General features: G+C 66.4%; 52 protein-coding genes, 5 tRNA genes, 2 rRNA genes, 1 pseudogene and 2 riboswitches (1 of these 62 running past the window's edge). Of the genes and pseudogenes, 40 read left to right on the top strand and 20 right to left on the bottom strand.

Annotated elements, in window-relative coordinates; all coding sequences use genetic code 11:
- Positions 1–144, top strand: a 23S ribosomal RNA gene (locus B9C43_RS51800); the annotation flags it as partial.
- A 67-nt stretch (positions 145–211) separates the two neighbouring features.
- Positions 212–328: ribosomal RNA gene (rrf, locus tag B9C43_RS51805) — 5S ribosomal RNA — on the top strand.
- 216 nt (positions 329–544) lie between these two features.
- Here the strand turns inward: rrf and B9C43_RS58015 are convergent.
- Positions 545–1,819 (bottom strand): hypothetical protein, encoded by a 1,275-nt coding sequence (locus B9C43_RS58015; protein ID WP_200826094.1) that lies wholly within the window; start codon positions 1,817–1,819, stop codon positions 545–547.
- On the opposite strand from B9C43_RS58015, the gene B9C43_RS58020 reads away from it, so the two are divergent.
- The 12 genes from B9C43_RS58020 (at position 1,811) to B9C43_RS51865 (ending at position 13,592) form a co-directional block, all read left to right on the top strand.
- Positions 1,811–2,653, top strand: a complete 843-nt coding sequence (locus tag B9C43_RS58020; protein ID WP_235039342.1) for a tetratricopeptide repeat protein — start codon at positions 1,811–1,813, stop codon at positions 2,651–2,653. The two genes, B9C43_RS58015 and B9C43_RS58020, sit on opposite strands and share 9 nt — an antisense overlap.
- Entirely contained in the window at positions 2,650–3,675 is a 1,026-nt protein-coding gene (locus tag B9C43_RS51815; RefSeq protein ID WP_143447210.1) for an HAD-IIA family hydrolase, read from the top strand. The genes B9C43_RS58020 and B9C43_RS51815 overlap by 4 nt, the downstream gene beginning before the upstream one ends.
- 4 nt (positions 3,676–3,679) lie before the next feature.
- Positions 3,680–3,871 carry a hypothetical protein gene (locus tag B9C43_RS51820; RefSeq protein WP_037272132.1) on the top strand — a complete coding sequence of 64 codons (192 nt, stop codon included), beginning with the start codon at positions 3,680–3,682 and terminating at the stop codon, positions 3,869–3,871.
- A 7-nt stretch (positions 3,872–3,878) separates the two neighbouring features.
- Positions 3,879–4,694: a TlyA family RNA methyltransferase gene (locus B9C43_RS51825; RefSeq protein WP_033387640.1), complete on the top strand. Its 816-nt coding sequence runs from the start codon at positions 3,879–3,881 to the stop codon at positions 4,692–4,694.
- Positions 4,691–5,584, top strand: coding sequence for an NAD kinase (locus B9C43_RS51830; protein WP_033387639.1), 894 nt, complete (start codon positions 4,691–4,693; stop codon positions 5,582–5,584). The genes B9C43_RS51825 and B9C43_RS51830 overlap by 4 nt, the downstream gene beginning before the upstream one ends.
- A gap of 63 nt (positions 5,585–5,647) precedes the next feature.
- The gene (recN, locus tag B9C43_RS51835) at positions 5,648–7,432 is read left to right on the top strand and encodes a DNA repair protein RecN (protein ID WP_033387638.1); all 1,785 of its coding nucleotides are present in this window, start codon (positions 5,648–5,650) and stop codon (positions 7,430–7,432) included.
- 48 nt (positions 7,433–7,480) lie between these two features.
- The gene (locus B9C43_RS51840) at positions 7,481–8,353 is read left to right on the top strand and encodes a helix-turn-helix domain-containing protein (protein WP_084434617.1); all 873 of its coding nucleotides are present in this window, start codon (positions 7,481–7,483) and stop codon (positions 8,351–8,353) included.
- 37 nt (positions 8,354–8,390) lie between these two features.
- Positions 8,391–8,945: a dihydrofolate reductase family protein gene (locus tag B9C43_RS51845; RefSeq protein WP_084434618.1), complete on the top strand. Its 555-nt coding sequence runs from the start codon at positions 8,391–8,393 to the stop codon at positions 8,943–8,945.
- A 114-nt stretch (positions 8,946–9,059) separates the two neighbouring features.
- Positions 9,060–10,244 carry a putative cytokinetic ring protein SteA gene (gene steA / locus B9C43_RS51850; RefSeq protein ID WP_084434619.1) on the top strand — a complete coding sequence of 395 codons (1,185 nt, stop codon included), beginning with the start codon at positions 9,060–9,062 and terminating at the stop codon, positions 10,242–10,244.
- Positions 10,241–11,167: a copper transporter gene (locus B9C43_RS51855; RefSeq protein ID WP_084434620.1), complete on the top strand. Its 927-nt coding sequence runs from the start codon at positions 10,241–10,243 to the stop codon at positions 11,165–11,167. The genes steA and B9C43_RS51855 overlap by 4 nt, the downstream gene beginning before the upstream one ends.
- A gap of 98 nt (positions 11,168–11,265) precedes the next feature.
- Positions 11,266–12,972 carry a CTP synthase gene (locus B9C43_RS51860; protein WP_084434677.1) on the top strand — a complete coding sequence of 569 codons (1,707 nt, stop codon included), beginning with the start codon at positions 11,266–11,268 and terminating at the stop codon, positions 12,970–12,972.
- Positions 12,969–13,592, top strand: coding sequence for an NUDIX domain-containing protein (locus B9C43_RS51865; protein ID WP_033387635.1), 624 nt, complete (start codon positions 12,969–12,971; stop codon positions 13,590–13,592). Before B9C43_RS51860 ends, B9C43_RS51865 begins: the two co-directional genes overlap by 4 nt.
- 223 nt (positions 13,593–13,815) lie before the next feature.
- Here the strand turns inward: B9C43_RS51865 and B9C43_RS60325 are convergent.
- From B9C43_RS60325 to eat, 8 genes and pseudogenes are all read right to left on the bottom strand, one after another.
- Positions 13,816–13,920, bottom strand: a pseudogene (locus B9C43_RS60325) (hypothetical protein); the annotation flags it as partial.
- Complete coding sequence (locus tag B9C43_RS51875) at positions 13,917–14,444, bottom strand: sigma-70 family RNA polymerase sigma factor (RefSeq protein WP_235039343.1); 528 nt, start codon at positions 14,442–14,444, stop codon at positions 13,917–13,919. The pseudogene B9C43_RS60325 and the gene B9C43_RS51875, both read right to left, overlap by 4 nt.
- Positions 14,437–15,216, bottom strand: coding sequence for an enoyl-CoA hydratase/isomerase family protein (locus B9C43_RS51880; protein WP_235039344.1), 780 nt, complete (start codon positions 15,214–15,216; stop codon positions 14,437–14,439). Before B9C43_RS51880 ends, B9C43_RS51875 begins: the two co-directional genes overlap by 8 nt.
- A 10-nt stretch (positions 15,217–15,226) precedes the next feature.
- Positions 15,227–16,423 (bottom strand): ferredoxin reductase domain-containing protein, encoded by a 1,197-nt coding sequence (locus B9C43_RS51885; RefSeq protein ID WP_084434623.1) that lies wholly within the window; start codon positions 16,421–16,423, stop codon positions 15,227–15,229.
- A complete protein-coding gene (locus B9C43_RS51890; RefSeq protein WP_084434678.1) occupies positions 16,420–17,925 on the bottom strand; it encodes an amino acid adenylation domain-containing protein in 1,506 nt (501 codons plus the stop codon). Before B9C43_RS51890 ends, B9C43_RS51885 begins: the two co-directional genes overlap by 4 nt.
- Positions 17,926–18,062: 137 nt before the next feature.
- On the bottom strand, positions 18,063–18,728 hold the full coding sequence (locus tag B9C43_RS51895; RefSeq protein WP_160097347.1) for an anti-sigma factor family protein: 666 nt from the start codon (positions 18,726–18,728) through the stop codon (positions 18,063–18,065).
- A complete protein-coding gene (locus B9C43_RS51900; protein WP_327225405.1) occupies positions 18,725–19,135 on the bottom strand; it encodes a sigma factor-like helix-turn-helix DNA-binding protein in 411 nt (136 codons plus the stop codon). Before B9C43_RS51900 ends, B9C43_RS51895 begins: the two co-directional genes overlap by 4 nt.
- A gap of 38 nt (positions 19,136–19,173) precedes the next feature.
- Complete coding sequence (gene eat, locus B9C43_RS51905) at positions 19,174–20,598, bottom strand: ethanolamine permease (protein ID WP_084434625.1); 1,425 nt, start codon at positions 20,596–20,598, stop codon at positions 19,174–19,176.
- Positions 20,599–20,799: 201 nt separating this feature from the next.
- On the opposite strand from eat, the gene B9C43_RS51910 reads away from it, so the two are divergent.
- The 9 genes from B9C43_RS51910 (at position 20,800) to B9C43_RS51950 (ending at position 27,650) form a co-directional block, all read left to right on the top strand.
- A complete protein-coding gene (locus B9C43_RS51910; protein ID WP_084434626.1) occupies positions 20,800–22,164 on the top strand; it encodes a glutamine synthetase family protein in 1,365 nt (454 codons plus the stop codon).
- Complete coding sequence (locus B9C43_RS51915; protein WP_084434627.1) at positions 22,145–22,870, top strand: gamma-glutamyl-gamma-aminobutyrate hydrolase family protein; 726 nt, start codon at positions 22,145–22,147, stop codon at positions 22,868–22,870. The genes B9C43_RS51910 and B9C43_RS51915 overlap by 20 nt, the downstream gene beginning before the upstream one ends.
- Entirely contained in the window at positions 22,867–24,231 is a 1,365-nt protein-coding gene (locus B9C43_RS51920; RefSeq protein ID WP_143447211.1) for an aldehyde dehydrogenase family protein, read from the top strand. The genes B9C43_RS51915 and B9C43_RS51920 overlap by 4 nt, the downstream gene beginning before the upstream one ends.
- A gap of 9 nt (positions 24,232–24,240) precedes the next feature.
- A complete protein-coding gene (locus B9C43_RS51925; RefSeq protein ID WP_084434629.1) occupies positions 24,241–25,002 on the top strand; it encodes a 3-oxoacyl-ACP reductase in 762 nt (253 codons plus the stop codon).
- A 13-nt stretch (positions 25,003–25,015) separates the two neighbouring features.
- Positions 25,016–25,088 (top strand) — tRNA-OTHER (locus B9C43_RS51930).
- Between the two features lie 29 nt (positions 25,089–25,117).
- Positions 25,118–25,193: transfer RNA gene (locus tag B9C43_RS51935), tRNA-OTHER, on the top strand.
- 8 nt (positions 25,194–25,201) lie between these two features.
- Positions 25,202–25,274 (top strand) — tRNA-Ser (locus B9C43_RS51940).
- A gap of 1 nt (position 25,275) precedes the next feature.
- Positions 25,276–26,589: an SDR family NAD(P)-dependent oxidoreductase gene (locus B9C43_RS51945; RefSeq protein WP_235039345.1), complete on the top strand. Its 1,314-nt coding sequence runs from the start codon at positions 25,276–25,278 to the stop codon at positions 26,587–26,589.
- Positions 26,586–27,650, top strand: coding sequence for a leucine-rich repeat domain-containing protein (locus B9C43_RS51950; RefSeq protein WP_235039346.1), 1,065 nt, complete (start codon positions 26,586–26,588; stop codon positions 27,648–27,650). Before B9C43_RS51945 ends, B9C43_RS51950 begins: the two co-directional genes overlap by 4 nt.
- Positions 27,651–27,713: 63 nt before the next feature.
- On the opposite strand, the gene B9C43_RS51955 is transcribed toward B9C43_RS51950, so the two are convergent.
- Positions 27,714–28,121, bottom strand: a complete 408-nt coding sequence (locus B9C43_RS51955; RefSeq protein WP_037272154.1) for an OsmC family protein — start codon at positions 28,119–28,121, stop codon at positions 27,714–27,716.
- Between the two features lie 87 nt (positions 28,122–28,208).
- Between B9C43_RS51955 and B9C43_RS51960 the strand changes: the two genes are divergently transcribed.
- Positions 28,209–29,507, top strand: a complete 1,299-nt coding sequence (locus B9C43_RS51960; protein WP_033387620.1) for an APC family permease — start codon at positions 28,209–28,211, stop codon at positions 29,505–29,507.
- Positions 29,508–29,511: 4 nt separating this feature from the next.
- Here B9C43_RS51960 and B9C43_RS51965 read toward each other — a convergent pair whose 3' ends face one another.
- The 4 genes from B9C43_RS51965 to B9C43_RS51980 all read right to left on the bottom strand — a co-directional run bounded on the left by B9C43_RS51965 (position 29,512) and on the right by B9C43_RS51980 (position 33,102).
- A complete protein-coding gene (locus B9C43_RS51965) occupies positions 29,512–30,009 on the bottom strand; it encodes a hypothetical protein (RefSeq protein ID WP_084434631.1) in 498 nt (165 codons plus the stop codon).
- Between the two features lie 259 nt (positions 30,010–30,268).
- Positions 30,269–30,442 carry a helix-turn-helix domain-containing protein gene (locus B9C43_RS51970; protein ID WP_084434632.1) on the bottom strand — a complete coding sequence of 58 codons (174 nt, stop codon included), beginning with the start codon at positions 30,440–30,442 and terminating at the stop codon, positions 30,269–30,271.
- A gap of 10 nt (positions 30,443–30,452) precedes the next feature.
- Complete coding sequence (locus B9C43_RS51975; protein ID WP_084434633.1) at positions 30,453–31,109, bottom strand: response regulator; 657 nt, start codon at positions 31,107–31,109, stop codon at positions 30,453–30,455.
- Positions 31,110–31,956: 847 nt separating this feature from the next.
- The gene (locus B9C43_RS51980) at positions 31,957–33,102 is read right to left on the bottom strand and encodes a sensor histidine kinase (RefSeq protein ID WP_084434681.1); all 1,146 of its coding nucleotides are present in this window, start codon (positions 33,100–33,102) and stop codon (positions 31,957–31,959) included.
- A gap of 127 nt (positions 33,103–33,229) precedes the next feature.
- Positions 33,230–33,317, top strand: a riboswitch (glycine riboswitch).
- Positions 33,318–33,410, top strand: a riboswitch (glycine riboswitch).
- A gap of 25 nt (positions 33,411–33,435) precedes the next feature.
- Between B9C43_RS51980 and glyA the strand changes: the two genes are divergently transcribed.
- From glyA to B9C43_RS51995, 3 genes are read left to right on the top strand one after another with little or no spacing between them, the layout of a single operon-like run.
- Complete coding sequence (gene glyA / locus B9C43_RS51985) at positions 33,436–34,677, top strand: serine hydroxymethyltransferase (RefSeq protein WP_084434634.1); 1,242 nt, start codon at positions 33,436–33,438, stop codon at positions 34,675–34,677.
- On the top strand, positions 34,674–36,047 hold the full coding sequence (locus B9C43_RS51990) for an L-serine ammonia-lyase (RefSeq protein ID WP_084434635.1): 1,374 nt from the start codon (positions 34,674–34,676) through the stop codon (positions 36,045–36,047). The genes glyA and B9C43_RS51990 overlap by 4 nt, the downstream gene beginning before the upstream one ends.
- A gap of 16 nt (positions 36,048–36,063) precedes the next feature.
- Positions 36,064–36,792 carry a FadR/GntR family transcriptional regulator gene (locus B9C43_RS51995; RefSeq protein WP_235039347.1) on the top strand — a complete coding sequence of 243 codons (729 nt, stop codon included), beginning with the start codon at positions 36,064–36,066 and terminating at the stop codon, positions 36,790–36,792.
- On the opposite strand, the gene B9C43_RS52000 is transcribed toward B9C43_RS51995, so the two are convergent.
- The 3 genes from B9C43_RS52000 to B9C43_RS52010 form a co-directional block, all read right to left on the bottom strand.
- Entirely contained in the window at positions 36,789–38,192 is a 1,404-nt protein-coding gene (locus tag B9C43_RS52000) for a DUF4153 domain-containing protein (protein ID WP_200826095.1), read from the bottom strand. The two genes, B9C43_RS51995 and B9C43_RS52000, sit on opposite strands and share 4 nt — an antisense overlap.
- Before the next feature lie 87 nt (positions 38,193–38,279).
- Positions 38,280–39,257 carry a sensor histidine kinase gene (locus tag B9C43_RS52005; protein ID WP_033387614.1) on the bottom strand — a complete coding sequence of 326 codons (978 nt, stop codon included), beginning with the start codon at positions 39,255–39,257 and terminating at the stop codon, positions 38,280–38,282.
- Positions 39,254–39,934, bottom strand: a complete 681-nt coding sequence (locus tag B9C43_RS52010) for a response regulator transcription factor (RefSeq protein ID WP_084434636.1) — start codon at positions 39,932–39,934, stop codon at positions 39,254–39,256. The genes B9C43_RS52005 and B9C43_RS52010 overlap by 4 nt, the downstream gene beginning before the upstream one ends.
- A gap of 157 nt (positions 39,935–40,091) precedes the next feature.
- On the opposite strand from B9C43_RS52010, the gene B9C43_RS52015 reads away from it, so the two are divergent.
- The gene (locus B9C43_RS52015) at positions 40,092–41,021 is read left to right on the top strand and encodes an SMP-30/gluconolactonase/LRE family protein (protein WP_084434683.1); all 930 of its coding nucleotides are present in this window, start codon (positions 40,092–40,094) and stop codon (positions 41,019–41,021) included.
- On the opposite strand, the gene ilvD is transcribed toward B9C43_RS52015, so the two are convergent.
- On the bottom strand, positions 41,018–42,682 hold the full coding sequence (gene ilvD / locus B9C43_RS52020) for a dihydroxy-acid dehydratase (RefSeq protein WP_033387611.1): 1,665 nt from the start codon (positions 42,680–42,682) through the stop codon (positions 41,018–41,020). The genes B9C43_RS52015 and ilvD overlap by 4 nt on opposite strands.
- 65 nt (positions 42,683–42,747) lie before the next feature.
- Here ilvD and B9C43_RS52025 point away from each other — a divergent pair.
- Positions 42,748–42,822 (top strand) — tRNA-Arg (locus B9C43_RS52025).
- Positions 42,823–42,894: transfer RNA gene (locus tag B9C43_RS52030), tRNA-Thr, on the top strand.
- A 2,247-nt stretch (positions 42,895–45,141) separates the two neighbouring features.
- On the opposite strand, the gene B9C43_RS52040 is transcribed toward B9C43_RS52030, so the two are convergent.
- Positions 45,142–45,639, bottom strand: a complete 498-nt coding sequence (locus B9C43_RS52040; protein ID WP_407657185.1) for a DUF1707 domain-containing protein — start codon at positions 45,637–45,639, stop codon at positions 45,142–45,144.
- 73 nt (positions 45,640–45,712) lie between these two features.
- On the opposite strand from B9C43_RS52040, the gene xerD reads away from it, so the two are divergent.
- The 10 genes from xerD (at position 45,713) to B9C43_RS52090 (ending at position 57,450) form a co-directional block, all read left to right on the top strand.
- Positions 45,713–46,612: a site-specific tyrosine recombinase XerD gene (gene xerD / locus B9C43_RS52045; RefSeq protein ID WP_143447212.1), complete on the top strand. Its 900-nt coding sequence runs from the start codon at positions 45,713–45,715 to the stop codon at positions 46,610–46,612.
- A 38-nt stretch (positions 46,613–46,650) separates the two neighbouring features.
- Complete coding sequence (locus B9C43_RS52050; protein WP_200826096.1) at positions 46,651–46,974, top strand: ArsR/SmtB family transcription factor; 324 nt, start codon at positions 46,651–46,653, stop codon at positions 46,972–46,974.
- Between the two features lie 96 nt (positions 46,975–47,070).
- Positions 47,071–48,147 (top strand): ParA family protein, encoded by a 1,077-nt coding sequence (locus B9C43_RS52055; protein WP_235039348.1) that lies wholly within the window; start codon positions 47,071–47,073, stop codon positions 48,145–48,147.
- Positions 48,144–48,461, top strand: a complete 318-nt coding sequence (locus B9C43_RS52060) for a hypothetical protein (RefSeq protein WP_033387602.1) — start codon at positions 48,144–48,146, stop codon at positions 48,459–48,461. Before B9C43_RS52055 ends, B9C43_RS52060 begins: the two co-directional genes overlap by 4 nt.
- Positions 48,458–49,312 (top strand): segregation and condensation protein A, encoded by an 855-nt coding sequence (locus B9C43_RS52065; protein WP_143447213.1) that lies wholly within the window; start codon positions 48,458–48,460, stop codon positions 49,310–49,312. The genes B9C43_RS52060 and B9C43_RS52065 overlap by 4 nt, the downstream gene beginning before the upstream one ends.
- Positions 49,309–50,643, top strand: a complete 1,335-nt coding sequence (gene scpB, locus B9C43_RS52070; protein WP_407657186.1) for an SMC-Scp complex subunit ScpB — start codon at positions 49,309–49,311, stop codon at positions 50,641–50,643. The genes B9C43_RS52065 and scpB overlap by 4 nt, the downstream gene beginning before the upstream one ends.
- Complete coding sequence (locus tag B9C43_RS52075; protein ID WP_033386246.1) at positions 50,636–51,385, top strand: pseudouridine synthase; 750 nt, start codon at positions 50,636–50,638, stop codon at positions 51,383–51,385. Before scpB ends, B9C43_RS52075 begins: the two co-directional genes overlap by 8 nt.
- A complete protein-coding gene (locus B9C43_RS52080) occupies positions 51,382–52,407 on the top strand; it encodes a dihydrofolate reductase family protein (protein WP_084434638.1) in 1,026 nt (341 codons plus the stop codon). The genes B9C43_RS52075 and B9C43_RS52080 overlap by 4 nt, the downstream gene beginning before the upstream one ends.
- 147 nt (positions 52,408–52,554) lie before the next feature.
- Entirely contained in the window at positions 52,555–54,159 is a 1,605-nt protein-coding gene (locus B9C43_RS52085; protein ID WP_084434639.1) for a glycosyl hydrolase family 18 protein, read from the top strand.
- A gap of 123 nt (positions 54,160–54,282) precedes the next feature.
- Positions 54,283–57,450: an NACHT domain-containing protein gene (locus B9C43_RS52090; RefSeq protein ID WP_084434640.1), complete on the top strand. Its 3,168-nt coding sequence runs from the start codon at positions 54,283–54,285 to the stop codon at positions 57,448–57,450.
- A 1-nt stretch (position 57,451) separates the two neighbouring features.
- On the opposite strand, the gene B9C43_RS52095 is transcribed toward B9C43_RS52090, so the two are convergent.
- On the bottom strand, positions 57,452–57,671 hold the end of the coding sequence (locus B9C43_RS52095) for an AfsR/SARP family transcriptional regulator (RefSeq protein ID WP_143447214.1). 2,513 nt of this gene lie beyond the right edge of the window; only the last 220 of its 2,733 coding nucleotides appear in the window; its start codon lies off the right edge, out of view — the gene reads right to left on this strand; it ends in the stop codon at positions 57,452–57,454.

Raw genomic sequence — 57,671 nt, forward strand, 5'->3', positions numbered from 1 at the left:
AGCGGGAAGCTCGTTCCAAGATGAGGTCTCCCACCCATTTGATGGGTTAAGGCTCCCAGCTAGACGACTGGGTTGATAGGCCAGAGATGGAAGCACGGTAACGTGTGGAGTTGACTGGTACTAATAGGCCGAGGACTTGCTCACAAAGATGTTACGCATCCACTGTACGGTTCTGAAACACCAAACCCCGGTTTGAGTGGTTTCACGGTTTTACCGTGGTTATAGCGAAGAGGAAACGCCCGGTCCCATTCCGAACCCGGAAGCTAAGCTCTTCAGCGCCGATGGTACTGCACTGGGTACGGTGTGGGAGAGTAGGTCGCCGCGGTAATATTCTTCGAGGGGCCCCGCGAGTAATCGCGGGGCCTTTTCGCTTGTGGTCCCTCGTGAATGTTTGCCCGGGTTGTGCCCGGATAACCATTCATGAGCGGTGACCTGCACCGGCTGAAACTCTTGCGTTGCAGGCCGGTTGTTACCATGGTCGATGGCCTGCTGGCCAACTTGAGAAGTTTTCAGCCCCGCGGGACGGGGCGTGGAGGTTTAGGTGTCAGAGTTCGATCGGCCCGAGGCCGGTAGCGGCGACCAGCCGCGCGGTCGCGGAGCCGGCGGTGATCGTCAGAACGATCGCCGTAAGGACGGTCGGCGTGGGTATGCCGGCGACCGTAAGCCACGTGGAGCTGGCACCGACCAGCGGTACGGCGGCCGTAACCGCGACGAGCGGGGTGACCGCTGGGCGCCTCGCGACGACTCCGATCGCCGTGACTTCCGCCGAGATGACCGGGACGACCGCCCGTTCCGGAAGCCCGCGCGCGACAACAACTCCCGCGGCTATGACCGCGGCGACAAGCCACGCCGCGACTTCACCCCGCGAGACCGTGACAACAACCGGGGCGGGGACCGGCGCACCTTCGGCCGTGACGACCGTCCCCGCCGGGACTTCAACCGCGACGACAAGCCGCGCCGCGACTTCAGTGACCGTGGCCCGCGCCGGGACTCCAACAGCGATGACCGGCCGCGCCGGAACTTTGACCGGGACGACCGTCCCCGCCGCGACTTCAACCGCGACGACCGCCCGCGCCGGGACTACAACCGCGACGACAAGCCGCGCAGCTTCAACCGGGATGACAAGCCGCGCAGCTTCAACCGTGACGACCGTCCCCGCCGGGACTTCAACCGGGATGACAAGCCGCGTCGCGACTTCGGTGACCGTGGCCCGCGGCGGGACTCCAACAGCGATGACCGGCCGCGCCGGAACTTCGACCGGGACGACCGCCCGCGTCGGGACTTCAACCGCGACGACCGCCCTGCCCGCAGCTTCGATCGCAGCGATCGACCGCGCCGCGACTTCAACAAGGACGATCGGCCCGCGCGCAGCTTCGACCGGAATGACCGTCCCCGCAGGGATTTCAACCGGGATGACAAGCCGCGTCGCGACTTCGGTGACCGTGGTCCGCGCAAGGACTTCAACCGCGACGACCGCGGTCCCCGTCGTGACTTCAACAAGGACGATCGGCCCCGCCGGGATTTCGGTGACCGTGGTCCGCGGCGTGACTCCAACGGCGATGACCGGCCCCGTCGGGACAGGGACGACCGTCCCGCGCGCAGCTTCAACCGGGACGACAAGCCGCGTCGCGACTTCAGTGACCGTGGTCCGCGCCGCGACTTCAATAAGGACGACCGTCCAGCACGCCGCGACTTCAGCCGCGACGACAGGCCCCGGCGCGACTCCGGCAATGACCGCCCGCGCCGGGACTTCGACCGTGACGAGCGCCCGCGTCGCGACTTCGATCGCGATGAGCAGCCGAGTCAGGAAGTGCAGCACGTCCAGGACGTCCCCAGCGAGGAGTCGCCGAGCCGCGACTTCGAGCCTTCGCAGGATGTCGAGCGTGCTGACCTGCCGGTGACCGAGGCGTCCGAGCAGGAGCCCGCCGAGCAGACCGACGAAGCGCCTGAGGCCAGGCCCGAGCCGAAGAAGCCGGCCAACCCGGACCTCGAGACGCTGCCCGAGGGCGCGGACATCTCCAAGCTCGACCCCGAGGCCCGGCAGGAACTCAAGAGCCTGCCCAAGGCCCAGGCCGAGGACGTCGGCCAGCACCTCGCCGCGGCGGGCATGCTGATCGACGAAGACCCCGAGCTCGCCCTGAAGCACGCCCGCATCGCGCGTGGCAAGGCGTCGCGGGTGGCGATCGTGCGTGAGGCAGCTGGTCTGGCCGCGTACCACGCGGGCGAATGGGCGGAGGCGTTGTCAGACCTGCGTGCGGTGCGCCGCATGACGGGCTCGAACGCGCACATCGCCGTCATGGCTGACTGTGAGCGTGCCCTCGGCCGTCCCGAGCGGGCTCTCGACCTGGCCAAGGAGGTCGGCACGGACGTCAGCCCGGCGACCGCCGTCGAACTGCGTATCGTCGCGGCCGGTGCACGCCGTGACATGGGACAGCTGGACGCTGCGGTTGTCGCGTTGCAGGGCCCAGACTTGGACCCGAAGCGACGGGACCCGTGGAGCGCGCGGCTGTTCTACGCGTACGCCGACAACCTTGAGGCTGCCGGTCGTAACGACGAAGCGATCCGTTGGTTCCTCAACGCGGCTCAGGTCGATGACGAGGAAGAGACCGACGCGGCCGAGCGGGCCGTGGAACTTGGGGCCGCGCTGCAGTGAAACGTCGGCTGCTCGACATCTACGATGCGCTGCTGCTCGACCTGGACGGAACCGTCTACCGCGGTGGTGAGGCGGTTCCGGGAGCGGCAGAGGCAGTACAGGCAGCCAGGGAGAACGGCACAGCCGTCCGGTTCGTGACCAACAATGCCTCGCGTAGCCCTGAGGATGTCGCGGAGCACCTGACGAGCCTGGGTGTGGTGGCCAAACCGACCGAGGTGAGCACGAGCGCGCAGGCCGCGGGCACGGTTCTGGCCGAGCGCCTGCAGCCTGGGGACGAGGTTCTTGTCGTCGGCACGGACTCGCTCGCCGACATCGTGTCCGCCGCTGGCCTGCGCCCGGTTCGCACGTTCAGCGACACCGTGAAAGCCGTTGTCCAAGGGCTGACGCGGGAACTCGTCTACAACGACCTGGCCGAGGCAACACTCGCCATCCGTGCCGGTGCGTTGTGGGTGGCGTGCAATATGGACGCCACCCTGCCGACCGAGCGCGGCGAGCTGCCCGGCAACGGTGCTCTTGTCGCAGCCGTACGGGCCGCGACAGGGCAGGAGCCTGTGGTCGCGGGTAAGCCCGCGCGGCCGTTGATGGACGAGGCGATCACGTCCGCCACCGCAGGCAGCCCGCTGGTCGTCGGCGACCGTCTCGACACCGACATCGCGGGTGCCGTCACGGCGGAAGTGGACGCTCTGCTCGTACTGTCCGGCGTGACGACGGCTGCAGACCTGTTGGCAGCGCCCGCGTGGCTTCGGCCGCGTTATGTGGCGGCGTCAGTTGGTGACGTATGTGGCCCCGCAGCTGGACTCGAGATTGAGGCACAGCGTGCATGGGAAGTCGACCGAACTGATCATCTGCTGACCGCCCGGTGGACCGGAAACGGCTGCGCCGCTGACGAACTGGCGTTATTACGCGCGTTGTGCGCGGCGCACCGGCCGATCGACGGCGGTGAGATCAAGGTCCGTGCCGAGGACGACGCGACACGTAGTGCGCTGAGCGCGTTGGGAATTGCCAGAACGGCGGTACCGTGAAGTGGTGCAGTTCAACTCTGAAGGCAGCTGGCACGCGCCCGTCCCTGGGCCGCCACCGGACCCGACCGCCGCGATCGACGCGGCGCTGGCCGGTCTCGAAGGGCTCGACCAGCTCGAGCCGGTCGAGCACGTCGGCCGGTTCGACGCGGTGCACACGGCGCTGACCGAGGCGCTGTCGAGCATCGACAAGGTCTGAGACGCCCATGCCCCGCAGGTCGAGGCTGGACGCTGAGCTCGTGCGTCGTGGCCTGGCCAGGTCACGCGAGCACGCGTCCCAGCTGATCGTGGACGGCCATGTCACGGTGAAGGGCGTCGTGGCCAAGAAGCCCGCGACCGCCGTGGAAACCGACGCGGCCGTGGTGGTCAAGGAAGACATCGACGACCCCGGTTGGGCGTCGCGTGGCGCGCACAAGCTGATCGGTGCGCTCGAGGCGTTCGGGCCCGATGGCTTGACCGTCAAGGGAAAGCGTTGTCTTGACGCGGGCGCGTCCACCGGCGGGTTCACCGATGTGTTGCTGCGCAACGGAGCTTCGCAGGTCGTCGCCGCGGATGTGGGACGTGGCCTGCTGGTCTGGCGGTTGATGACCGACGACCGGGTGCTGGTGCTGGACAAGACGAACGTCCGCAGCCTGACTCCCGAACTCACCGCCGGGCCGGTCGGCTTGGTGGTCGCGGATCTGTCGTTCATCTCGCTCAAACTGGTGCTGCCCGCGTTGCTGGCCTGTACGACCGAAGACGCCGATCTGGTCCCCATGGTCAAGCCGCAGTTCGAGGTCGGGAAAGAACGTCTGGGCTCCGGCGGTGTGGTGCGGGACCCTGGACTACGCGCCGAAGCTGTGATCGAAGTGCTCACCGCTGCCGCGGAGCTCGGCCTGCGCCTGCACGGCGTGGTCGCCAGCCCGTTGCCGGGGCCGTCGGGCAACGTGGAGTACTTCGTCTGGCTGCGGCGTGGTGATCGGCTCGAACCCGAGCAGGTCGCCGAGATGGTTCACACTGCTGTGCAGAAAGGACCGCAATGACCGAGAGACCGCCGATCTACGAGATCCTCATGGTCGTGCACACCGGGCGGCACGCGAACCGGCGGACCGCCGAGCTGGTCGCCGAACAGTTCGGCAGGGCCGGAGTGGCGGTCCGGGCGCTGGACGTCGAAGCGGGTGACTTCAGCCCGGACCTGTCGACGGTCTGCGTGGACGAGAACGCCGCCAAGGGCGTCGACCTGGTGTTCGTGCTCGGTGGTGACGGAACCCTGCTGCGGGCCGCGGAGTTGGCGCGCCCGGCCGGTGTCCCGGTGCTCGGCGTGAACCTCGGCCGGGTCGGCTTCCTCGCTGAAGCGGACTCCGACGACCTGGATGTGGCCGTGCGGCGCGTGCTGGACGGCAAGTTCCACGTCGACGAGCGGATGACCCTTGAGGTCGTGGCGACCCTTGAAGGCGAGGAGATCGCCAGGACATGGGCGTTGAACGAGGCCAGCGTCGAGAAGAGCAGCCGCGACAAGATCCTGGACGTGCTGATCGAGGTCGACGGTCGTCCGGTCTCGGCGTTCGGCTCCGACGGTGTGCTCTGCGCGACGCCGACGGGTTCGACGGCGTACGCGTTCTCCGCAGGCGGGCCCGTGCTCTGGCCGGACGTGGAAGCTCTGCTCGTGGTGCCCAGCAACGCGCACGCGATGTTCGCGCGGCCGCTCGTGGTCTCACCGTCGTCGGTCGTGGCCATGGAAGTCGATCCGGGCGGGCACCCGGCGGTGTTGTTCTGCGACGGTCAGCGCACGTTCGACTTGCCTCCGGGCGCGCGCGTGGAGGTCTCGGCGGGATCAGAGCCGGTCAGGCTGGTCCGGCTGTGGGACGGGCCGTTCACCGACCGGCTTGTGAATAAATTTGGTTTGCCCGTACAGGGGTGGCGCAAGCGATGACCGAAGACCTGCTTGCAGGGTCGAGCGTTAACACTGTCGGAGCGGGTAGGTAGGGTTCCTACTGTGCTGGCCGAGATGCGCATCCAGGGCCTCGGCGTCATCGACGAGGCGACCCTGCAACTGGACCCCGGATTCACTGTGGTCACTGGTGAGACCGGGGCGGGTAAGACCATGGTCGTGACCGGGCTGCATCTGCTGTCCGGTGGCCGTGCGGAGGCGTCCAGAGTGCGCTCTGGCGCGAGTCGTGCCGTGGTCGAGGGCCGTTTCCACGTGCCGCCAGACTCAGCAGCGGCGAAGGTCGCGGTGGAAGCCGCGGCGGAACCCGACGAGGACGGCAGCCTGATAGCGCTGCGTACGGTCGGATCAGACGGACGGTCCCGCGCCCACCTGGGCGGCCGATCAGTCCCCGTGGGTGTGCTCGCGGAAATCGCCGAGCATTTGATCGCGGTCCACGGCCAGAACGACCAGTTGCGCCTCCTGCACCCCGCGGAGCAGCGCGCGGTCCTGGACACGTTCGCTGGAGACGCGGTCGCGAAGGCGTTGGCCGAGTACCGGTCGACCCGCGCGGAGTGGCTCGATGTGATCGAGGAGCTGCGGGAGAAGACCGAGCGCGCCCGTGAACTGGCGAAGCAAGCGGACATGCTGCAGCACGGCTTGAAGGAGATCGAGGCCGTCGACCCGAAACCGGGTGAGGACACGGCACTGGTCGACGAAGCCCGGCGGCTGGCGGACGTCGACCAGCTCCGTGAGGCAGCGGCAGGCGCCCACTTCTCGCTGAGCGGCTCGCCGGACGACCCGGCTGACGGTGCGGGCGCGATGGCCCTGATCGACGAGGCCAGACGGCGTCTTTCTGCCTCGGAGGATCCCAAGCTGCGTGACCTCGAACCCCGCCTGGCCGAGGCAGCGGTGTTGCTGAGCGACGTGAACAACGAGCTCAGCGGCTACTTGGAGGGTCTGGAGGCCGACCCGGCTCGTCTTGAGCAAGTGCTGGCGCGCCAAGCCGAGCTGAAAATGCTGACCCGCAAATACGCCACGGACATCGACGGCGTGCTCGCCTGGGCAGCGGACGCTGCCCAGCAGCTGACCGGCCTGGACACCTCCGAAGAGGCACTGACCGCGCTGGCTCACCGCCGCGACGAGCTGGCCGCCGAGTTGGCACGGCACGCCTCGACGTTGACCGAAGAGCGCGAGCGCGCAGCCCAGGAACTGTCTTCGGAAGTGACCTCAGAACTCGCGGGCCTCGCCATGGGCTCCTCGGGCATCGAGGTCGCCGTACGCCCGAAATTGGCAGCCGCGGAAGACACCAACGCACTCAAGGTCGGCGACGTCATGTTGTCGGCTGGGGCGGACGGCGTTGATGAGGTCGAGATCCGGCTGCGCGCGCACGACGGCGCGCAGGCGCTGCCGATCCACAAAGCGGCGTCGGGCGGCGAGCTGTCGCGCGTGATGCTCGCGATCGAGGTGGTCCTCGCACACGCCGACCCTGTCCCCACCATGGTCTTCGACGAGGTCGACGCCGGTGTCGGTGGCCGTGCGGCCATCGAGATCGGGCGCCGGTTGGCCCGGCTGGCCCGTAGCCACCAGGTCGTCGTGGTCACGCACCTGGCCCAGGTCGCGGCTTTCGCTGACCGGCACCTGGTCGTGGACAAGTCCGCCAAGGGTGGGCTGACCAAGTCCGGTGTGAAGACGTTGTCGGCGGAGGAGCGGGTCGTCGAACTCGCTCGGATGCTCGCGGGCATGGAGTCCACCGAGACCGGGCGTGCCCACGCGGAGGAGCTCCTCGGCTTGGCCGAGACCGTCAAGCGTGAGGCCATCAACGGCAAGAAGTCCCGCCGTAAGCGCTCCTAGCGACCCAAAGCGGGCATCTCGGTGACCTTGGTCGGCGATACTGCGGACATGTCCGAGGTGGACCGGGGCGACTGGACCCGATGGCCGCAAAGCTATCGGGAGCGGCTGCCGGTGCCGCAGTTGTCGGCGCACGTGAGCTGTGTGTGGCTCCAGGAGGTGGCGCCGGACGCCGAGCCGTACTGGTTTCAGGCCGTACCGAACGGCACTGTCGAAGTCGTTTGTGTGCTGGGCGGCATGCCTTACGTGATCGGCCTGCAGTCGGGGCGCACGCGTGAACTGCTCACACCCGGCACTGTGATGGTCGGTGTCCGGTTCCGGCCGGGTGCCGCGGCGCCCGTGGTGCGTGCCTCGGCGGGGGACCTGGTGGACCTGACAGTCGGCTACGACGACCTCTGGAACCCTCGCGCGGCCCTGCGGGTGGGCGAGTTGGTGGCGGCCGCACGTTCGCCGCAGGATGCGGCAGCGCAGCTGGAAGCCGAAGTGCTTCGCCTGGTCCATGCCGCGGCCGAGCCGGATCCCGTGGTGCGGGCGGCAGTCGGCCTGCTGACGACTGGCCCGGTCAATGCCGTCCACACGCTGGCAGCCGAGTTGTACGTGTCGGACAGTCAGCTACGCCGCAGGTTCAGCACCGCGGTGGGCTGTTCGCCCAAGGTCCTGCAGCGCACGCTGCGGTTCTGGGGATTCCTTGCCTTGGCGCAGGCAGGCCCGCGGCCGCGCCGCTCGCTCACCGAACTGGCCGCCGTCGCCGGGTACGCCGACCAGGCCCACCTGTCGCGCGAGGTCGTCTCGATCACCGGGGTGCCACCGACCGAACTGCTGGCGGGCCTCGAACGCACCTGCGGGGAGCACCACGACCACACCGCTACCTACCAGCCACTGTTGACTGATTTGTTCAAGCGGTGGCACAGCAGCCGGTCCTAGGGTCGGTCGCATTCAGCACCGACCTCCCGGAGGAACCGTGGGTTTAGTGGAAGTCAACCTGTCGATGTCGCTCGACGGATACGTCACCGGCCCGGAGCCCGACGCGGCGAACCCTCTTGGTGTCGGCGGCGCCGCCATCCTTCGTCCCGGCGGCGAACGCTGGATGGTCGACGAGGTCGTCGCCGCGGCCGGTGCCGTGGTCGCCGGCCGCCGGACGTACGACCACGTCGACGGCTGGGGTGAAGAGCCGCCGTTCCGCATGCCGGTTTTCGTTCCGACGCACCGGCCACGTGACGTCCGGGTCGCGGGCGACACCACCTTCACGTTCGTTGCCGACGTCGAAACAGCGGTCGCGATGGCGAAAGAGGCAGCGGGCGACAAGAACGTGTACATCATGGGTGGCGCCAGTACCGCGAACCAGGCACTGCGTGCCGGTTTGGTCGATGAGCTCAACCTCCACATCGAGCCGGTTCTGCTCGGCGGTGGCGCACAGCTGTTCGCGGACTTGGGCAGGCAGCAGATCCGACTGGAACGGACGCGGTTGATCGAAGGCCCGAACACCACTCATGTGCGGTTCCGGGTCCTGCGCTGATCGTTGTCCAGCCAGGTCACAGCACGTGACCTGGCATCCCTCATGTGAGTGACCGTCCACGTGGCACGGCGTGGCGTGAGCACTGTGGACTGTCCATTTGCCACCATCGGACGCATGAAGCTTCCGGGAGTGCTCAATCGCGCGAATCAGAGTCAGCCCGGGGTGACCGGGGTGGCCAAGGTCGACCGCAGGACCGGGGATCTGCTGCGGCGGATCGGGCCTGGCGATGTCGTTGTCCTCGACCAGCTCGACCTCGACCGCGCCACGGCCGACGCGTTGGTCGCGGCCGGTGTCGCGGGCGTGGTGAACGCATCTCCTTCTATCTCTGGGAGGTTCCCCAATCTCGGGCCGGAACTCCTTGTCGAAAAAGGCATCCCGCTGATCGACGGGGTCGGTGTGCACGCGCTGCGGGAAATCCGGGAAGGAAGCAAGCTCCGGCTGCACGCTGGGACTGTCTACTGTGGAGACCGGGAAGTCGCGCGCGGCACTCAGCAGACCGCCGAGACCATCGCCGATCAGATGATCGAGGCGAAGGCCGGGATGTCCGCTCAGCTGGAAGCCTTCTCCGCCAACACCATCGAGTTCCTCCGCCGTGAGCGGTCGTTGATCCTTGACGGCATCGGCGTGCCCGAGCTTCGCATTCCGGTCAAGGGCAGGCAGGTCCTCATCGTCGCGCCGGGCACGGACTACGTCGAGGACCTCAAGAAGCTCAAGCGCTACATCTCCGAGCACCGGCCTGTGCTGGTCGGTGTCTCCAGCGGCGCCGACGCCCTCAGGGACGAGGGGTACAAGCCCCATGTCATCGTCGGCGATCCCGATCGCATCAGCACCGACGCCCTCACGGGCGGCGCGGAAGTCGTCATCCCCGCGGACACCGACGGGCACGCCCCTGGCCTGGAACGCATCCAGGACCTGGGCATCGGTGCCGTCACGTTCCCCGCGTCCGGAAACCCGGAAGACCTCGCTCTGATCCTGGCCGACGCGCACGGCGCATGCCTGGTCGTCACCGTCGGATTCCAAGCGACCCTCAGGGAGTTCCTCGACAGCGGCCGCTCCGGTTCCAACCCGTCGACCTTCCTCACGCGACTCAAGCTCGGCAGCAAGCTCGTTGACGGCAAGGCCGCCGCGAGCCTGCACCGCACCCGTGTGTCGACTGCCGCCATCGTGTTGCTGATCATCGCCGCTCTCATCGCGGTTGGTGCGGGCCTTGCGGTGTCTGGCGTCGGCGGGACGTATGTCGACTGGATCGTCAACACCTGGAACGACTTCGCCGCCTGGATCAAGGGGTTGTTCACGTGATCTCGCTGCGCTACCACATCATCTCGATCGCGGCCGTCTTCCTCGCGCTGGCCGTCGGGGTCGTGCTCGGGTCGAGCACATTGAGCCGGACGTTGCTCTCCGGCCTGTCCGACGACCGTGACGAGCTGGCCAAGCAAGTGGCCGATCTGCAAGTCGAGCGCAACGGCCTGAACGCCAGACTGGCCAGTTCGGACGGCTTCGCGGGCTCGATCGGCCCGATGGCGGTCCGTGGGGAACTGGAGCAACGCACCGTCGTCATGGTGACCACGCACGATGCCCGCCCGGCGGACCGTGACGCGGTGAAATCCCTCATCGGCAACGCCGGTGGCACGGTCTCCGGCGAGCTTCAGCTGACCGACGCGTTCTCTGACCCGCAGAAGGCCGATCAGCTCAGGGACGTCGTCACGCGCTTGCTCCCGGCTGGGCTGCAGCTGCCCACCGCGTCGGATCCGGGCACGCTCGCCGGTGGTCTGCTCGGGTCGCTCGTCCTGATCAACAAGGACACCAACCAGCCGCAGGCCAAGCCGAACGAGGTGACCGCCGCGTTCACCGGCCTGGCCGACGGCGGCTTCATCCACATGCCGACCGATCTGCGGCCAGGCCAGCTGGCGTTGATCCTCACGGGCAGTGCCTTGGCTGGCAACGGCGCCGGGGACCGTGCGTCGACGGTCGCCCGATTCGCCGCCCAGATCGACCGCGCTGGTGCGGGCGCCGTGCTGGCCGGCGACACGGGTTCGGCGGACGCGACCGGTCCGGTCGGCATGGTGCGCGCGGACACCGCGGCGACGTCCATCCTGTCCACTGTGGACAATGTGGAGCTGAACGCCGGGCGGGTGGCCACGGTTCTGGCGCTGAGCGAGCAGTTGGAAGGCAAGGCGGGGCGGTACGGCACCGCTGGCACAGCGCAATCCGTCGTGCCCTGATCGTTACTGACGGTTATCACCGAGACACGCCTATACCCTGTTCCCCACTGGACGGCAAGAAGGTGTTACCGTGGAGCCCCGTGGAAAACAGTAGGCGGCTGCCTCAAGCGCGGACGACAAAGCACGTTTTCGTGACGGGAGGCGTCGCCTCCTCCCTGGGTAAGGGACTCACCGCTTCCAGTCTCGGTCAACTGCTGACGTCTCGCGGTCTGCGGGTCACGATGCAGAAGCTCGACCCGTATCTCAACGTCGACCCCGGCACGATGAATCCCTTCCAGCACGGCGAGGTGTTCGTGACCGAGGACGGCGCGGAGACCGACCTGGACATCGGGCACTACGAGCGGTTCCTTGACCGCGACCTGAGCGGCACGGCCAACGTGACCACCGGCCAGGTGTACTCGACCGTCATCGCCAAGGAACGGCGCGGCGAGTACCTGGGCGACACGGTGCAGGTCATCCCGCACATCACCGACGAGATCAAATCCCGTATCCAGGCCATGGCCCTGCCCGACGCCAACGGTGTCGTGCCGGACGTGGTCATCACCGAGGTCGGCGGCACGGTCGGCGACATCGAGTCACTGCCGTTCCTGGAGGCCTGCCGTCAGGTCCGGCACGACGTGGGCCGCGACAACTGCTTCTTCCTGCACGTCTCGTTGGTGCCCTACCTGGCGCCGTCCGGTGAGCTGAAGACCAAGCCGACGCAGCACTCCGTCGCCGCCCTGCGCAACATCGGTATCCAGCCGGACGCGATCGTCTGCCGCGCCGACCGGGAGATCCCGGACTCGTTGAAGCGCAAGATCGCCCTGATGTGCGATGTGGACACCGACGCGGTCGTGGCCGCGCCGGACGCGCCGTCCATCTACGACATCCCGCGAGTGCTGCACAGCGAGGGCTTGGACGCCTACGTGGTCCGCCGCCTTGGCCTGCCGTTCCGTGACGTCGACTGGGCCGTGTGGGGCGACCTGCTGGGCCGTGTGCACAACCCGAAGGAGACCGTGCGGATCGCGGTCGTCGGCAAGTACGTCGACCTGCCGGACGCGTACCTGTCGGTCACCGAGGCGTTGCGGGCCGGTGGGTTCGCCAACCGCGCCAAGGTCGAGATCGTCTGGGTCGCCTCGGACTCCTGTGAGACGCCGTCCGGTGCGGCGCACGCGTTGTCCGGTGTGGATGGTGTGCTGATCCCCGGCGGGTTCGGTGTGCGGGGCATCGAAGGCAAGCTCGGTGCGATCAGCTTCGCCCGTGACCGCAAGATCCCGCTGCTCGGACTGTGCCTCGGCCTGCAGTGCATGGTGATCGACGTGGCCCGCAACCTGGCCGGGCTGACGGGCGCGAACTCCGCGGAGTTCGACGAGAACACCGAGCACCCGGTCATCTCCACGATGGCCGACCAGGAAGACGTCGTCGCGGGTGAGCGCGACATGGGCGGCACGATGCGGCTTGGCGCCTACCCGGCCGCGCTGACCGCCGGTTCGGTCGTGGCCAACTCGTACGGCTCCACAAGCGTTTCCGAGCGGCACAGGCACCGCTACGAGGTCAACAACGCCTACCGCAAGCGTTTGTCTGAGGCTGGCCTGGTCTTCTCCGGCATCTCGCCGGACGGGCACCTGGTCGAGTTCGTCGAGCTGCCTGCCGACAAGCACCCGTTCTACGTCGGCACGCAGGCGCACCCGGAGCTCAAGAGCCGCCCGACGCGCCCGCACCCGTTGTTCTCCGGCTTCGTCAAGGCGGCGCTGGCGTACCGCACCGCCGACCGGCTGCCTGTGGAGCTGCCGGAAAGCAACCACGTCGTGAGCGTCGTCTCGTGACCGAACGGCACGCGTTCGACGTGGTGTCCACAAAGGACATCCATATCGGCAGGGTGGTCGGCCTGCGGATGGACGAGGTCCGCATGCCCGGTGGCGGCACGGCGATGCGCGAGGTCGTCGAGCACCTCGGCGCTGTCGCCGTTGTGGCGCTGGACGAAGACGGCAAGGTGGTGCTGATCCATCAGTACCGCCACCCGGTCGGCCGCAGGCTGTGGGAACTGCCCGCTGGCCTGCTGGACGTCGAAGGCGAGAGCCCTGCCACGACCGCCGCGCGTGAGCTGGAGGAAGAGGCCAACCTGTCCGCGTCCGAGTGGTCGGTGCTCGTGGACGTCGCCGCATCGCCAGGCTTCACCGACGAGGTCGTGCGGGTCTTCCTGGCCCGTGGGCTGACCGAGGCCAACCGCACGGAGCCGGAGGGCGACGAAGAAGCGGACATCGTCGTTGAGCGCATCCCGATGGCCGACGCTGTCGCCAAGGTCTTCAGCGGCGAGATCGTCAACGCCTCGACCGTGGCAGGCCTGCTCGCCGCTCAAGCGGTCCTTGGCGGCCAGGCGACACCGCGTCCGGCCGACGCGCCATGGGACGACAAACCCACCGCGTTCGCCCATCGCCGCAGGTAGCTGCTCGTGAGTGTTTTGGACGGCTGGAGCCGGCCAAAACACTCACGAGGGCGAGCAGGGCAGCGGCGATGAGGGCCGCCGCGGTCCGGGTTCGGGCCCGGCGGCAGGACGTGCAGGCGGCAGGGCCGTGTTCGGCGAGCATTTCGGTGGCTTGGTCCCGGGGGACAGCGGACAAGATGCCGGGCAGGCCGGCGAGTGCGGCGACATCGGCTGAGCAGGACGGGCAGGTGCGCAGATGCCGCTCGTAGTTCTTCCGCTCGGACGGAGAGAGCGAACCCAGTACATAGGCGACGTCCCAGTCGCGGTACGCGTCCGTCGGGAGGTTCAATGCCCGGTCACTCCTCTCTCTTGCAGGGCGAGGCGCAGCGCACGCAGGCCGTAGTGCAGCCGCGAGCGCACTGTGCCCGGCGGAACCTCAAGCAGTTCGGCCAGTTCGGCCACTGACTGTCCCATGTAGTACGCACGGACGATCACCGTGCGGTGTTCCGGTGTCAGCTGGCTGAGCGCGTCGGCGACCAGCCAGGTGTCCAACGCCGACTCCGTTGGGTCGGAGCGGGCACGTTCGGGCACGACCTCCAGACCGATCTCACGCCGGGCGCGAGCACTGCGGCGGTCGTCGATGACGACGTTACGTGCCACCTTGTAAAGCCACGCCCGTGCGGCCGTGATGCCCTGCGCCAGGATGTCCGGGTTCTTCCATGCGCGTAACAGCGTTTCCTGCACGACGTCCTCGGCGAGCTGGTCATCGCCGGTGAGCCGTAATACGTAACGCAGGAGCGGCGCTGCGTGCTCGTCGTGCAAAGCACGCAGCAGCGCCGTATGGCTCTCGTTGATGACACACCCCCTAGACACGGCGGAAGACTGGCTTGCGCTTGGCCAGGAACGCCGTGGTGCCTTCAATCATGTCCCGTGTGGTGAACGTCCGCCGGAACGACGCCAGCTCGATGCTCAATCCTGCACGGACCTCCTGGCCGCGTGCGGAGTTGACCGTGGCCTTGCACAGGGCCACGGCGGCAGGAGAGTTCGCGGCGATCGTGCCGAGGCTGCGCCGGGCAGCGGCGAGCATGTCCTCCCTGCTGTCGAAGACCTCGTTGACCAGCCCGATCCGCCGTGCCTCCTCGGCGTCCACCTTGCGGCCGGAGTAGATCAACTCCCGCGCCCGGCCGGGACCGACCAACTGCTGCAACCGCACACAGCCGCCGAAGCCGGGGATGAGTCCGAGCAGCACCTCTGGCTGGCCGAACACGGCCTTCGAAGTCGCGTAGATGAAGTCGCACGCCATCGCCAGTTCACATCCGCCGCCGAGGGCGTACCCGTCCACGCATGCGATGACCGGCGCGGGCACGGCTTCCAGCAGGTTCATCACGTCCTGGCCGAGCCTGCCGAACTGTTCACCCTCGTCCGGGCTCATCGCCGCCATCTCGCGGATGTCGGCACCGGCGACGAACGCCGGTCCTGGCGCGCCGGTCAGGATCATCGGCTTCGCGGCCGTGCTGAGGAAGTCTTTCAACTCGGTCAGCACCTGATGGGACAGTGCGTTGCGGGCCGATGGGCGTGTCACGGTCAGTGTCACGAAGTCGTCGGAGTCCTCGACGTGCAGGGTTTCGTAGTCCGATATGGACACTGTGGTCACCTCATGAGTCCCAGATGGCGCCGAACGCTGGAATACCACGGGTTTCCAGCTCCTCGACGACATGCCAAGTGGTCTTCTTGTTGGAGATGCAGATGACGGCCTCGGCCCCGGACTGCACATACGCTTGATAGGTCAGTGCGATGAGATCCGGTTTTCCGTCGGCGTCGGTGTCCCAGATGATCGCGTCTGGTTGTACACCAAGGATTTCGTCGACCAATGCGTCGCCGTAGGTGGCGCGAGGGTTGCGAGTCGACCAGACAAGCAGCGAGGGGGTGTCGCCGGACAACAGGTGCGGCAGGCATGGGCCGATACCGCTGCCGGTCGCGACCCAGACCACCTTGCCGAACAGCTTGTCGATGTTGCCGACACCCGCGGTCGGGATTCCCTTGACCCACACATGAGTCGGCAGATCGTCGATCAGCGACCCGGTCCAGTCACCGGCGCGCGAGATCGTCAGCCGGAACCCGGTCCGCCCCGGCGTCGGGACGTTGGCGAAGGAATGCCATTCCAGCAACGGACTCCGGCTGACCGAAGTGGACGAACCGGCGAACGGCGTCACGCCGTAGTCGAACCAGACGAGTGCCACGTGCCGTGACGGGCGGACGATCTGAACCGGCACCCGGCACAGCCGCAGCCACGGAAGCGCCACGCTGAACACCACGACAGCGAGAACCCACAGACTCGGCGAACTGGCGGCCATCGCCGAGTGCAGTGCGAACAGTGCGAGGACAGTCCATCCGCCGAAGCGGTGTGCTCGCTCGAACCAGTCATGATGGCGTGCGCGCAGCGAGGGCAGAGCGAGCACGATCATCGCGACAAGGAGCGCGAGGATCAACCACGTCAAGGCGAGAGACGGCGCGGTGAAAGGAAACCATGCGGTCGCGCAGACTGCGGCGCCGACGTGCAGGCCACCGAAGTGGTACACCTTGCCCGCGGTCCACCGGATCCGCAACGGCCAGTGTTTCGGCACGCTCGTCGCCAGCCGGAACAGCAGGTTGATCACGTACTGCTGGCGGATCAGCACGGCCAGGGCGAAGTTGGCGAGCACCATCGAAGACGCGTCCACAACCGGGATGCACGCCAGGTTGAGCAGGATGACCAGGGCAGCGAGCCGGTTGTGGTGGGTGAACGGGCGGCGCTTGAGCTTGGCGCGCAACGACCGTCCGGGTGCAGGGAGAGTGATCTGGGTACTCGTCATGCCACGGTGTCCAAACGAGACACCAATGCCCGCCGGTCGACCTTGCCACGGTCGGTCATCGGCAGCCGGTCCACAGGCACGATCAGCGTCGGCGAGCAGTAGTACGGCATGCGTTGCTCGACAGTGTGCCTGGCCAGCTCAGGCTGGACGGTCGCCGGGCTGACGAAGCCGATGAGCCGATCCTCGTGCAGCACAGCGGATGCGCGTGAACACCCGGGAGTCAGCTCCAACGCGGACGTGACAGCGTCCAGTTCCACTCGGAACCCGCGGACCTTCACCTGGTCGTCGGTCCTGCCGTGGTGTTCCAGCTGACCGTCGGACGTCCACCGGCCGAGATCCCGGGTGCGGAACATTCTGCTGTTCCCCCCGAGGAATGGGTCCGGGCGGTACCGTTCGGTTGTGAGCGCGTCGTTTCCGATGTATCCGGCCGTCACACAGGCTCCGCCCGCCCACATTTCGCCGATTTCGCCGATCCGGCACGGCCGGAGGTCTTCGTCCAGGATGTAGACGGTCGTGTTCGGGACCGGCCGGCCGATCGTCAGCGTACCGTCATAGCGCTGAACAGTGTTGACGATGGTGACTTCGGTCGGACCGCAGGCGTTGTGGAATGCCACGCCGTCCGACCAGGACTCGGCCAGTGACCGCGGGCAGCGCTCTCCCGCGACCGCGACGGCGCGCACGTTCGCGCACATCGAGCGATCCAAAGTAGACAGTATGCTTGGCGTGCTGATGATGACGGTCAACGTCTTCGCGGTCTGTTCGATGTCCTGGCCGCGGATCACCAGCGTTCCGCCGTGTGCCAGTGTTCCCAGTATTTCCCATGCGGCCATGTCGAAGGCGATGTTGAGCAGCTGGCCGACCCGGTCACCCGGGCGGATGCCGAGTGACCCTGGTTCGGTGAGCAGGACGTTGCACAGATTGGCGTGGGTCACTGTGACGCCGTTGGGTTGTCCTGTGGTGCCGGACGTGAAGATCACCATGGCGGCATCGCCGCTGGGCCGGGCTCTTCGTGCGGTGACACCGTCTGGAACGGTGTCGATCGCGACGACTTCGCCAAGGCCTGCGGGGATTTCGTGATCACTCGTGGTCAAGATGACGCGGATGTCCGCCGTGCGGATCACGTGCCGCAGGTGGTGCGGTGGCGTGATTCGGATGTCTTGCGGCACGTACGCCGCACCGGCTTTGAGGATCGCGAGGATGCCGACGACCATGTGGACCGAACGGGTGAGGAACAGTCCGACTTGATCGCCCGGACGGACGCCGAGTTCGGCCAGGTGAGCCGCAAGGCGTTCGGCCCGTTGGCCGAGTTCTTGGTATGTCAGGCAAACGCCGAGGTGTTCCACGGCGATCGCGCCGGGGTGCTTGGCGGCTTGAGCTTCGATGGCGTGGTGGATCCGGGTATGTCGCACGGGGACCCTCGCCCCGGATCCGAAGCGCTGGAACAGGATCCGATCGGCGGGGGCCAGTCCGTGCGGTACGGAGAGCTGAAACGGTGCTGTCACGATGGATGCGCCTTTCAGACGGGCCTGTCGGGTCACTCGTTCTGAACGAGACAGCACCGCCTGGTGTTCAACGCACCGAGCAAATTCTTGGTCGGTCTTTGTGGAAAGCGCTTTCCGTCATCCGTCCACAGGGCACCTCAGAAGCGCGCCTCCAGCAGCGTCTTGTCATTGGTGGCCAGGCGGATCTCGATCCGCATGATCTGGTTGCGTGGCACATCGGTCGTCGCCGTTGGCGTCATCGACGTGCCGGGTCCAGCGTTCCAGCTGCCGACACGCGTCGTGGCGCCGTTCGCATCCACGATGTAGAGGGTGTACGGCAACGCGCGCCCGCCCGACGCGCCGCCGTACTCACACTTCACGTCGATCCGCGTGCCCCACGGTTCCTCGACCAACGTCACGGACGCGGTGACCGGGCTGGGAATCGTTTGCGTCAGCTGCGCGGTCACGCCATCGGCTTTCGCGGCCACAGGAGGAGGCTCGTCGCTGGGCAGCAGGATGGCCGTGAGCACCGCGCTCACAGCGGCCGCGGCGACGACCGCCGCGGCGATCCTGATGCGCGTCCACCGGCGGGATTTGCGAGCCGCGGCGAGCAACGTCGGCATCGTGTCCTGCTTCGGCGGATCCAGCAGCTGTACGGCCTGCTCCTGGGGCAGCATCGACAGGATGGCCGGGATCCCGGACAGCTCGGTGACCTGGGTCTTGCAGGACTCGCAGGTCTCCATGTGCTCTTCGTACTCGCGGCGCTCGTCCGGGGAGAGCGAGCCGAGGACGTACGCGGCGTCCCATTCGCGGTAGGACTTCACGGCCCGGTCACCCCTCTTTCCTGCAGTGCGAGGCGCAACGCGCGTAGTCCGTAGTGCAGCCGCGAAAGAATGGTGCCTTCGGGCACGTCCAGCTCCGCGGCCAGGTCCGACACCGATTGTCCCATGTAATAAGCACGGATGATCACGGTGCGGTGTTCCGGGGTCAGCTGGGTCAGTGCGTCGGAGATCAGCCACGAGTCCAGCGCCGGGTCCGCCGCGCCGACGACCTCACGGGCCACCGAGTACAGCGAGGTCGCGACGTCGTGATCGCCGAGCAGATCCGGTTTCTTCGACACCCGCAGCAACACTTCCTGCACGACGTCGTGCGCGCGTTGTTCGTCGTCGGTGAGGCGCAGCACGTACCGCAACAGCGTTGCTGCGTGCTCGTCATGCAAAGCTCGCAGCAACGCGATGTGGCTCTCGTTGATGGCTGACCTCCCGCTAGCTACTCCAGCTCCTGCTCCGCCCTGGCGATCGCGGCGAACTCCTCTTCCGGAGCATTGGCCACCAGGTGGTGCCGGCTGTAGAACCAGAAGTATGCCAACGCCACGACCATGATCCCCGCGGTGACCGCCGCAGCGACCTCGTCGACGAAGAACGTCGCGATCACGGCGGCGACCGCGAGCACCGCGGCGATGCCTGTCGTGATCACACCACCGGGCGTCCGATATGGCCTTTCGAGGTTCGGTTCACGGATCCGCAGCACGATGTGCGAGACGTTGAGCAGCACATAGGATACTGTCGCGCCGAACACCGCGATGTTGATCAGCTTGTCGCCGTTCTGGATCACCACGGCCAGCACGAACCCGATCGTGCCCGGCACGATCAGCGCGAGGTACGGCGTCTTGCGCCGCCCGGTGACCGACAGCCAGCGCGGCAGGTACCCGGCCCGGGACAGGGCGAAAAGCTGCCGCGAGTACGCGTAGATGATCGAGAAGAAGCTCGCGACCAGGCCGGCGAGACCCACGTAGTTGACGAACTGGGCGAGGAAGTTGTCGCCGCCGAAAGCGGTGCGCACCGCGTCGGGCAACGGGTTCTTCGACTCGGCCAATGCCGCCGAGCCCGCGCCGCCCGGCGCGAAGACCAGGATCAACGCGGCGAACAGCAGCAGCACGGTCATTCCGGCGATGATCCCGCGCGGCAGGTCCCGCTTGGGGGCGCGGGCCTCTTCGGCGGCGAGTGGCACACCTTCGATGGCCAGGAAGAACCAGATGCCGTATACCAGTGCCGCCAGCGCACCGGCGATCCCGAACGGCAGGAACGAACTCGCGCCGATCGCGTCGGTCATCGGGATGTCGAACAGCTTGTTCGCGTCGAACTTGCCGATCATCCCGATCACGAAGGCGATCAGCGCGACCGTGGCGATCCCGGTGATCACGAACATCGCCCGCAGCGCCTCGCCGACACCCCACAGGTGCGCGCCGACGAAGATCAAGTAGCAGACCAGGAACACCGGCCAGCCGCTGGTGAGCCCGAACAGTCCCAACGCTTCGACGTACCCGCCGATGAACACCGCGATGGCGGCTGGGGCGATGGCGTATTCGATCAGGATCGCGATCCCGGTCAGGAACCCGCCCGTCGGGCCGAGGGCTCGGCGGGCGAAGCCATAGCCCGCGCCCGCGACCGGGAGGGCGGAGGCCATCTCGGCGAGGCCGAAGACCATGCAGGTGTACATGACGGCCATCAGCACGGTCGCGATCAGCAACCCGCCCCAGCCGCCCTGCGCCAGACCGAAGTTCCAGCCGGCGAAGTCGCCGGAGATCACGTAGGAGACGCCCAGCCCGGCGAGCAGCACCCAGCCTGCCGCGCCGCGTTTGAGTTGGCGCTTCTCCATGTACTGCTGGTCGACTGTCTCGTACTGCTTGGACATCGGTGCTCCCTCGCTGGGATCAACACGCCGGATTAATGGGTTAGCTTCAGTCCTTTTGGTTGCCCGGAAGAGTGATACGGGTTACATCTTCGTGTCAAGACTGCGGTCAGCGGTATACGTGGCGCCGTTGACATGCAGGTTGTCACTCGGGTAGCAATGACCAGCAATGGATCGGGAGCGATCCTTTGGATAGGGGTGCCGATGCGACACACCGAAGGCCTCTTGAACGTCGAGCAGCTGCGCGAGCTCGTCGAATCCGGGGAGATCGACACGGTCCTGGTGGCCATGACCGACATGCAGGGACGGCTGCAGGGCAAGCGGTGCTCGGCCGAGTACTTCATGGAGGAAGTCCTCTCACACGCAACCGAGGCCTGCAACTATTTGCTGGCCGTCGACGTGGAAATGAACACGGTCGGCGGATACGCGATCTCGTCGTGGGACCGCGGCTACGGCGACTTCGTGTTGCGCCCGGACTTGAGCACGCTGCGTCGCATCCCGTGGTATGAGGGCACCGCGATGGTGCTTGCTGATCTTGAATGGGTGCAAGGAGGGCCGGTCGCGCCTTCGCCACGGCAGATCCTGCGCCGCCAGCTCGACCGGCTGGCCGAACGCGGGCTCGAGGCGTTCGTCGGCACCGAGCTCGAGTTCATCGTCTTCGACGACACCTACGAACAGGCGTGGCACAAGACCTACCGCGACCTGACACCGTCCAATCTGTACAACGTGGACTACTCGATGCTGGGCACCGGCAGGCTTGAGCCGCTGCTGCGCGACATCCGCAACAAGATGACCGGTGCCGGGCTCTACGTCGAGTCGGCCAAGGGGGAGTGCAACCCCGGGCAGCACGAGATCGCCTTCCGGTACACCAATGCGCTGGCCACATGCGACAACCACAGCATCTACAAAACCGGAGCCAAGGAGATCGCGGCGGCGCATGGCAAGAGCCTGACATTCATGGCCAAGTACAACGAGCGTGAAGGCAACTCCTGCCACATCCACATCAGCGTGCGGGACAAAGACGGTAACGCTGTCATGGCGGGCGACGGCGAGCACGGGTTCTCCAAGCTGATGGAGCACTTCCTGGCCGGGCAGCTGGCGTGCCTGCGCGAGTTCACGTACTTCTTCGCGCCGAACATCAACTCCTACAAGCGTTTCGTACCTGGCAGCTTTGCGCCAACCGCGGTCGCGTGGGGTGAGGACAACCGGACGTGCGCGCTGCGCGTCGTTGGACACGGTTCATCGCTGCGGGTGGAGAACCGTGTGCCAGGTGGTGACGTCAATCCGTATCTGGCGGTCTCCGCTTTGATCGCGGCCGGGCTGCACGGCATCGAGAACGAACTGCCGTTGGAGCCGGTGCTCACCGGCAACGCGTACGACTCCGACAAGCCGCACGTGCCGCATACTTTGCGTGACGCGGCCGACCTGCTCGCCGAAAGCAAGCTGGCGCGGGCCGCGTTCGGCGATGAAGTGGTCGATCACTATCTCAACGCGGCACAGGTCGAGCTCACGGCGTACGAGGCCGCGGTGACGGACTGGGAGAGAGTGCGTGGCTTCGAACGGCTCTAGGGTGCCGTTGATCGGCATCACGACCTATTTGGAGCAGGCCAAGTTCGGCTTGTGGGAACTGCCGTCCGCGGTGCTCATGAGGTCCTATCTGGATTCCATTGTGGCCGCTGGCGGGATGCCGGTCATGCTGCCACCGGTGGGCCGTTGGCTGCCGGAGCACGTGTCGCATTTGGACGCCTTGGTGCTCTCCGGTGGCGCGGACATCGACCCGAGCCGGTACGGCCAAGCACCGCACGCGGCCACCGGAACCCTGCGGCTGGAACGGGATACGTCCGAATTCGGGCTGTTCCACCTCGCGTTGGAAGCAGACATCCCGGTACTCGGGGTGTGCCGGGGCCTGCAACTGATCAACATCGCGTTGGGCGGCACACTGCACCAGCACGTGCCCGACGTGGCCGGTTCGAACAGCCACAACCCTTCATCAGGGGTCTTCGGCACCAATGACATCAAGCTCGCGCCCGGCAGCGTCGTCGCGAGCCTGGTCGGCGAGCACACGATCGTCCACTGTCACCACCACCAGGCGATAGACCAGCTCGGCTCCGGGCTGACGGCCGTCGGCTGGGCCCAGGACGGCACGGTCGAGGCGGTCGAACTGGCCGAAGCCAGCTTTGTCATCGGTGTGCAATGGCATCCGGAGGAAAACCACACGGATGTCCGTCTGTTCCAAGGCCTTGTGCAGGCCGCCGTTCAAAGGAAGTCCCAGTGACCACAGGGTTCGACGTCATCAACCCGGCCACAGAAGAGATCGTCGAGACCGTTCGGCTGACCTCAGCCGAGGAGACCGACGCGGCGATCGAGCGTGCACACGCCGCGTGGCCAGCCTGGCGAGCGCTTGCTCCGGCCGACCGGGCCCGGCTGCTGCGCCGGTTCGCGTCCGCTGTGGACGCCGACATCGAGAACCTGGCCCAGCTGGAAGTCCGCAACGCCGGCCACACGATCGGCAACGCCCGCTGGGAAGCAGGCAACGTCCGGGACGTCATCCAGTACTACTCGGCCGCGCCCGAGCGCTTGTTCGGCAGGCAGATCCCGGTGCCCGGTGGCGTGAACATGACCTTCGCCGAACCGCTCGGCGTGGTGGGCGTGATCGTGCCGTGGAACTTCCCGATGCCGATCGCGGGCTGGGGCTTCGCGCCCGCTTTGGCCGCGGGCAACACGGTTGTGCTGAAACCCGCTGAGCTGACGCCGTTGACGGCCATTCGAATCGGCGAGCTGGCCAGGGACGCGGGCATCCCCGAGGACGTCTTCCAGATCCTGCCGGGCAAGGGATCCGTTGTCGGGCAACGGTTCGTTGAGCACCCGCTGGTGCGCAAGATCGTGTTCACCGGCTCGACCGAGGTCGGCAAGCAGATCATGGCAGGCTGCGCACGCCAGGTGAAGCGGGTGACACTGGAGCTCGGCGGCAAGAACGCGAACATCGTCTTCGCCGACGCCGACCTGGAGAAGGCAGCGGCCACCGCGCCGTACGGCGTGTTCGACAACGCCGGCCAGGACTGCTGCGCGCGGTCCCGGATCCTGGTGCAGCGCAGTGCGTACGACCGGTTCATGGAGCTGCTCGAACCGGCTGTGCAGGGTGTGGTCGTCGGCGATCCCAGTTCTGACGCGACCGAAATGGGCCCGCTGATCTCGGCCGCGCACCGGTCGTCCGTGGCGTCCTATGTGCCCAGTGACGCTCCGGTCGCGTTTCGTGGCTCAGCGCCTTCCGGTCCGGGTTTCTGGTTCCCGCCAACGGTTCTCGCGCCGGTGTCGCCTTCGGACCGGGCGGTGACCGAAGAGGTCTTTGGCCCGGTCGTGGCCGTGCTACCGTTCGACGACGAGGAAGAGGCACTGCGGCTGGCCAACGACACCGAGTACGGCCTGTCCGGCTCGATCTGGACGCGAGACGTCGGCCGCGCGCTGCGCGTGTCGCGCGGGGTCGAAGCGGGCAACCTGTCGGTCAACTCCCACTCGTCGGTGCGGTACTGGACGCCTTTCGGCGGCTTCAAGCAGTCCGGCCTTGGCCGGGAGCTCGGGCCGGACGCCGTGGCGGCGTTCACCGAGACCAAGAACGTGTTCATCGCCAACGACTGAGGAGCTTGAATGAGGTTGCAGGACCGGGTCGCGGTTGTCACCGGGGGCGGCAGTGGCATCGGCCTTGCGTCAGTGCGGCGCCTGGCCAGCGAAGGCGCCAAAGTCGTCGTCGCCGACATCGACGTGCAGACGGGCAAAGCGGCGGCCGACGAGGTGAACGGCCTGTTCGTGCGGACGGACGTGACAGACAGAGAACAAGTCGAAGCACTCTTCCAGTCCGCAGTGGACACATACGGCTCATTGGACATCGCCTTCAACAACGCGGGCATCTCCCCGCCGGAGGACGAGTCCATTCTGAACACCGAGCCGGACGTGTGGCAGAAGGTGCAGACCGTGAACGTGAACTCGGTCTACCTCTGTTGCAAGGCGGCGATCCCACACATGCAGCGCCAAGGCAAGGGCTCGATCATCAACACGGCGTCCTTTGTGGCCGTGATGGGCGCGGCAACCTCGCAGATCTCCTACAGCGCCTCGAAAGGCGCGGTACTGTCGATGACCCGGGAACTCGGCGTGCAGTTCGCCCGCGAAGGCATCCGAATCAACGCCCTGTGCCCAGGCCCAGTGAACACGCCGTTGCTGAAGGAACTGTTCGCCTCGGACTCCGAGCGCGCACAGCGCCGTTTGGTGCACGTCCCGATGGGCCGATTCGCCGAGCCGGAGGAAATCGCGGCAGCGGTGGCATTCCTGGCAAGCGACGACTCGTCGTACATGACAGCATCCAGTTTCCTGGTCGACGGGGGCATCAGCTCGGCGTACGTGACCCCGCTGTAGGGTCCGCGGTGCAAGCCAGGTAGCGCAGAGGTCGTCGCGCCCCGTCTGCAACTGGGAAGACGCCGGTTCGAATCCGGCCCTGGCTTGCCTCGAACAACTGCTACCCTGCCCGCGCGGATCGGGTAGCGCAGAGGTCGTCGCGCGCGGACTCCAATCCGTGAGGACGCCGGTTCGATTCCGGCTCCGATCCGCGCCACACGGGGTCTTAGCGCAGAGGTCGTCGCGCCGCCTTGCTCAGGCGGAGGACGCTGGTTCGATTCCAGCAGACCCCACGTGATCGATGAGGTGGACTTCGAAGCGTGCCTTGCCATGCTGGCCAAGGTGCGTGCGTTACCGGTCGATCACCCACAGCGACTGGCGATGGAGCGAGCCGTTGACGGCTTCGTCAAAGACGGCAAACGCCGACGCACCAGCGAACGTCGCCGCAAGACTGCTGCGGCCGACCGAGCTTTGATCGCTCAGACGAGCATGGGCGCCGCCGACCGCGTTGAGGACGTTTCGATCGAGGCCGAAGGCGTTGGCGGGACGTTGCGCCGGAGCCGACAGTGCTATGTCTGCAAGGCGGCCTACTTCGAGCTTGACGCGTTCTACCAGTGGATGTGCCCGAGCTGTGCGGGGTTCAATCGTGAGCGGCGTGAGGCTTGCGCCGATTTGGTTGGGCGGCGGGCGCTTGTGACCGGTGGGCGGGTGAAGATCGGGTTCCATGTGGTCCGGATGCTTGTTCGAGATGGCGCTGAGGTCGTGGTGACCACTCGGTTTCCTGCCGATGCGGCACGCCGGTTCGCGGCTGACCCTGTCCTTGGGCAAGCGCTTGACCGGTTGCGCATCATCGGCATCGACCTCAGGGATCCCCGTCAGGTCGTTGGGTTGACGGAGAAACTCCGGGCTGATGGCCAGCCGTTGGACATCCTGATCAACAATGCCGCGCAGACTGTGAAGCGGCCTGCGTGGACGTACGCGCAACTCATCGAGGCCGAGGCTCGCGAGGCGCGGCTCAGCATCGATGCCGCGCCTGGCTTTCAGCCCGCGCTGCCCGATCCGGGGTTGTCCGCGGTCCTGAGCGACGCGTTGGTCGACGCTAGTGGACTGATGGTGGACCCGTCGCTGGACAACTCGTGGACCGCGAAAGTCGGCGACATCGACCCGGCCGAGATGCTGGAAGTTCAGCTCATCAACGCGGTGGCGCCTTATCTGCTGGTGGACGGTCTGATGCCGTTGATCAAGGCGTCGGCGTTCGCGCGGCGGTACATCGTGAACGTGTCGGCGGCCGAGGGCTGGTTCGCCGCGAAATACAAGTCCGGCGCACATCCGCACACCAACATGGCGAAGGCGGCGCTGAACATGCTCACTCGAACCAGCGCCGAAGACCTTGCGTCCCAGGGAATTTACGTGACCAGTGTGGACACCGGCTGGATCACCGACGAAAACCCGGCGCCAACCAAGACGCGGCTCGCGGACCAGGGTTGGCGGCCGCCGCTCGACGTGCTCGACGGCGCCGCCCGGATCTACGACCCTATCGTGCGTGGCGAAGCGGGTGAGCCGCCGTCAGGCGTGCTGCTCAAGGACTACCGGGAGGTGGCGTGGTGAGCCTGGAACCGTTGCTTGCCTGGCTGCGCAGCGGCGAAGAGGCCTCCCAACGCCTCGAATTCCCCATCGGCACGGCGTTGCCAGACGGCCGTCTCGACTTGTGCAAGTCCAACCTGGGTCCGCTCGGTGCTCAGTCCGTTGTGGACGCTTTGCCGGAAGGCGGGCCGGTACGGCATTTGCTGCTCGGTACCGACAGCCTTGGCGACGCCGGTGCGGTGACAGCCGCGGATGGCGCACTGAAGGCCGGAGCTTCGACTGTCTACTTGGGATGTAATGGTATCGGTGAAGGCGGTGCCTGTTCACTCGCGGAGCGGATCGCGGCGTCGCCGGGAATCGTCCGCGGATTGTGGCTGAAGCGCAATCCGATTGGTGCTACGGGTGTTCGTGCTATCGCGGAGCTGATTGCGACCGGTCATGCGCCCTCGACAATCGACCTCGTGCAGACCGGAATGACGGCGTCTGTGCTCAGTGGATTGGTTGATGCGCTTGCGTCGACTCGTGTCGTGAAGCGGTTGTTCCTGTCTGGAAACCACTTTGGTTCAGCCGAAGCGCTTGCCCGATTGGTATCCGACTGTGGACTGGAGGAGCTTTATCTGTCGGCGTGCGGGCTCGGCGACGACGGTGCACGGGTGCTTGCGTCAGGATTGAAGCCGGGCGTACGGCGCCTTTCCGTTGCCAGCAACGGAATTGGTCCTGTTGCTGCTGGTGAGCTGGTGCGTGCGGCTACGCTCGCTGGAGTCGAGGTCGTGGACCTGGGCAGGGTGAAGGCGGCCGGTGTGCTCGGTGCGGACGACAACTGTGTCGACGCCGCGGGTATCGCGGATGCGTTGTCTTCGGGTACGCATCGGTTGTGGCACATGGACTTGCGGCACACCGGGATGGACAGTCGTGGCGCTTTGGCATTGCTGGGCGGTGCGCGGAAGGCGTCCAGTGCGACGCGATTCGTTTTGGGAAGCGGGATCGCGCGGCGGGTGAAACGCGAACTCGGGCACATCGCCTCAGCGCTGCCGGAACTGCTGCCGCACCCGGATGTGGCCGCGATCAGGAGCGTCCACCGCTGATAAGGCGAGCTCGAAAGCGGCTGCCGGTGTGCTCACCCAGACAGCCGCCCGCGAGTACGTCGATCAGGCGAAAGTCAGCTTCACCGGCGTGCCCGGCTCGACCGAGTGGCTGACGGTGCAGGTCAGGTCGACGGCCTTGGTGACCAGCTTGACGAGCTGCGCCTGGTCGGCCTCGCTCAGCTTGGCCATGTCGAGCTCGAACTTGGTCTCCACACTGGTCACGCGGTCGGCTTCGACGTCCTTCTCGGCGGTGACGACCATGTCGATGGCGGCGTCATCGCCGAGCCTGCGGGAGATGACGCTGTCAGCCGAGAGCGTCGCGCATGCCCCGAGCGCGGCCATCAGCAGCTCGACCGGGGAGAAGTCCGCGCCGTCCTGCGAGCGGCCGATGGTGATCTCGGCGCCGCGGGCGTTGGTGGCGACGAACTTGGCCGGTGCGGCCCGCCGGATCTGGACCGGTGTCGGGTTCATGGAGTGTTCTCCCATCAGGTGGTCATCGGTGGCCCCACGGCGTGGAACGTGGTGAGGTCCGATCATGTTCCACCAAGAGGGGCGACAGTGAGCGAGATCCCCACCCTCAAGCGCACGCTGACTCTACGTGACCTGATCGTGTACGGTCTGCTGTTCATCGGGCCGCTGGCGCCTGTTGGCGTGTTCGGCGTTCTCGACGGGCGCAGCGGCGGAGCGGTGGCACTGGTCTACCTGATCGCCACGATCGCTATGGGCCTCACGGCGTACTCCTACGCGACGATGTCGACGGAGATCCCCAAGGCGGGGTCGGTGTTCTCCTATGCGACGGCTGGGCTGGGCAAAACGGCCGGGTTCTTCGCCGGGTGGCTGGTGCTGCTGGACTACCTGCTGATCCCGAGCGTGGCCTACCTGTTCACGGGGATCGCGACGAACGCACTGGTTCCCGAGATCCCGATCTGGCTCGCGACCGGAGTGGCGATCCTGCTGACGACGACGGTGAATCTTCTTGGCGTCCGGCTCGCGGCGGTCGTCGGTTTCATTGTCCTTGTCGTCGAGATCGTGTTGCTGGCGGTGTTCGTCGTCGCCGCTCTGGCTGTGTTGATTTCAGAGGGCGCCCAACGGCCGTGGCTCTCGCCGTTCACTGGCGTGTCCGGGTTCGACCTCACAGCGGTGGTCGGCGCGGTGTCGGTCGCGGTGCTGTCGTACCTCGGCTTCGACGCGATCGCATCCTTCGCCGAGGAGAACGTCGGACCAAGCCGGATAGTCGGCCGGGCGACGCTGTTCTGCCTCGTGTTGGCCGGTGGCCTGTTCGTGCTGCAGACCTACCTCGGCGCACTACTGACCCCGGTCGATCCGTCCGGACCCGATGGCCAGGTCTTCTACGAGATGCTGCGTTCCAGTATCGGCCCGTGGCTGGCGGTAATGATCACGACGGTAAAGGCCATCGGGCCCGCGTTCTCCGCCATGGTCGCCCAAGCTGCCGTCGGCCGCCTGATCTACAGCATGGCGCGCGAGTCACGTCTGCCACGTCAACTGGCGTCGATCGACAGCCGCACCAAGACACCGTGGACGGCGATCTTGGTCTCCGCGGTGCTCACGTTGGTGATCGCCGTGTGGGCCGCGGGTCGTGATGACGGCCTGGACATCTTGGTGTCGATTGTGGACGTTGGTGCACTGGCGGCTTTTACGCTGCTGCATTTGTCCGTGATCGGTTACTTCCGTGGCAGGTACAAGGTTTTCGCGCATCTGGTTGTGCCGACCGTCGGCGCGGCGGTGATGATCGCGGTGCTGGCTCTGTCGAGCACAACGGCTCTGATTGTTGGTGCGATCTGGCTGGCCATAGGGATTGTCGTGAACGTGGCCGGATCCCGTGCCAGAGTGAGCTAGGACCTCACCGGGCCGACGTGGTGAGCCGACGTGCTAACGCGGTGAACTCCTTGAGTGCTTGCGAACTGGCCGGCAGTGCCTGGTAGGCCTCGGGAGAGTGAGACCGTCGCTCAGCGGGCGGCAGGCCAAACCACAGTCCGCGAACAGCACGGTCAGCGTCGCTGACCGCCTCCGCGCTCGCGATCAGTTCATCCGGCCCGGTAAGCCGGATCAGTAGCAGCGCCTTCTTGAGATCGTTGCGGGCGCTCCAATACCGTTGCTCAGTTTCAGTGATCATTTCCGCTGTCGCGGGCATCGGCGTTTTGTCCTCGCGGATGGTCCGCAGCAACCACTTCACTGCCTCCCGGGCTTCGGCCGCCGCCTCCACCAGTTCGGCGCAGCGCAAGGCCCTGTCCTCTCGCAACCTCGTCCGCGCAGCGACTTTGGCTTTGACCGGCTCAAGGAACACCCCGAGTGACACTCCGGCGAGCGCGAACAGCCCCGTGATGAACGGAATCAACATGCGGGAACCGTCTCACACCGTCGGCTCCACCAGATGCGAAACGTCGGAGGGCAACCGGCCTTGTGGGCGTTGGTTCTTCGCGGCTGTCTGCGCTGCTGCTAGATAAAGCATGCCAAGAGATTCAGCAGGAGTTGTGTCCTGTGCGGACGGATTGCCTGCTATCGCATCCGTGATGGCGCGCTCGGCTCGGTGTCGTGCCCTGAGTCGTGTGAGTGCTCCGGCTCTGGTCATCGACGCGAAGCCGACCAACGCAGGGTCCTCAAGTGCGCGGGCGGCTTCGAACGCTCGTCTTGTCGAATCGTCGCTCGCCTTTCTCCAACATCGACAGGTACGACTTCGAGATTCCCGCAAGATCGGCCGCGGTTTCCAGGGTGATTCCGCGGCGTTTGCGGATCCACCGTGCTCGTCCACCGATGTCAGCTGGTGCGTTCATGAGAACCTCCCTACTTGGTGGATGGCGTGATGAGGGCGGTTTCGTAGGCGACGATGACGAGCTGGGCGCGGTCGCGGGCTTGGAGTTTGGACAGCAGGCGGCTGACGTGCGTCTTCACGGTGGCCAGGCCGACGTGGAGGTGGTCGGCGATCTCGGTGTTGGACAGGCCGCGGGCGATCAGGGCGAGGACCTCGCGTTCGCGGTCGGTGACGCCGTCGAGCTCGCGTGCGGTGGCGTTGGCAGGTTCCGGACGGCTGGTGAACTCGGCGATCAGGCGCCGGGTCACGGTGGGGGCCAAGAGGCTTTCGCCCGCCGCGATGATCCGGATCGCGGACAGCAGGTCGGCGGGTGGGGTGTCCTTGAGCAGGAAGCCGCTTGCTCCGGCACGCAGGGCTCCGTAGACGTACGAGTCCAAGTCGAACGTGGTGAGCATCAGGACTCGAGTGTTCGTTGAGGCGCAGATCTGCCGCGTCGCCTCGATGCCGTCCATCTCCGGCATGCGGACGTCCATCAGGGCGACGTCGGGCTGTTCGCGGCGGACGAGTTCAATCGCCTCGATGCCATTGCCTGCCTCGCCAACGGTCTGCAGACCGTCGGCGGTGTCGATCAGCATCCGGAAGCTGCCGCGCAGCAGCGCCTGGTCATCTGCGACGACAACGCGGATCACGGGTGAACTCCTGACGCAGGTGGTGTGGTCATGCTCGTGTCCACCATTCCAGCACCCCGTGTCCACCTTCGCGGCACCACGAGATGCACGTTCCAACACGGTGAGATCCGCGTTGCGACACTGTGAGATGCATGCTCCGACACAGCGAGATGCCCGTTGCAGCACTGGGCCGGTGGGGCGACGGGGTGGCGATTGATCACGGGGTGGTGCCCTTCGGATAAGGGCTGGGCGGCGGAGGCTGCGCAGCCGAGGGCTGAGCGGAGCGAGGGCTCGGGGGTGCGGGGACGGGCGGCCAGGCGAGGTGGGCAGTGCGGCTGGGCGGTGTGTGGTGGAGGAGCGATGCCAGGTGGAAAGGCGAGGGATGGGCTTTCGCGGGAACGGCTTCGCGGAAAGGGAGAGCGGGCAAGGCAGCGGTGAAAGGGCGTGGATGGGTGGAAGAAGGGCGTGAGTGGGCAGGGGAGGGGGAGAGCGGGACGGGTTGGCGGGCAGTGCGGGCTCGGCGGTGTGGCCGAGGAGCGATGCCGGGTGGGAAGACGTGGGAAGGGGTTCGTGGGAAAGGGAGAGCGGAGAAGAGGGAGAGCGGGACGGGTTGGCAGGTAGCGCGGGCTGGGTGGGGTGTGGTCGAGGGGCGGGAAGGGTGGCTTGGCGTGGGGAGGGCTTCGTGGGGAAAAGGGAAGGGGAAAGAGGGGAAGGGAAGAGCGGGGACCGGTTGGCGGGCGAGGCGGGCGGTGAAAGGGCATGCAAGGGGCATGGATGGGCAGTAGAAGGGCGTGGGTGGGCAGGGGATAGGCATGGATGGGCGGGCGTGCGGGAAAGCGGCAAGCGCGAGCACGTTGGTGTGGTGGGGTCATGGTGGGTCGGCTGCGTAGGGCAGGCTGGCGGACACGGCGAAGCCCCCGGAAGGCAACGGGCCTGCGGAGAACTGGCCGCCGTACATCATCACGCGTTCACGCATGCCGATCAGGCCGTGGCCGGAACCCGGAGTGCCGCCGCCACGGCCGGAGTCGATGACGGACACGCGGACGTGGCCCTCGGACGCGCTGACGTCCACGGAGCAGGGGACCGGACCTGCGTGTTTCACCACGTTGGTGAGGGCCTCCTGGACGATCCGGTACACCGACATCTCGAGGCCGGTCGGCAGCGAGAGCGGTGGCGCGGTCATGGTCACGTCCACGCCCGCTGTCCGGGCGCGTTCGGCGAGATCCGGCAGGCCGGATAAGCCGGGTGCCGGCGCCAGGTCTGGGCTGTCGGATCGGAGGACGCCGAGCATTCTGCGCATGTCGTTGAGGGTGTCGCGGCTGGTTTGTTCGATGACGCGCAAAGCGTCGCGGGCTTCGTCGGGGCGTTGGTCGGCGATGTGGTTGGCGATTCCGGCTTTCACGGCGATCAGGCTCATGCTGTGCGCGACTATGTCGTGCAGTTCGCGGGCGATGCGCAGGCGTTCGTCGCTGACCATCGAGTGGGCGAGTTGTTGCGCGGATCGATCGGCGTACGTGCGGCGGGCCTCCACCCAGCGGCCGACGGCCCATGTGGCGACCATGACCAGGCTGACGAACGCGAGGATGTCACTAGGCATGCCCGAGAAAGATCCCGTGTTGATGGCCGTGATCGTCACCGCGACCACGCCGCTGCCGAGACCCGCCGCCAGGGCTATCACTGGTCTGCGGTTGGTGACAGCGAGGATGTAGAGCGCGGCCGCGGCGGGCACCCATGGCTCACGGGTGGCGTTGAAGACCGTGGTCACGACGGCCCCGAGCAGGGTCAACGCGTACACGGGAACAGGCCACAGCCTGCGTACCGCCATCGGCATGGTCGCCAGGATCGAGATCAGCCAGCCGAACCACATCGGCCCGGTGAACGGCGGCTGGCTGTCGTCCACGATCGACAGGAACGAGATGTGCGCGATCAACAGCACCACGGCCGCCACCGTGTCGAAGGCGACGAGCTCCCACAGCTTGAGTCTGCGGGCCAGGAATGGGCGTTGGTCGGACATGCACGCAACGTTATCGAAGCTGGTCAGATGGGGCATCCGACTGCGGTCCATCATTCTTGAGGTGGACTCCGCCCAGGGTCTGAGCGTAGGTTGACCGGAGTCTTGGACAACTTCATATGGGCCGCTACGAGCCGCGGCGGGAGAGTCTCCGCACAGGAGCACCGAAGGAGCAAGCCTCCCCGCAATCTCTCAGGTACAGCTACCGCCGTGGCCAGGCCACTCTGGAAAGCAGGCTGAAACACGCCTCGCCAACGGTGAAAGCCGCACAAGCGGTGAAGCTCTCAGGCAAAAAGGACAGAGGGGGAGTTCCCGACGACAAGGAGGAGCTCCCGGATGTTCGACGCCGAACTGTCCACAGTAGACCCCGAAGTTGCCGGGGCGCTCGCCGCCGAGCTGGCCCGCCAGCGCGGGACACTGGAAATGATCGCCTCCGAGAACTTCGCACCGCTGGCCGTGCTCGAAGCACAGGGCTCGGTGCTGACGAACAAGTACGCCGAGGGCTACCCCGGCCGTCGCTACTACGGCGGCTGTGAACACGTCGACGTCGTCGAGCAGCTGGCGATCGACCGGGTGAAAGCCCTGTTCGGAGCCGAGCACGCGAACGTCCAGCCGCACTCGGGCGCGCAGGCGAACGCCGCGGCGATGGCCGCACTGCTCGAGCCGGGCGACACGATCCTCGGCCTCGACCTGGCGCACGGCGGCCACCTCACACACGGCATGCGGATCAACTTCTCCGGCCGTCTCTACAACGTCGTGGCCTACCACGTGGACAAGGACACCGGCCTCGTCGACATGGCCGAGGTCGAAGAACTCGCCGTCCAGCACCGTCCCAAGCTGATCGTCGCCGGGTGGTCGGCCTATCCGAGGCACCTCGACTTCGCGAAGTTCAAGGAGATCGCCGAGAGGACAGGCGCCAAACTCCTGGTGGACATGGCCCACTTCGCCGGTCTGGTCGCGGCCGGCCTGCACCCGAACCCGGTGCCCTTCGCCGACGTCGTCACGACGACCACCCACAAGACCCTGGGCGGCCCGCGCGGTGGCGTCATCCTGACCGGCAAGGACCTGGCCAAGAAGATCAACTCATCGGTGTTCCCCGGTCAGCAGGGTGGGCCGTTGGAACACGTCATCGCGGCCAAAGCGGTGGCCTTCAAGCTGGCGGCCACCGACCAGTTCAAGGAACGCCAGCAGCGCACCCTTGACGGAGCACGCATCCTGGCCGAGCGCTTGCTCGGCGCGGGGTACAACGTGCTCACCGGAGGCACCGACGTGCACCTCGTGCTCGTCGACCTCCGAGAGTCCACACTGGACGGGCAGCAGGCCGAGGATCTGCTGGACAGTGTGGGGATCACGGTCAACCGTAACGCCGTGCCGTTGGACCCCAGGCCACCGATGGTCACTTCCGGCCTGCGGATCGGCACTGCCGCCCTGGCGACAAGGGGTTTCGGCGCGGCGGAGTTCACGGAGGTTTCCGACGTGATTGCCGAGGTACTCCAGCCAGGAGCCGACCTTGCCGCGGCGCGGGCCCGTGTCGAGGCGCTGGCCGGCAAATATCCGCTCTACCCTGGCCTGTCATGACCATCAGCGTTTTCGACCTGTTCAGCATCGGGATCGGGCCGTCCAGTTCACACACGGTCGGCCCGATGCGAGCGGCACGCACGTTCGCCGCGGGGTTGGCTGAGCACGGTCTGCTCGAACACACCGAGACCGTCCACGCCGAGCTCTTCGGGTCGCTCGGCGCGACCGGCCACGGGCACGGCAGCCCGAAAGCCGTTCTGCTCGGGCTGGAAGGGGAACGTCCCGAGGACGTGGACACCGGTTCGGTCGACGCGCGGGTCGCGGGCATCCGTGACCGGCAGCGGCTGAAGTTGCTGGGGCAGAAGGAGATCGTGTTCGTCGAGGACACCGATCTGGTGATGCACCGGCGCAAGTCGTTGCCCGCGCACCCGAACGGGATGAAGTTCGCCGCCTTCGACGCGAAGGGCGAACAGATCGCCGCGCACACGTACTACTCGGTCGGCGGCGGGTTCGTCGTGGACGCCGAAACCACCGGCGAGCTGCGGATCGTGCCCGATACGACCGTCGTGCGGTACCCGTTTCGCACCGGCGCCGAGCTGCTGGAGCACAGTGCCGCGACGGGATTGCCGATCAGTCAGGTGATGCTGGCCAACGAGCTGTCCTGGCGCACGGAAGACGAGATCAAGACCGGCCTGCTGAAGATCTGGAACGTGATGCAGGAGTGCGTCCGCAACGGATGCGAGAAGGAAGGCGCGCTGCCAGGCGGACTCAAGGTCCCAAGGCGCGCGAAAGCCCTGCACGACAAGCTGATCCATGAAGACGGTGCGCAAGACCCGTTGCACGCCATGGACTGGATCAGCCTGTACGCGCTGGCCGTCAACGAGGAGAACGCGTCCGGGGGCCGGGTCGTGACGGCGCCGACCAACGGCGCGGCGGGCATCATCCCCGCGGTCCTGCACTACTACGAGCGCTTCGTGCCGAACGCCGACGACGAAGGCGTGATCAGGTTCCTGCTCACGGCCGGTGCGATCGGCGTGATCCTCAAGGAGACGGGGTCGATCTCCGGTGCGGAGGTCGGCTGCCAGGGCGAAGTCGGGTCGGCGTGCGCGATGGCCGCGGCCGGTCTCGCCGAGGTGCTCGGCGGCACGCCGCTGCAGGTCGAGAACGCCGCCGAGATCGGTCTGGAACACCACCTCGGCCTGACGTGCGACCCCGTCGGCGGGCTTGTGCAGATCCCGTGCATCGAACGCAACGCGGTCGGCTCGACCAAGGCGGTGCACGCCGCGCGGATCGCGTTGCGCGGCGACGGCTCGCACATCGTTCCGCTGGACAAGGCCATCAAGACGATGCGGGAGACCGGAGCGGACATGAGCACGAAGTACAAGGAGACCGCCCGTGGCGGCCTCGCGCTGAACGTCATCGAATGCTGATGCCTACACTGCTGCCGTGACCGATTCGGACGTTTCGACCTTGGCCAGCGCCGACGAGGCGCTGTTTCGGCCTGTCCGGACGGGCAACGCGTTCGAGGAGACGGTGGAACGCCTGCTCCAGGCCATCCGGCTGGGGGTCGCAGGCCCGGGTGAGCGGCTGCCCGCGGAACGCGACCTGGCGACCCGGCTGAACATCAGCCGGGTCACGCTTCGTGAGGCGATCCGCGCGCTGCAGGAGGCCGGGTACGTCGAGTCAAGGCGCGGCCGGTACGGCGGCACGTTCGTCAACGAGACCTTGCCTGCGGCAAAACCCGCGGGCAGGCAGGTCGCGCCGAACGAACTCGACGACGTCCTGACCATGCGCCGAGTGCTCGAAGTCGGCGCGGCCGAGGCGGCGGCATCCCGTCCGCTGACCGACTCCGACCGCACCTACCTGCGGGATCAGCTGACCGAGGCGCGGACCGAAGACCTCTCGGAGTACCGGCGCAAGGACTCACGGTTGCACCTGGCGATCGCCGAGGTCGCCGCGTCGCCAACGTTGACATCGGCCGTGGCCGACGTCCGGGTCCGGCTGAACCAGCTGCTGGACGCGATCCCCTTGCTGCCGACGAACATCGACCACTCGCACACCCAGCACGCGGCGATCGTCGAGTACATCCTCACCGGGGACGCGGTGGGCGCACGGGACGCGATGGCCGAACATCTCGAAGGCACCGCGTCCCTGCTGCGCGGCTTCTTGTCCTAGTAGCAGAGTTCACGGTTGGCCGCGACGATCGGCCGTGCGGTCGCGCGGCTGACGTTCCAGCTTTGCCACGAGCGGTCGTACATCCGGATGTTCGCCCCGGCCAGCGCGCACGCCCTATGTTGCAACGGCAGCTTGGCCAGCGCGGGCGCCGCGTCCGCGGAGAGCCTGGACAGGTATTCGACGTCGATCTTGCCGGTGGCGTCCAGCCGCTGGACGTTGTGCTCGGCGATCAGCTTCTCCGGGTTGAGCATCGCGAACGCCAGCAGTCCCGTCAGCGCCGAGCCGACGATCGCGCGTGGCAACCAGCGGGCCTCCAACCGGACACCGGCGACGATCACCATGACGTACACCAAGCCAAGCCAGAGCTCGAACGCCTCTACCGACAGCCGCAGCACCGTGAAGCCGTAGGCCTGCTGGTACGTCCACATCCGGCTGAGCGCGGACGCGACAATCACCAGCACGAGCACGGACAAAGTGCCCAGCAGGCCACGCAACCAAGCGCGGTCTTTCGCTGTCCGTCGTGGCGCCCAACGAATCACGGCCGCCACGACGCCGAGCGTCAACACGGTCACGGCAAGCAGTTGCCAGAAACCACTGCGGGCGTAGGTGGCGAAGCTGACTTCCTCGGTGTCCAGGACATACTTGATCCCGCCGAACAACACGGTGAACTGGACCGCGGCGAATCCGGCGAACAACATCACCAGAATGCCCACGGGCATCGCCCATTCCGTGACCGACAGCCGGGACGGTGGCCGGTCGTTGTCGGGCAGCTCTGGCGGCGCCGTGATCACCAGGCTGGCGCCGGCTGTGCCCACCGCGACCAGGACGAACATCAGCACCGAGCGGGCGACGAAGTCCGCGTCGATCGAGGGAACGACGTTCGCAAGGATTTTCGCGAACGCGGCGTCCGCACCGGCGAGCAGCGGCACGAAGACAAGCAGCAGAACCGCGCTGATCAGCACCGAGTTGGTGAGCCGGAGCGCCTTCCTGGTTGTCTTGCGGCGCAACGCACCCAGGCCTCGTGCCACCCACGGCAGCGCGAGCACGCTGCCGAGCGCGACCGACACCGAGCCCAGCAGCACACCCCAGATCGACCGCCCACCCGCGACGGCGAGCGAGGCCGCGGCGACCGCGCCCAGCAGGCACATGGCGAACAGCCAGTCCGCGTCACGGAAGACGGTGACGGCGACCAACGCCAGCGACAACGTGCCCCAGACGATCGTCCAAGGTTTCAGGCGGCCCATGACCCGCCAAGCCGCCCCGGCGCACACAATCGCCACGACCAGATATCCGATGCCCGATGTGGTCTCGGGTAACGCGACCGCACCCGCGGCACCGGCGATGCCAATGGCCAGCAGGGTTCGTGGCGGTGCGGGTTCGGCGGGTTTCTCCCAGCGCATGATCGTGCTGTAGGTGGCGGGTGTAATTACTGAAGATGCATTCATTAATTTCTCCATGGTGGAAGCTCGTGCGTGGTTGTGCGGGTTCTAGCCCGGAGAACCAGGCAGAACGAGGCGGATACCGGCCGGATCGACGACCGAGATCTCGCCGCCGTGCAGGTCGATCACCCAACGGGCGATGGCCAGGCCGAGACCCGTGCCACCGCCCGCTCTCTCCCCTCGGGTGAACCGTTCGAACACGCGCTCACGGTCGGCAGGCGCGATACCCGGGCCTTGATCACGGACTTCGATCACCACGCCGCCGTCGCCGACCGGACGGGACACGATGACGATCTCGCCGCCCTGCGGGCCGTGCCGCATGGCGTTGTCCAGCAGGTTCCAGATCACCTGGTGCAGCCGGGCGCGGTCGGCGAAAACCTTGCCCGGCCGGACATCCAGCACGAACCGAGCATCCCTTCCGGACACCTCGGCCTCGGCGACGACTTCGTCGAGCATCGGGGACAGCTCGAAGTACTCACGGTGCAACGGCGTCACACCAGCGTCCACTCGGGACAGGTCGAGCAGTTCGGACACCAGGCGCCCCAAGCGTTCCGTCTGTGACAGCGCTGTCCGCATGGTCGCTGGATCCGGCTCGGCGACCCCGTCGACCACGTTCTCCAGCACCGCGCGCAAGGCGGAGATCGGTGTACGCAGCTCGTGCGACACGTTCGCGATCAGCTCGCGACGCTGCTGATCGGCCGCTTCCAGGTCGGCGGCCATCGTGTTGAACGCCTGCGCCAGCTCACCGACCTCGTCGCGGGACGTGGCCCTGACTCGCTGCGAGTAGTCCCCACGAGCCATCACACGTGCTGCGGCCGTCATCTGGCGCAGCGGCCTTGTCATCCCGTGCGCCAGGATCTGCGAGGTCACGATGCCGACCCCGATGGCGATCAGTGAGGTCTGGGTCGGCAGCCAGCCGAGCCGGATCCGGAAGTACGCCAGCGCGGCGGCGCCCGCGCCCGCGACCAGCAGGCCGATCTTCATCTTGATCGACCGGATCGGGTCGAGTGGTCTTGGCAGGCTCATTTGGGCACCTCAAGGGCGTAACCGACACCGTGCACAGTGCGGATGAGATCGGCGCCGAGCTTGCGACGCAGCGCCTTGATATGGCTGTCCACGGTCCGCGTGGCCGCCTGGTCGGTCCATCCCCAGATCTCGCTGAGCAAACGCTCGCGCGGCACGACCGCGCGCGGCCTGCCTGCCAGGTGAGCCAGCAGTTCGAACTCCGTCGGCGTCAGGTGCGCGGGTTCCCCGGCCCGCTGCACCCGGCGCTCCACCGGGTCGATCTCCAGGTCACCGAGCACGATCGTCGAACCAGGACGCTGGTTGCGCTGCACCCGCCGCAGCAAGGCGTGCACGCGTGCGGCGAGCTCACGAATCGAGAACGGCTTGGTCATGTAGTCGTCGGCGCCGACGGCGAGACCGACCAGCAAGTCGGTCTCGTCGTCTCGTGCCGTCAACATCAGCACAGGCACAGGGCGGTGCGCCTGCACCTGACGGCACACCTCCAGGCCGTCGAAGCCCGGAAGCATCAGGTCGAGCACGATCAAGTCCGGCACGACCTGCTCGGCCTTCGCCACGGCCGACGGCCCGTCGTGCGCCAGTTCGACCTCGAACCCCTCCGCGCGCAGCCGCGCGGCTATCGACTCGGCGATCGTCAGCTCGTCCTCGACGACCAGGATCCGCCGTTGGCCCTCCCGCATGAACCCGACCCTATGCGCGGCGTATGGAGGTGGGAGGGGAGATGTGTGAAGGATTTGTGGATATGGGCGGCCTGTCGATTTGCTGTCGATTGGCCCAATTGGCCGGGTTCCGCGAAAGGATCGCCGCGTCATCAACATGCAAACGATAGGAGTGAGCATGTCCCGAAGACTTGGTGTGCTGGCCGCGGTGCTGGTGGGAGCCGCCCTCGTCGCACCGGCGGCGGCCGCCGAGACTGACCGGTCTGGTCGGTTCCCGACCGAGTTCGCCCTGCCGAACGGGTTCATGCCCGAAGGCATCGCGATCGGCGACGCACCGACGGCGTACTTCGGCTCAAGACGTGACGGTTCGCTCTTCCGCGTCGATCTACGGACCGGCAAGGGCGAGGTGTTCTCCCAGGGCCCCGGCACCCCGTCGGTCGGCCTCAAGATCGACTCGCGCAAGCGGGTGTTCGTCTCCGGCGGCGCCGGCGGCGACGCGCGTGTGGTGGACGCGCGTTCAGGTGCCGTGCTCAAGAGCTACAAGTTCGCGGACACCGACACGTTCGTCAACGACGTGATCGTGACCAGCCGGGCCGCCTACTACACCGACTCACGCAAGGCGGTGTTGTACAAGATCCCGTTCGGGCGGCACGGCAAGCTGCCCGAGACCTTCACGCCGATCCCGTTGTCCGGGGATTTCGTCCTGACTCCCGGCGTGAACAACGCCAACGGAATCGCTGAGACACCGGACGGCAAAGCCCTGCTCATCGTGCAGAGCAACACCGGGTTCTTGTTCCGGGTCGACCCGGCGACCGGCGTGGCCAAGCGGGTCGACCTCGGCGCGGAGGTGCTGACCAACGGCGACGGCCTGCTCGTCGAGCGCAACACGCTCTACGTCGTGCAGAACCGGCTGAACACCGTCGCCGTGTTCAAGCTCAACTGGCCGGGTACCACGGGCAAGCTGGTCACCAAGGTCACGGACCCGCGCTTTGACGTGCCGACCACGGTGGCGTCGTTCGGCAACCGTCTCTACTTGCCGAACGCACGATTCAACACGCCACCGGAGCCGACCACGCCGTACAACGCGGTCGCCATCCCGAAGCCCTAGGAGCAGATAGCTCCCTGAGCTGCAGAGCCGACGAGACGGGCGTACTTGGCCAGAACACCGGTCCGCCTCGTCGGCTCCGGCGCCGTCCAGCCCTCCTTGCGCCGCGCCAACTCTTCGTCGGAGATCTCCAGGTCCAGGGTCCTGGCCTGCATGTCGAGCACGATCCGGTCGCCGTCCTTGACGAACGCGATCGGCCCGCCGTACGCGGCCTCCGGCGCCACATGCCCGATGCACAGACCCGTTGTGCCACCTGAGAAACGACCATCGGTCAGCAGCAGGACGTCCTTGCCGAGGCCCGCGCCCTTGATCGCGCCGGTGACCGCCAGCATCTCGCGCATGCCCGGGCCGCCGCGCGGTCCTTCGTAACGGATCACCACGACGTCGCTGGGCTTCAACGTGGTCAGGGCGTCCATTGCGGCCTTCTCGCCGTCGAAAACCCTTGCGGTTCCTTCGAACCGGGACGAGTCGAAGCCCGCGCTCTTCACCACGGCACCTTCCGGCGCCAGGCTGCCGTGCAGGATCGTCAGGCCGCCGGTGGGGTGGATCGGGTTGGCCAGCTTGCGGACAACGTCACCGTCAAGCTCCGGCGGCGCGAGCTCTTCGAGGTTCTCCCGCAGCGTCTTGCCGGTCACGGTGAGACAGTCGCCGTTCAGCATTCCCGCGTCCAGCAAGGCTTTCATCACCACGGGCACGCCGCCGACCCGGTCGACCGCGGTCATCACGTGCCGCCCGAACGGTTTGACGTCCGCGAGGTGCGGGACGCGGTCACCGATCCTGGTGAAGTCGTCCAGCGTCAACTCGACTTCGGCCTCGTGCGCGATCGCCAGCAGGTGCAGCACGGCATTCGTGGAGCCACCCAAGGCCATCACGATCGCGATCGCGTTCTCGAACGCCTCACGCGTCAGGATCTGGCGCGCGGTGATGCCTTTCGCGAGCATCCCGACAACGGCCTCGCCACTGGCGCGAGCGAACGTGTCGCGGCGCCGGTCGACCGACGGCGGGCTCGCCGAACCAGGCAGCGACATCCCCAGCGCCTCGGCCGCGCAGGCCATCGTGTTCGCGGTGTACATGCCACCACACGCGCCTTCACCAGGGCAGATCGCGCGTTCGATCTTGTCGACCTCCTCGCGCGTGATCAGGCCACGCGCGCACGCGCCGACGGCCTCGAACGCGTCGATGATCGTGACTTCCCGACCGTCCACAGTGCCCGGAAGAATCGACCCGGCATACAGGAAGACCGCGGCGACATCGAGACGCGCGGCCGCCATCAGCATGCCTGGCAGGCTCTTGTCGCAGCCGGCGAGCAGGATCGCGCCGTCCAGCCGCTCGGCCTGCATCACCGTCTCCACCGAGTCCGCGATCACCTCACGGGACACCAGCGAGAAGTGCATGCCCTCGTGGCCCATGGAGATGCCGTCGGACACCGAGATCGTGCCGAACTCCATCGGGAACCCGCCCGCGGCGTGCACACCCTGCTTGCTCGCCTGGGCAAGACGCTGCAGGGAGAGGTTGCACGGCGTGATCTCGTTCCACGAGGACGCGACGCCGATCTGCGGTTTGGCGAAGTCCTCGTCGCCCATTCCGACCGCCCGGAGCATGCCCCGGGCCGCCGCCCGTTCCAACCCATCCGTGACATCGCGGCTACGCGGCTTGAGATCCATGCCGCGAGCCTAGTGCGGAAATGAACGGGCGGCCCGGCCGTGTGGCCGCTACGATCTCCGCTGTTCATGGAGTAGATCAGCGGTAGATCGCCTGGCTTCGGACCGGGAGGGCGCGGGTTCGACTCCCGCCTCCATGTCCACCTGGTGTAGATCAGCGGTAGATCACCCGGCTTGTATCCGGGAGGGCGCGAGTTCGATTCTCGCCACCAGGTCAAGCCGTCATTTGGGGGAGTCATGTCCTACGCGACCGGCCAGCTCGCGCGTGCGCTGGCCAGGCTGACCGAGTCTGGCGACCCTGGTGCGTTGAAGAAGATCCGGCAGTGGGAAGACGTCATCACCGGAGTTCGCGACGGCACCATCACGGTCGGCTCACGCACCCCGGTCGCGGACACCCCGGCCTGGGTGACGCTCGAAGTCGCGCATGGCGGGTTCGCCACCGGCCGGTACCTGTCCGAGGTGCCGTTGAGCAAGGAGGAACAGGCCAAGCTCGGTGAGCTGCCATCCGACGTGCCTGGCGAGACTGATCGTGAGCGCCTGAACCTCTGGTACCTCAGTGACGAAGGCCAAGCCGAGTTGCTGGCGGCACTGCGCGCGGGACGTTACTGGGTGGACCTGCCTGAGGACATGGCGCTCGCGGTGGTTGCCTTGTTGCTGGACAAGGGGTTCGCTGAGCAGGCACTGGACCTGGTCGCCGAGCTGCGGCCGCTGATGCACCGGCTGCGGTTCGTCCCCGGGTTCGTTTCCGTGCCACGCCCGTCCGGAATGGCCGTACGACTGGCGACCGTGCGGGAGGTTTCCGAGTCGCTGCGTGCTGTCCAGGTGCCGCAACAACTTGCGGTGATGCGTGAGACGTTGGGCGTGTGGAACCCGCTGTACGACAGGCTTGTCGCGTTGTGGTGTCAGACCGTGGACGGCGAACTGCCGTACTTGGAGGACGGCGTGGTCCACGGAGGCTGGCCGTGCAAGCAATGGCCCGACGGATGGGCAGACGAGCGCTCTCGATGGCTCGCCGACTACGCCGCCACGGCTCGTGAGCACACGCCGACAGGACGGCACGCCCATAAGAAGAGCAACTTCGTGCGCCTGCACACCGCACTGCTTAACAGCGACGCGCTGTCCGCCCGGGACGTGGGCTGGATTCGTCGTGCCATCGCGAACACCGTGACCCGCAACGGCGCTCCGGGCTCGTCCGAACGCACCGGATTGCGGGCGGCGCAAACCGCTGTCGCCGTCGCGCCGACCCACGAGAACCTCGCCAAAGTACTGGTCAACCGGCTTGATCAGTACCCGGCCGCGGGTGGCCTGGCCTCGATCGACCCGGTCGTGGAACCTGTCGACGGGGTCTGGGTCCCGTATGCGCTGCACCGAAAGGTCATGCGCGCGATGGAGGCGCCGGCGGACGTGCTGATCAGGCACGGCGTGATCACATCGGGGGAGGTGCTCGCCACCGTGCTGCCGCAGGTGACCTCACGGTTGATGTCGTCGGGCATCAACGACCCGATGGCAGCGGAGTGGTACGAGCAGACGTACACCGCGTTCCGGCGTCGGCGCAGTCTGTTGCTGCTCAACCTCGAGCACCAGGTGCAGTTCAGTGAGCTGCCGTGGGTCCGTGCGCTGTCGGCGTTCCGGACGTCTGAACAGGACGACACATTGACCGTCCGGCACGCGCTGCAGCAGACGAGTCTGCTCGCAATGACCGCGTTCCCGTACGCGATCATGCCGAACCCGCTGGTGCGAGAGCTGGGGGCGTTGACGGGCAAGGCCGGGATGAAGCTGCCGTTGGTGGAGGAGGTCGCCGCGGACATCTTCATGGGCACGTTCACCACGAAGTGGCGGGAAGCGGCGATCGTCGCGAGCCGCACCATGGCGGGCACGTTGTACGCGAACTACTACGACCTGCCACCCGAATCACAGTGGGCAGCGCAGCAGCGAACCCTGCGCAGGTGGGGCAAGAAGACCTCCCGCGACTTCGCTGACCTGTGCGCCTCGCGTGCCAGGGAAGCAGGTACCGGGCGCGGGGTCGCTGCCAACGGCGCAGTGCTTGAGCAGAGCCAGATCCTGACCACGCACAACCTGGCCGTGCTGGTGGACGGGCTCGGACTGACCGAACAGGTGCGCGAACGTGCCGAGGAGCTGTCAGGCAAGGCGTTCGAGTGGGCGCTGCGCAGGCTCACGCAGCCCACCAGCGACCGGCACGTGGCACTGATCCAGATCAAGCAGGCTGCGTACGCCTGGCGGCAGGCGATCTACCTGCTCAGCTTCGGCGAGCCGAGCGCGCAGAAGGCGATGGCCCGTCGGCTGAGCGAGCGTGTCGGTGACGTGCCGCGGTTCGAGCCCGCGATCCGCGGCTTGTCCGGCGTGATCCACGGGCAGCGGTTCGATGCCGACGGCACGTTCAAGGGCGGCAGGAGATTCTTGGGCTGGGGCCGTCGGCAAGCACTGGCTACTGGACGGCTGAGTCACCAGCGCAGGTCGTGGCCCTGCGCGTCCGTTCCGCCCCTGGCGATCAGGATGATCCCATCGATCAGGCACCAGATCACGCCGACACCAACGAATGACAGCAGCAACTGGGCCACGGCCATTCCGGTGTGGCCGGTGTAGAACCTGCCGATCCCGAACGGCAGCAGGATCTGCAACAAGCCAGCCGCCAGGCGATAACGCTGGCTAGGCGAGTAGGCCGGCTGATTGGGTGGCATGGGCGCCATTGGGTACTGCGGCTGAGGCACTATCGGGTGAGGAACGAGGACCGCCGGGTGCGGTGGCGGAAGATCCGCGAACAACGGCCGCAGGTCGGCGCGGGTCTCGGCTTCGACCGCTTTCGACACGCGCTCGTCGTACTCCGCGACAGGCAGCCTGCCTTTGGCGAAGTGGTCGCCGAGCGCCTGGAGCGCCTGGTCACGCTCCTCGGTGCCGATCCGTAAGAAGTCCGGGTCGTTCACGCTTTTCACCGTACTCACCGGACGTAACGAAACCGGATAGGTCCAACTGGACCGCACCGCATTCGTAGGTGATCAACTGTAAGGTCGGTCCATGTCGGTCGCCGGGGTGATCGCCGGATACCTCGATCATCTCGCGGTCGAGCGTGGCACCGCGCGCAACACGCTCGACAGCTATCGCCGTGACCTCGCCAGATATCAGGAATACCTCGGCGAGACGGACCTCGCCGCGATCACCGAACAGACCGTCGCGGAGTTCCTCGCGGTGTTGCGCGAAGGCGACGACGACCACCCGCCGTTGGCGGCGTCCTCCGCGGCGCGTGCCCTGGTCGCAGTGCGAGGCCTGCACAAATTCGCGGTACGGGAAGGCCTCGTCGAGAACGACCCCGCGCGTGAGGTGAAACCTCCGCAGACCCCACGGCGGTTGCCGAAGGCGTTGCCCCTCGACGACGTGCTCAAATTGCTCGACATCCCTGGCGACGGCCTCGCTCAGCTGCGCGATCGTGCGTTGCTCGAGTTGCTGTACTCGACGGGCGCTCGTATCTCCGAAGCTGTCGGTCTCGACCTCGATGACATCGACACGACCGAGCGAACCGCGTTGCTCGACGGCAAGGGCGGCAAGCAACGGCTCGTGCCAATCGGCCGCCCCGCGCTCGCGGCACTGGACGCGTACCTCGTTCGGGCACGACCCGCCTTGGCCAAGCGCGGCACGCCGGCGGTGTTCCTCAACCAACGCGGTGGACGGCTGTCACGACAGAGCGCGTGGCAGGTCCTGAAGGATTCCGCGGAGCGCAGCGGGATGGACAAAAAAGTTTCCCCACACACACTTCGTCACTCTTTTGCCACACATCTCCTGGAAGGAGGGGCAGACGTTCGGGTGGTTCAGGAACTTCTTGGCCATTCCTCCGTAACCACAACGCAGATCTACACGCTAGTAACGGTGAATACGCTCCGCGAGGTCTACGCGACCGCCCACCCTCGCGCCAGCGGATAATCTGACAGAGGCCGGACAAAACGGAGGTGTTGCGGACGATGTTTGGGGTAGACGAGCCTGCCCATGAGCAGCTCACCCTGACCGACGTACTGCACGCGCTCAGCGACCCAACCCGACTCGCCGTCGTCGCACAGCTTGACCGCGTCGGCGAGATGTCATGCGGCTGCCTCGAGGTCACCGTCGCGAAATCAACGTTGTCCCAGCACCTGCGTGTGCTGCGGGAAGCAGGCGTCACGCACACCAGACCGGACGGCAACCAGCGCTGGTTGTCAGTGCGCCGTGCGGCACTGGACAGCCAGTTCCCGAACCTATTGGACGCCGTGCTGGCCGCGCATGCCCGCGCGGCGGCGTTCGTTTCCTGAACTGCGGATACGGCCCCTTACCGGCGAGGCGCGTTGCCACGTGGGTTGGTCACCCTTAGTCTGCGCCAAGACCGGACGACAAGGAGCTAGGTCGGCATGTCGACATTCGAGTCAGCGGCGCAGCCTTACGGCGTGCCGGGGCACGCCTCGGCACCGCCTTATCCAGCCGCGTCCGCACCAGCGCCATATCCACAGCCCCAACCGTCCCCACCGACTTATCAACCGCAGGAGCGCCCGCCCGTTACTGCCGTTCCGGTCGTGCGCCCCACTGAGGATCCTTTGAGTCTCCCCGCCAAACCCGCTACAGACGCCGAAGAAGACGACCCGTCGACCGGTCCCGATGGATCGATCGGCCCGACGGGGCGGCCGAAACGGCACATTCCCGAACCGGCCATGCTGGAGAAGCACGGTCCGGCGAAGGTACTGGCGATCTGTAACCAAAAGGGTGGCGTCGGCAAGACGACATCGGCGATCAACCTCGGTGCGGCACTGACCGAGTTCGGCCGTCGCGTGCTGCTGGTCGACTTCGACCCGCAGGGTGCGTTGTCGGTCGGCCTCGGCATCCCGCCACACGCGCTGGACCAGACGATCTACAACGTGCTCATCGAGCACGGGCCCAACCTCGACGACGTGGTCATCCGTACCACGGTCGAGGACATGGACCTGCTGCCGAGCAACATCGACCTCTCCGCGGCCGAGGTGCAACTGGTCGCGGAGGTCGGTCGGGAGCACGCGCTGCTGCGCACGCTGCGTCCGGTGATCGACAAGTACGACTACATCCTGGTGGATTGCCAGCCGTCGCTGGGACTACTCACGGTGAACGCCCTGGCGGCAGCCGATGGCGTGCTGATTCCGCTCGAATGCGAGTATTTCAGCATGCGTGGAGCTGCGCTGCTGATGGACACGATTCAGAAGGTCCAGGAGAGGCTGAACCCGAGGCTGGAGATCACCGGCATTCTCGCGACCATGTTCGACCCCCGTACGCTGCACTCACGCGAGGTGATGGCCCGCGTTGTGGAGAGGTTCGGGGATATCGTGTTCGACACCGTGATCAACAGGACCGTGCGCTTCCCGGAGACGACCGTCGCCGGCGAGCCGATCACCCGCTGGGCGCCGCGATCGGCCGGTGCGAAGGCCTACCGCGCGCTTGCTCGCGAGGTGATCGCCAGGTGACCCGCCGCGCCCCTTTGCCGGGTGCGGCCGAGCTCTTCCGTCCGACAACTCCACCAAAGCCGGAGACCCGGCCAAACGTGGTCCGGGGTGGCTCGCCGCGCCAGAAACACGACACGAAGATCACGGTGTACGTGTCCGACGAGGAGCTGCTGGCGCTGGAACACGCCCGCCTGGCGTTGCGCGCCAAGCACGGGCTGGCGGTCGACCGCGGCCGTGTCGTCCGTGAAGCGATCGCCGTGCTGCTGGCGGATCTCGAGGAGTACGGCGAGGAGTCGCTGCTGGTCCGCAGACTCCGCCAGGAAAACGGGCAGTGACGACCGCGTTGGAGACCCCGCCCGAGCCGCCAGCCGACCCGCAGCCTGGGTCGTCGAAGTTCACGGTGAAGCTGTCGAACTTCGAGGGGCCGTTCGACCTGCTGCTGCAGTTGATCTCGCAGCACGAGATGGACGTGACCGAGGTGGCGCTGCACCGGGTGACGGACGACTTCATCGCGTACATCCGGGCATTGGGCAAGGACTTCGACCTCGACGAGACCACGGAGTTCCTGGTGGTCGCCGCGACACTGCTGGACCTGAAAGCGGCCCGCCTGCTGCCCGCCGGCGACGTCGAGGACGAAGAAGACCTGGCGCTGCTGGAAGCCCGCGACCTGCTCTTCGCCCGGCTGTTGCAGTACCGGGCGTACAAGCAGGTGGCGGCGCTGTTCTCGGAGCTCGAAGCGAACGCCTTGCGGCGCTACCCTCGTTCGGTCGCGCTCGAGGAGCGCTACACCTCGCTGTTGCCCGAAGTGATGCTCGGCGTGTCACCGGAGAAGTTCGCGGAGATCGCGGCCGCGGTGTTCCGGCCGAAGCCGCCGCCCACGGTGTCGCTGGCCCACGTCCACGTGCGCGCGGTCTCGGTGAAGGAGACGGCGGGCGTCCTACGGGTGCGGCTGGCCGAAGCAGGGACCCTGACCTTTGCTGAGATGGTCGCGGACTGCGAGCACATCGCGGAGGTGGTCGCCCGGTTCCTCGGCCTGCTCGAGCTGTACCGCGAGGCCGTGGTGTTGTTCGAACAGGACGAGCCGCTCAGCGAACTGCGGGTGAAGTGGACCGGCGGCAGCGTCGAGGAGGCCAGGGCCGCGGCCGAGGCAGCCAAGACCTCCGCCGAGGAGGAGGAATACGGGTGACGACGCCCGAAAACGGACCTGAAGACCCCCGCAAGCCAGCGAACGAGGCCGACGCCGAAGCCGAGGCGACCAACGCGCGCATCGCCGCTCTGGTGGCCTCGTTCGACGAGCGCAGCAAGATGGTGGCAGAAGCCGAGGCTGCCGCGGCCAGCGAAGAGGCGGCCGCCGCTGCTGAAGTGAGTGCCGATGGCGACGGCGCGGATCCAGCCGACGCAGCTGAAGCGAGCCTGGAGGTTGAGGGCTCGGGTCTGGCCGATGCTGGTGAAGCGAGTGCCGATGGCGAAGCCGTGCCGACCCCTGACTCGGGCGCGGCAGCCACTGATGTAGTCGCCGAGGAGCCAGCCGTCGCTGGTGAAGTGAGCCCTGCGACCGAGGCCTCGGATCCGGCTGCGGCCCCCACCGATTCGGCTGCCCTCGACTCGGCGGATGCCGACGCGGATGTGGCCCTTGCAGCGGGTGCTGACCCGTCCGCCGCCTCGGCCACCGAGGCCGAGACACCCGCCGAGCCACACGCCGCCGACTCCGGAGCCCCGCAGCCAGCCGATGCCGGTGCCGCGGATGGCGATGCCACCGAACCAACTGATGCCCCCAACGCCACTGTGAGCGCATCCCAGGAAGGGCAAGCGGCCCCGGATGCCGACCTCCCATCGGCCACCGCCTCGGCTGCGGCTGACGCAGCCGCTCCGGAGGCCGTGTCCGCTGCCGACCTGGCTGCCGCAGTCGACTCTGAAGCCGCCGGCGAAGATGCCAGCGAAGACGCCACCGCCTTCGCCTCCCGCCTTCCGGACCTCACCGAGGACGAAGCCCTCCACTCCGCCCTCGAAGCCCTCCTGCTCGTCGTCGACTCCCCGGCCGAAGTCGAAATGCTCGCCGGCGCCCTGGACGAGCCCGTGAAGCGGATCCGGGCGGCCCTGAAGACCATGGCCGCCCAGTACGCCGAGCAGAACCGGGGCATCGACCTGCGTGACGTGGGCGGCGGCTGGCGGTTCTACACGCGTGACAAGTACGCGCCGTTCGTCGAGAAGCTCCTGCACGACGGCCAGCGCGCGAAGCTCACCCGCGCGGCACTGGAGTCTCTCGCTGTCATCGCCTACCGGCAGCCGGTGACCAGGGCGAGGGTTGCCGCTGTGCGTGGTGTCAACGTCGATGGGGTGATCCGTACCCTGCTCGTGCGCGGTCTGATCGAGGAGACCGGCACGGACAAGGACACGGGTGGCATCCTTTATCGGACGACCGAGTTGTTCCTGGAGCGGTTGGGGCTGTCCTCCCTGGAGGATCTGCCGCCCATCGCCCCCCTGTTGCCCGAAGTGGATGCGATCGACGATGTCTGAAAGTCCGGAAGGTGTCCGGCTGCAAAAGGTGCTCTCCAAGGCGGGAGTGGCGAGCCGGCGCGCGGCCGAGGACCTGATCGCCGAAGGCCGGGTCAGTGTCGACGGCGAGATCGTGCGCGAGTTCGGCCGGAGGGTTGATCCGCGCAACGCCGTGATCCATGTGGACGGTGTCCGGGTTGTGCTCAGCGAGGACCTGGTGTACCTGGCGTTCAACAAGCCGCTGGGCGTGCACACCACGATGACCGACGACCGCGGGCGTCCGTGCGTCGGTGACTGGGTCCACAAGTACGAGCGCAACGCCAACGCGGGCATCTTCCATGTCGGGCGCCTTGACGCCGACACCGAAGGCCTGCTGCTGCTCACCAACGACGGCGACCTCGGCCACCGGCTGACGCACCCGTCCTACGAGGTGCCCAAGACCTACCTCGCCGAAGTGCCTGGTCCGATTCCCAGGGAACTCGGCAAGCAGTTGAAGGACGGTGTCGAACTGGACGACGGGTGGGCGCGCGCGGACGCGTTCAAGCTCGTCGACTCGATGCCGGGCAAGGCAATGGTCGAGATCGTGCTGCACGAAGGCCGTAACCGCATCGTCCGGCGGATGCTGGAGCACGTCGGTCATCCCGTGCAGCGGCTTGTCCGAACGGCGTTCGGGGACATAAGGCTCGGCAATCAGCGCCCGGGCACGATGCGAGCGTTGAACCGCAACGAGATCGGCGCGCTTTACTCCGCAGTGGGCCTGTGAACCGTCCGTACACGATCCTCAGCGCGGCGATGTCGGTCGACGGCTACATCGACGACGCGACGGATGACCGCCTGATCCTGTCTGGTGACGAGGACTGGGATCGGGTGGACGAGTTGCGCGCGAGCGTGGACGCGATCATGGTGGGCGCCAACACAATCCGCCGTGACAACCCGCGGCTCGGGGTCCGTTCGGACGAGCGGCGTGCCGAGCGGGAAGCGCGCGGGCTGCCTGCTAACCCTTTGCGCGTAACGTTCACCGCCTCAGGTTCACTTGACAAAGAGGCGGCGTTCTTCCGTGACGACAACTTCGTCGTGTACGGCCCGCCGGCGGTTCCACTGTCCGTTGTGGTCGAGGACTTGGCGAGGCGTGGCGTGAAAAGGCTGATGGTCGAGGGCGGAAGTGCTGTGCACACGGCATTTCTGACGCAGAACCTGGCCGACGAGATCCAGCTCGCGGTCGCCCCGATCTTCGTCGGCGACAGCCGCGCGCCCCGGTTCGTCCAAGATGGACAGTTCGGGACCGGCCGGATGGTGTTGGGTGACATTCAACGAGTCGGCGACGTCACGGTGATGCAGTTCTTCCCGGACGCCGACCGGTACTGGTTGCGGGTCTGCATCGAGGAATCCCGCAAATGCCCGCCGTCCGAGACGGCGTACCCGGTCGGCGCGGTGATCGTTGCCGCCGACGGCAAGGAGATCGCTCGGGGTTACTCGCGGGAGACTGATCCCAAGGCGCACGCCGAAGAAGAGGCCCTGGCCAAAATCCCGTTCAATGACCCGCGTCTCAAGACCGCGACCATCTACAGCTCGCTGGAACCGTGCAGCACTCGCATGTCAAGGCCGCGCAGTTGTTCACAGTGGATTATCGACGCCGGCATCCCGCGGGTGGTGTTCGCATTGCGTGAGCCGAGCCGGTTCGTGATCGGTGAGGGCTTCGAGGTGCTCGCCACCGCCGGCGTGACGGTCGTGGAAAGACCAGATCTGGCGCCAGAAGTCAAGAACGTGAGTTCTTTGTACCGTTAAGACTGCACGAACTACTCATCCCACGTGAGCTGGGATTTTCGTTCGTTACTCCATTCGGGTAACAGCTTGGTCTAGACCCTTGATCTTCACGTGGTCTGGACCACATCGTTTCTTGCATCGCTCCGCCCCTGCCGTTTGAGGAGACTGATGTTCAAGTTTCGATGGCACCACGCCGCGGCCTTAACGGCCGCCTCCGCCACAGTGGTGTTGGGCCTCGCCGTCGTGCCCGCCGCGGGCGCAGGCGGCGTCTCGGCCACCTTCAGCAAGGGTTCCGACTGGGGAACCGGCTACGAGGGCAAGTACACGATCAAGAACGGCAGCACCAGCGCCCGTACTTCGTGGACGCTGGAGTTCGACCTGCCCGCCGGGCACAGCCTGTCGGGGCTGTGGGACGGCAGCCAGACCACCAGCGGTCAGCACGTCACGGTGAAGAACACCTGGAACGGCACTATCGCCCCAGGTGCCTCGGTCAGCTTCGGCTTCAACGTGAAGTACAGCGGCGCGTACACCGCGCCGACCGGCTGCAAGCTCGACGGCGGCTCGTGTGACGCGTCCGGCCAGCCGCCGACGACCACGCCGCCACCGACCACGACGCCGCCGCCCACCACGACCCCACCGCCGGGCCCGGGTGGCAAGATCAACCTCGGTTACTTCGCACAGTGGACGGTCTACGGCCGCAACTACCACGTGAAGAACATCCACACCAGCGGTTCGGCCGCGAAGCTGACGCACATCAACTACGCGTTCGGCAACGTCCAGAACGGCCAGTGCGTGCTGGGCGACCGCGACCCGGACATCGAGAAGTTCTACGACGCGGCGTCCAGTGTGGACGGTACGCCGGACTCGTGGGACACCGGTGCGCTGCGCGGTAACTTCAACCAGCTGCGCAAGCTGAAGAAGATGTACCCGCACATCAAGGTCCTGTACTCGTTCGGTGGCTGGACCTGGTCCGGCGGCTTCGGCCAGGCGGCGCAGGATCCGGCCGCGTTCGCCGAGTCCTGCTACAAGCACGTCGAGGACCCGCGCTGGGCGGACATCTTCGACGGCATCGACATCGACTGGGAGTACCCGAACGCCTGCGGTCTGACCTGTGACTCCAGCGGCCCGGCCGCTTTCAAGAACGTCGCGCAGGCCCTGCGCAACCGCTTCGGCCAGGACTACCTGGTCACCGCGGCGATCACGGCCGACGGCACCAACGGCGGCAAGATCGACGCAGCCGACTACGGCGGCGCCGCGCAGTACCTCAACTGGTACAACGTGATGACGTACGACTACTTCGGCGCGTTCGCCGCGCAGGGCCCGACCGCACCGCACTCGCCGCTCACGTCGTACCCGGGAATTCCGCAGCAGGGCTTCGACTCCGACACCGCGATCCAGAAGCTGAAGAGCAAGGGCGTCCCAACGAGCAAGCTGTTGCTCGGCATCGGCTTCTACGGCCGCGGCTGGACCGGCGTGACCCAAAGCGCCCCGGGCGGCTCAGCGACCGGACCGGCCCCCTCCTCAGTGGAACCGTCGGGCGGTATCGACGACTACAAGGTCCTCAAGACAAAGTGCCCGGCAACCGGCACGGTCGGCGGGACGGCGTATGCCCACTGCGGCAACGAATGGTGGAGCTACGACACCCCGGCCACCATCGGCGGGAAGATGACGTACACCAAGAACCAAGGTCTCGGCGGCGCGTTCTTCTGGGAACTGTCCGGCGACACGACCAACGGTGAACTCATCACGGCCATGAGCAACGGCCTGAAGTAGAAGGACATTGCGACCCCGGGGGCTGCCTTGCGAGAGCCTCCGGGGTCGCAAACCCAACGCAAACGAATCCCCCGTCAACCGCGATAGAGTCTTTGACTCACATCAGCGGCAGATGGGGGATTCGTGCGTAAGAACCCGGCGCTCACTTACCGCGGCGCGCTCCGCCTCCTCGGCAAATCCGACTCCAAGCTGGTCAACGCCCTGGACACGCTGCTCGGTGGCTTGATCCTAGCCAGCCCGCTGTCGCCGGTCGCGACGCTGTTTCAGATGGTCGATCAGAAAAACGAGGCTATCTCGTTGCTGCGCAAGCTGGTCAGCGGCGTAGCCCAACGAATCTACCCGACCAAGGGTTACGAGCGCTATGAGTTGATCACCGCCGCGCACACGGTGATCGTTACAGCGGCCTTCTTCGACGCCTACCGAGAAACCACCAGGCGGTCCGCGTACGCGAGAGCCAATCTCAGCGAACGGGAAAAGCTGTCGATTGTCACTGACACACCGCCGGCGGATGCTGAAGAAGCTATCGCGTTGCTGGTGTCCTATCAGTTGCCGATGCCTCCGATGGGCGAGGGCCTCTATCAGTCGCAGGTCCTGCGCGGTTATTACCAGAATCTGCTCAGGTCAGTGGACAGGGTAGTCAGAGGCCTCGACACCGGCCAAAGCGGCAGAATGGGCAGGGTCGTCAAGAGGCGGGATACTGGCCGGAGCGACAAGACACACGAAGAAGAGATGAACTCCGTTCGGGACGAAGTAGTGGCCAGAGCGGAAACGAGGTACCAGAGCTACTTCATCGAACTGGCCAATGATGTGCCCGAGTTCTTCGTCTGGGTGACCGTCGCCGGCCTGCGCGGCATCCAGGGCGTACACCAAGAGCTGAGGATGGCGCTGGCTGAGGAGAAGAACTCACTTGGCCGAATCGAGGAAATCCTCACTCGGCTCTCAGTGGCATGGGGCCGGAAACCGGACACCTACCGGCACATCCTGGTACGTGCGAACCGGTCTGTGCTCACCGAAACAGTCATGCCGAACGAAGCACTGGATCAGTTCACCGATATGGCGTTCCCTGCGGTGGAACGCGTTTATCAAAGCCCCCGGTTCCGCGTCGCCGATGCGGCGAAGTCGTCACCCGCGGACGAGAACTGGTGGGCGCTGCAACCCATGCGGTCGAAACTCGACCTCTTCTTCGCGTCCTTCCTTACTTCCCTGAAAAGCGTGTCAGCGCCGTTGCTGTTGCTTGGCCACCCCGGTGCCGGAAAGTCGTTGCTCACCAAGGTGCTCGCGGCCCGGTTGCCGGAAAGTGGGTACATCGCGATCCGGGTGCCGCTACGCCGTGTGGACGCCGACGCGCCGGTCATCGAGCAGATCCAGCAGGCGCTCGACCTGGCTACCAACCGCCGAGTGCACTGGGCCGACCTGGTCGACGAAGGCGATACGACCCGGGTGGTTTTCCTGGACGGTCTGGACGAGCTCTTGCAGGCGTCGTCGCGTGGCCGCGCTTCTTATCTCCAGGACGTCGCGGAATTTCAGCTCCGGGAGGCCGAGCAGGAACGACCGATCGCGTTCGTTGTCACCTCTCGGACAGTGGTGGCCGACCAGGTCCGGATTCCGGCCGACGCGACCTTGATGAAGCTGGAGGAATTCTCCGATGAGCAGATCGCCGACTGGTTGGGTGTCTGGAGTGCCTGCAACCAGGACAACATCGCCGCAGGTGTGATGGGCGAAGTCTCCTTGGATGTCGTGATGAAGCATCGCGGGTTGGCGTGTCAGCCGTTGTTGTTGATGATGTTGGCTGTCTATGCGGCCGATCCGTCGGCGCCGCCACTGGACGCGAAGATGTCCAATGCGGTCTTTTACGCTCGCATCCTCGATGACTTCGTTCGCCGGGAAGTGGCGAAGCGTGATTCCACTGTGGATGTCTCCGATCTGATCGAGGATCAGTTGTGGCGCTTGGGAATCGCCGCGTTCGCCATGTTCAACCGGGATCGCCAGGATGTCAGTGATCACTTGCTCGGGTCAGACATTCTGGCGCTGACCGGCGAAACGCCGTCCGTCCGTCCTGACCGAGTGGGACACGAAACGATCAGCAGGTTCTTCTTCGTTTACACGGCCGAAGCCGACGCACACCGGGAAGAGGCTCACCGGGCGTACGAGTTCCTGCACGCGACCTTCGGCGAATACCTGGTCGCGCACTACAGCGTCAAGGTTCTGCTGGAGGTGGCCGGGAGTGGCAGGAAGACCAGACGGGGTGGGCGCGAGTACGACGACGACTTGCTCTTCGCCTTGCTGTGCAATCAAAGCCTGACCACACGCCAATCGATCGCGGACTTCATCGGCGAGATCTTCGCGCGTATGACCGAACAGGAACAAACGTCGTGCGTGCGCACATTGGACGTGTTGCTGGACAGTTTCCGAAACCGGTCAGACAGCAGTACTTACGAGGGCTACCAGCCGCTGCCTGTCGACGATGTCCGAAAATTGGCTGCCTATTCGGCGAATCTCGTGCTACTCCGAACCCTTCTGGCGCCCGGCTTCGACCCGCCGGACTGGTGGGTGGCCACTGTTTCCCTGTGGCGTGCCGGGCTGGGAACCGGTTGGGAGACGCAGTGCCGTGCGCTGGCACGGGTGGACGGCAGGATAGTCCTGCGGAAGGACGTATTGCAGCCGGGCACGCTTGAGATCGCATTCCACCAGATGTGCGGCGATGTGAAGTCGGCCGCGCTTTACCAATGGGGCTGGACTGTCGCCGACAAGGGGCAAGTGACGAGCACGAATGAGGCATACTCGGACCTCGTCGCCTTCCTTGTCGAGGTTGTCCTCAATCCTGGATCTGACGTGCGCGAAGAGATGCCTTCAGCCATGTGGATGCTGGAAGATGAGCTTTCACCGATGGATATGGACCGCCTGTTCCGTCTCATCGGCCTTTATGTCGCCAAGCGTGCACCTGGCTTGACCTCGGGCACGATCAAGGAGTGGATCAGGCTCGCCCTCGATTGCCGGCAGCCCGGGGTCGACCTCTCTGTGCTTGCTGCGGCGATTGCGGTCCATCCTGAGCTCCTGCTCGACTTGCCCGAGCTCATGGTGCCAGAGCAGTACAACATGGTGGCGTTGTTGATTTTCTTCGCAGCACAGGTTTCGACGCACCAACCTGGCAATGACGCGTTGCGTGCGCTTCGCGATGCTGTCGCGGCGCGCCACAGTCATGTGGACTTTAACAATCAGCGTGTTCTGTTGATCCTGCTCAGGAGGATGCTCCACATTTCGTGGACACCGCCTGACACCACGAACCCTTAGGTCATTCGATGTCTAGGATCTTGCGAACGTCATCAGCCTCGGGCACGCCCAACTCCTTGTACAGAGCCAAAGCCTTCTCCCACTGGGCTCTTGCCGCGTTCTCGTCGCCAAGGTCGTGGTGGGCTTGCCCGAGCCCGTTGTACGCCCGGGCAAGCTCCGAACGCAACCCGGTCTCCTCGCTGAGCTGCAAAGCCTCCTGGTGCAAAGCCAGAGCCTCGGCC

Source organism: Kibdelosporangium aridum (assembly GCF_900176515.1).
Classification (GTDB): Bacteria; Actinomycetota; Actinomycetes; order Mycobacteriales; family Pseudonocardiaceae; genus Kibdelosporangium; species Kibdelosporangium aridum.

Excerpts from the sequence above, each read along its gene's own strand:
- B9C43_RS51970 (WP_084434632.1), bottom strand. The coding sequence starts at position 30,442 with ATGAACGCACCAGCTGACATCGGTGGACGAGCACGGTGGATCCGCAAA.
- eat (WP_084434625.1), bottom strand. The coding sequence starts at position 20,598 with ATGTCCAAGCAGTACGAGACAGTCGACCAGCAGTACATGGAGAAGCGC.
- B9C43_RS52005 (WP_033387614.1), bottom strand. The coding sequence starts at position 39,257 with ATGAGCCTGCCAAGACCACTCGACCCGATCCGGTCGATCAAGATGAAG.
- B9C43_RS51965 (WP_084434631.1), bottom strand. The coding sequence starts at position 30,009 with ATGTTGATTCCGTTCATCACGGGGCTGTTCGCGCTCGCCGGAGTGTCA.
- B9C43_RS52085 (WP_084434639.1), top strand. The coding sequence starts at position 52,555 with ATGTTCAAGTTTCGATGGCACCACGCCGCGGCCTTAACGGCCGCCTCC.
- B9C43_RS51925 (WP_084434629.1), top strand. The coding sequence starts at position 24,241 with ATGAGGTTGCAGGACCGGGTCGCGGTTGTCACCGGGGGCGGCAGTGGC.
- ilvD (WP_033387611.1), bottom strand. The coding sequence starts at position 42,682 with ATGGATCTCAAGCCGCGTAGCCGCGATGTCACGGATGGGTTGGAACGG.
- B9C43_RS51980 (WP_084434681.1), bottom strand. The coding sequence starts at position 33,102 with ATGTCCGACCAACGCCCATTCCTGGCCCGCAGACTCAAGCTGTGGGAG.
- B9C43_RS52050 (WP_200826096.1), top strand. The coding sequence starts at position 46,651 with ATGTTTGGGGTAGACGAGCCTGCCCATGAGCAGCTCACCCTGACCGAC.
- B9C43_RS51990 (WP_084434635.1), top strand. The coding sequence starts at position 34,674 with ATGACCATCAGCGTTTTCGACCTGTTCAGCATCGGGATCGGGCCGTCC.
- B9C43_RS51825 (WP_033387640.1), top strand. The coding sequence starts at position 3,879 with ATGCCCCGCAGGTCGAGGCTGGACGCTGAGCTCGTGCGTCGTGGCCTG.
- B9C43_RS52015 (WP_084434683.1), top strand. The coding sequence starts at position 40,092 with ATGTCCCGAAGACTTGGTGTGCTGGCCGCGGTGCTGGTGGGAGCCGCC.
- xerD (WP_143447212.1), top strand. The coding sequence starts at position 45,713 with ATGTCGGTCGCCGGGGTGATCGCCGGATACCTCGATCATCTCGCGGTC.
- B9C43_RS51955 (WP_037272154.1), bottom strand. The coding sequence starts at position 28,121 with ATGAACCCGACACCGGTCCAGATCCGGCGGGCCGCACCGGCCAAGTTC.
- B9C43_RS51910 (WP_084434626.1), top strand. The coding sequence starts at position 20,800 with ATGCGACACACCGAAGGCCTCTTGAACGTCGAGCAGCTGCGCGAGCTC.
- B9C43_RS51840 (WP_084434617.1), top strand. The coding sequence starts at position 7,481 with ATGTCCGAGGTGGACCGGGGCGACTGGACCCGATGGCCGCAAAGCTAT.
- B9C43_RS51830 (WP_033387639.1), top strand. The coding sequence starts at position 4,691 with ATGACCGAGAGACCGCCGATCTACGAGATCCTCATGGTCGTGCACACC.
- B9C43_RS52075 (WP_033386246.1), top strand. The coding sequence starts at position 50,636 with ATGTCTGAAAGTCCGGAAGGTGTCCGGCTGCAAAAGGTGCTCTCCAAG.
- B9C43_RS52010 (WP_084434636.1), bottom strand. The coding sequence starts at position 39,934 with ATGCGGGAGGGCCAACGGCGGATCCTGGTCGTCGAGGACGAGCTGACG.
- B9C43_RS52000 (WP_200826095.1), bottom strand. The coding sequence starts at position 38,192 with ATGCGCTGGGAGAAACCCGCCGAACCCGCACCGCCACGAACCCTGCTG.
- steA (WP_084434619.1), top strand. The coding sequence starts at position 9,060 with ATGAAGCTTCCGGGAGTGCTCAATCGCGCGAATCAGAGTCAGCCCGGG.
- B9C43_RS52055 (WP_235039348.1), top strand. The coding sequence starts at position 47,071 with ATGTCGACATTCGAGTCAGCGGCGCAGCCTTACGGCGTGCCGGGGCAC.
- B9C43_RS51885 (WP_084434623.1), bottom strand. The coding sequence starts at position 16,423 with ATGACGAGTACCCAGATCACTCTCCCTGCACCCGGACGGTCGTTGCGC.
- glyA (WP_084434634.1), top strand. The coding sequence starts at position 33,436 with ATGTTCGACGCCGAACTGTCCACAGTAGACCCCGAAGTTGCCGGGGCG.